The 56576-nt window shown below is 67.8% G+C and carries 51 protein-coding genes, 1 pseudogene and 1 riboswitch (1 of these 53 running past the window's edge); of the genes and pseudogenes, 33 read left to right on the plus strand and 19 right to left on the minus strand.

The genetic code is table 11. From position 1 onward, the window contains the following. The 7 genes from ARGLB_RS12530 to ARGLB_RS12560 form a co-directional block, all read right to left on the minus strand. Nucleotides 1–504: alcohol dehydrogenase catalytic domain-containing protein (locus tag ARGLB_RS12530; protein ID WP_003803001.1), on the minus strand; the 504-nt coding region annotated here is incomplete at its 3' end. A gap of 58 nt (nt 505–562) precedes the next feature. Further along, entirely contained in the window at nt 563–2203 is a 1641-nt protein-coding gene (locus ARGLB_RS12535; RefSeq protein ID WP_003803004.1) for an APC family permease, read from the minus strand. Between the two features lie 151 nt (nt 2204–2354). Next, nucleotides 2355–3902: an aldehyde dehydrogenase family protein gene (locus ARGLB_RS12540; RefSeq protein WP_003803005.1), complete on the minus strand. Its 1548-nt coding sequence runs from the start codon at nt 3900–3902 to the stop codon at nt 2355–2357. A 5-nt stretch (nt 3903–3907) separates the two neighbouring features. Then, a complete protein-coding gene (gene betA / locus ARGLB_RS12545; RefSeq protein WP_003803007.1) occupies nt 3908–5626 on the minus strand; it encodes a choline dehydrogenase in 1719 nt (572 codons plus the stop codon). A gap of 403 nt (nt 5627–6029) precedes the next feature. Next, on the minus strand, nt 6030–6614 hold the full coding sequence (locus tag ARGLB_RS12550) for a TetR/AcrR family transcriptional regulator (RefSeq protein ID WP_043419044.1): 585 nt from the start codon (nt 6612–6614) through the stop codon (nt 6030–6032). A 64-nt stretch (nt 6615–6678) separates the two neighbouring features. Continuing rightward, nucleotides 6679–8052 carry a HAMP domain-containing sensor histidine kinase gene (locus tag ARGLB_RS12555; RefSeq protein ID WP_003803011.1) on the minus strand — a complete coding sequence of 458 codons (1374 nt, stop codon included), beginning with the start codon at nt 8050–8052 and terminating at the stop codon, nt 6679–6681. 23 nt (nt 8053–8075) lie between these two features. Continuing rightward, the gene (locus ARGLB_RS12560) at nt 8076–8759 is read right to left on the minus strand and encodes a response regulator transcription factor (protein WP_003803012.1); all 684 of its coding nucleotides are present in this window, start codon (nt 8757–8759) and stop codon (nt 8076–8078) included. Nucleotides 8760–9154: 395 nt separating this feature from the next. On the opposite strand from ARGLB_RS12560, the gene ARGLB_RS12565 reads away from it, so the two are divergent. The 5 genes from ARGLB_RS12565 (at nt 9155) to ARGLB_RS12585 (ending at nt 14398) form a co-directional block, all read left to right on the plus strand. Beyond that, complete coding sequence (locus ARGLB_RS12565) at nt 9155–10276, plus strand: PP2C family protein-serine/threonine phosphatase (RefSeq protein ID WP_043419047.1); 1122 nt, start codon at nt 9155–9157, stop codon at nt 10274–10276. Next, on the plus strand, nt 10273–12276 hold the full coding sequence (locus ARGLB_RS12570) for a glycosyltransferase family 2 protein (RefSeq protein ID WP_003803015.1): 2004 nt from the start codon (nt 10273–10275) through the stop codon (nt 12274–12276). The genes ARGLB_RS12565 and ARGLB_RS12570 overlap by 4 nt, the downstream gene beginning before the upstream one ends. Then, nucleotides 12266–12598: an STAS domain-containing protein gene (locus ARGLB_RS12575; protein WP_003803017.1), complete on the plus strand. Its 333-nt coding sequence runs from the start codon at nt 12266–12268 to the stop codon at nt 12596–12598. Before ARGLB_RS12570 ends, ARGLB_RS12575 begins: the two co-directional genes overlap by 11 nt. Continuing rightward, complete coding sequence (locus tag ARGLB_RS12580; protein ID WP_003803019.1) at nt 12591–13019, plus strand: ATP-binding protein; 429 nt, start codon at nt 12591–12593, stop codon at nt 13017–13019. Before ARGLB_RS12575 ends, ARGLB_RS12580 begins: the two co-directional genes overlap by 8 nt. A gap of 77 nt (nt 13020–13096) precedes the next feature. Then, nucleotides 13097–14398 carry a glycoside hydrolase family 26 protein gene (locus ARGLB_RS12585; protein ID WP_003803021.1) on the plus strand — a complete coding sequence of 434 codons (1302 nt, stop codon included), beginning with the start codon at nt 13097–13099 and terminating at the stop codon, nt 14396–14398. A 62-nt stretch (nt 14399–14460) separates the two neighbouring features. Here the strand turns inward: ARGLB_RS12585 and opgC are convergent, their stop codons facing one another. Next, entirely contained in the window at nt 14461–16986 is a 2526-nt protein-coding gene (opgC, locus tag ARGLB_RS12590) for an OpgC domain-containing protein (RefSeq protein ID WP_003803022.1), read from the minus strand. Then, the gene (locus ARGLB_RS12595) at nt 16983–18251 is read right to left on the minus strand and encodes a GAF domain-containing sensor histidine kinase (protein ID WP_003803024.1); all 1269 of its coding nucleotides are present in this window, start codon (nt 18249–18251) and stop codon (nt 16983–16985) included. The genes opgC and ARGLB_RS12595 overlap by 4 nt, the downstream gene beginning before the upstream one ends. A gap of 254 nt (nt 18252–18505) precedes the next feature. Here ARGLB_RS12595 and uraD point away from each other — a divergent pair, with 254 nt between their 5' ends. Genes uraD through purM form a run of 6 tightly spaced genes read left to right on the plus strand, consistent with a single transcriptional unit; the run spans nt 18506 to nt 23647 of the window. Then, nucleotides 18506–19003 carry a 2-oxo-4-hydroxy-4-carboxy-5-ureidoimidazoline decarboxylase gene (uraD, locus tag ARGLB_RS12600; RefSeq protein WP_003803026.1) on the plus strand — a complete coding sequence of 166 codons (498 nt, stop codon included), beginning with the start codon at nt 18506–18508 and terminating at the stop codon, nt 19001–19003. After that, nucleotides 19000–19338, plus strand: coding sequence for a hydroxyisourate hydrolase (uraH, locus tag ARGLB_RS12605; RefSeq protein WP_003803028.1), 339 nt, complete (start codon nt 19000–19002; stop codon nt 19336–19338). Before uraD ends, uraH begins: the two co-directional genes overlap by 4 nt. A gap of 11 nt (nt 19339–19349) precedes the next feature. Next, nucleotides 19350–20195, plus strand: a complete 846-nt coding sequence (locus ARGLB_RS12610) for a fumarylacetoacetate hydrolase family protein (RefSeq protein WP_003803029.1) — start codon at nt 19350–19352, stop codon at nt 20193–20195. Nucleotides 20196–20250: 55 nt separating this feature from the next. Further along, complete coding sequence (locus ARGLB_RS12615) at nt 20251–20703, plus strand: hypothetical protein (RefSeq protein ID WP_003803030.1); 453 nt, start codon at nt 20251–20253, stop codon at nt 20701–20703. Nucleotides 20704–20750: 47 nt separating this feature from the next. After that, a complete protein-coding gene (gene purF, locus ARGLB_RS12620; RefSeq protein WP_043419049.1) occupies nt 20751–22487 on the plus strand; it encodes an amidophosphoribosyltransferase in 1737 nt (578 codons plus the stop codon). Beyond that, nucleotides 22484–23647: a phosphoribosylformylglycinamidine cyclo-ligase gene (gene purM, locus ARGLB_RS12625; RefSeq protein ID WP_003803034.1), complete on the plus strand. Its 1164-nt coding sequence runs from the start codon at nt 22484–22486 to the stop codon at nt 23645–23647. Before purF ends, purM begins: the two co-directional genes overlap by 4 nt. An 81-nt stretch (nt 23648–23728) precedes the next feature. On the opposite strand, the gene ARGLB_RS24375 is transcribed toward purM, so the two are convergent. The 3 genes and pseudogenes from ARGLB_RS24375 to ARGLB_RS12635 all read right to left on the minus strand — a co-directional run bounded on the left by ARGLB_RS24375 (nt 23729) and on the right by ARGLB_RS12635 (nt 25097). Next, nucleotides 23729–23971: a VOC family protein gene (locus ARGLB_RS24375; RefSeq protein WP_003803036.1), complete on the minus strand. Its 243-nt coding sequence runs from the start codon at nt 23969–23971 to the stop codon at nt 23729–23731. A 247-nt stretch (nt 23972–24218) separates the two neighbouring features. Continuing rightward, nucleotides 24219–24518 (minus strand): annotated as a pseudogene (locus ARGLB_RS24380) (VOC family protein); the annotation flags it as partial. Nucleotides 24519–24863: 345 nt separating this feature from the next. After that, nucleotides 24864–25097 carry a DUF3073 domain-containing protein gene (locus tag ARGLB_RS12635; protein WP_003803040.1) on the minus strand — a complete coding sequence of 78 codons (234 nt, stop codon included), beginning with the start codon at nt 25095–25097 and terminating at the stop codon, nt 24864–24866. A 327-nt stretch (nt 25098–25424) separates the two neighbouring features. On the opposite strand from ARGLB_RS12635, the gene ARGLB_RS12640 reads away from it, so the two are divergent. Then, the gene (locus tag ARGLB_RS12640; protein WP_003803042.1) at nt 25425–26213 is read left to right on the plus strand and encodes a septum formation family protein; all 789 of its coding nucleotides are present in this window, start codon (nt 25425–25427) and stop codon (nt 26211–26213) included. A 46-nt stretch (nt 26214–26259) separates the two neighbouring features. Here ARGLB_RS12640 and clpB read toward each other — a convergent pair whose 3' ends face one another. Then, nucleotides 26260–28917 carry an ATP-dependent chaperone ClpB gene (gene clpB, locus ARGLB_RS12645; RefSeq protein ID WP_003803044.1) on the minus strand — a complete coding sequence of 886 codons (2658 nt, stop codon included), beginning with the start codon at nt 28915–28917 and terminating at the stop codon, nt 26260–26262. A 227-nt stretch (nt 28918–29144) separates the two neighbouring features. Here clpB and ARGLB_RS12650 point away from each other — a divergent pair, with 227 nt between their 5' ends. Then, a complete protein-coding gene (locus ARGLB_RS12650; protein ID WP_003803047.1) occupies nt 29145–29480 on the plus strand; it encodes a YciI family protein in 336 nt (111 codons plus the stop codon). Between the two features lie 3 nt (nt 29481–29483). Here the strand turns inward: ARGLB_RS12650 and ARGLB_RS12655 are convergent, their stop codons facing one another. Continuing rightward, complete coding sequence (locus tag ARGLB_RS12655; RefSeq protein WP_043419051.1) at nt 29484–30317, minus strand: S1 family peptidase; 834 nt, start codon at nt 30315–30317, stop codon at nt 29484–29486. A gap of 245 nt (nt 30318–30562) precedes the next feature. On the opposite strand from ARGLB_RS12655, the gene ARGLB_RS12660 reads away from it, so the two are divergent. Beyond that, entirely contained in the window at nt 30563–31708 is a 1146-nt protein-coding gene (locus tag ARGLB_RS12660; RefSeq protein WP_083839652.1) for a metallophosphoesterase, read from the plus strand. A 22-nt stretch (nt 31709–31730) separates the two neighbouring features. Here ARGLB_RS12660 and ARGLB_RS12665 read toward each other — a convergent pair whose 3' ends face one another. Then, nucleotides 31731–32876, minus strand: a complete 1146-nt coding sequence (locus ARGLB_RS12665) for a glycoside hydrolase family 16 protein (RefSeq protein WP_139023336.1) — start codon at nt 32874–32876, stop codon at nt 31731–31733. A 310-nt stretch (nt 32877–33186) separates the two neighbouring features. Here ARGLB_RS12665 and ARGLB_RS12675 point away from each other — a divergent pair, with 310 nt between their 5' ends. The 8 genes from ARGLB_RS12675 to ARGLB_RS12715 all read left to right on the plus strand — a co-directional run bounded on the left by ARGLB_RS12675 (nt 33187) and on the right by ARGLB_RS12715 (nt 42668). Further along, the gene (locus ARGLB_RS12675; protein ID WP_280959909.1) at nt 33187–33963 is read left to right on the plus strand and encodes a glycosyltransferase family 2 protein; all 777 of its coding nucleotides are present in this window, start codon (nt 33187–33189) and stop codon (nt 33961–33963) included. A 1-nt stretch (nt 33964) separates the two neighbouring features. Beyond that, entirely contained in the window at nt 33965–34963 is a 999-nt protein-coding gene (locus ARGLB_RS12680) for a glycosyltransferase (protein WP_003803056.1), read from the plus strand. 61 nt (nt 34964–35024) lie between these two features. Next, nucleotides 35025–36125, plus strand: coding sequence for a hypothetical protein (locus ARGLB_RS12685; RefSeq protein ID WP_003803057.1), 1101 nt, complete (start codon nt 35025–35027; stop codon nt 36123–36125). A gap of 1 nt (nt 36126) precedes the next feature. Continuing rightward, nucleotides 36127–38247 carry a glycosyltransferase gene (locus tag ARGLB_RS12690; RefSeq protein WP_003803058.1) on the plus strand — a complete coding sequence of 707 codons (2121 nt, stop codon included), beginning with the start codon at nt 36127–36129 and terminating at the stop codon, nt 38245–38247. Then, nucleotides 38244–40274: a hypothetical protein gene (locus tag ARGLB_RS12700; protein ID WP_139023337.1), complete on the plus strand. Its 2031-nt coding sequence runs from the start codon at nt 38244–38246 to the stop codon at nt 40272–40274. Before ARGLB_RS12690 ends, ARGLB_RS12700 begins: the two co-directional genes overlap by 4 nt. Then, on the plus strand, nt 40264–40680 hold the full coding sequence (locus ARGLB_RS12705) for a hypothetical protein (RefSeq protein ID WP_003803060.1): 417 nt from the start codon (nt 40264–40266) through the stop codon (nt 40678–40680). The genes ARGLB_RS12700 and ARGLB_RS12705 overlap by 11 nt, the downstream gene beginning before the upstream one ends. A 265-nt stretch (nt 40681–40945) precedes the next feature. Continuing rightward, entirely contained in the window at nt 40946–41680 is a 735-nt protein-coding gene (locus tag ARGLB_RS12710) for a hypothetical protein (protein ID WP_003803061.1), read from the plus strand. 112 nt (nt 41681–41792) lie between these two features. Further along, the gene (locus ARGLB_RS12715) at nt 41793–42668 is read left to right on the plus strand and encodes a DUF4031 domain-containing protein (protein ID WP_003803062.1); all 876 of its coding nucleotides are present in this window, start codon (nt 41793–41795) and stop codon (nt 42666–42668) included. Here the strand turns inward: ARGLB_RS12715 and ARGLB_RS12720 are convergent. The 3 genes from ARGLB_RS12720 to ARGLB_RS12730 are packed head-to-tail and all read right to left on the minus strand — an operon-like array spanning nt 42659 to nt 44947. After that, nucleotides 42659–43060, minus strand: coding sequence for a YccF domain-containing protein (locus ARGLB_RS12720; RefSeq protein ID WP_003803063.1), 402 nt, complete (start codon nt 43058–43060; stop codon nt 42659–42661). The genes ARGLB_RS12715 and ARGLB_RS12720 overlap by 10 nt on opposite strands. Before the next feature lie 59 nt (nt 43061–43119). Further along, a complete protein-coding gene (locus tag ARGLB_RS12725) occupies nt 43120–44325 on the minus strand; it encodes an MFS transporter (RefSeq protein ID WP_003803064.1) in 1206 nt (401 codons plus the stop codon). A 25-nt stretch (nt 44326–44350) separates the two neighbouring features. Further along, a complete protein-coding gene (locus tag ARGLB_RS12730) occupies nt 44351–44947 on the minus strand; it encodes a phosphoribosylanthranilate isomerase (RefSeq protein ID WP_003803065.1) in 597 nt (198 codons plus the stop codon). A 106-nt stretch (nt 44948–45053) separates the two neighbouring features. Between ARGLB_RS12730 and ARGLB_RS12735 the strand changes: the two genes are divergently transcribed. From ARGLB_RS12735 to ARGLB_RS12755, 5 genes are all read left to right on the plus strand, one after another. Further along, nucleotides 45054–45683, plus strand: a complete 630-nt coding sequence (locus ARGLB_RS12735; RefSeq protein ID WP_003803066.1) for a HutD/Ves family protein — start codon at nt 45054–45056, stop codon at nt 45681–45683. A gap of 43 nt (nt 45684–45726) precedes the next feature. Next, a complete protein-coding gene (locus ARGLB_RS12740; RefSeq protein WP_003803068.1) occupies nt 45727–46257 on the plus strand; it encodes a ferritin in 531 nt (176 codons plus the stop codon). Between the two features lie 112 nt (nt 46258–46369). Then, nucleotides 46370–46435, plus strand: a riboswitch (guanidine-III (ykkC-III) riboswitch). A 9-nt stretch (nt 46436–46444) separates the two neighbouring features. Beyond that, nucleotides 46445–46768 (plus strand): DMT family transporter, encoded by a 324-nt coding sequence (locus ARGLB_RS12745; protein ID WP_003803069.1) that lies wholly within the window; start codon nt 46445–46447, stop codon nt 46766–46768. After that, the gene (locus tag ARGLB_RS12750) at nt 46768–47139 is read left to right on the plus strand and encodes a DMT family transporter (RefSeq protein ID WP_003803073.1); all 372 of its coding nucleotides are present in this window, start codon (nt 46768–46770) and stop codon (nt 47137–47139) included. Before ARGLB_RS12745 ends, ARGLB_RS12750 begins: the two co-directional genes overlap by 1 nt. Before the next feature lie 9 nt (nt 47140–47148). Beyond that, nucleotides 47149–47799, plus strand: a complete 651-nt coding sequence (locus tag ARGLB_RS12755; protein ID WP_003803076.1) for an MBL fold metallo-hydrolase — start codon at nt 47149–47151, stop codon at nt 47797–47799. 118 nt (nt 47800–47917) lie between these two features. On the opposite strand, the gene ARGLB_RS12760 is transcribed toward ARGLB_RS12755, so the two are convergent. Continuing rightward, nucleotides 47918–49786, minus strand: a complete 1869-nt coding sequence (locus ARGLB_RS12760; RefSeq protein WP_003803079.1) for a DEAD/DEAH box helicase — start codon at nt 49784–49786, stop codon at nt 47918–47920. Nucleotides 49787–50493: 707 nt separating this feature from the next. Between ARGLB_RS12760 and cycA the strand changes: the two genes are divergently transcribed. The 6 genes from cycA to ARGLB_RS12790 form a co-directional block, all read left to right on the plus strand. Beyond that, a complete protein-coding gene (gene cycA / locus ARGLB_RS12765; RefSeq protein WP_003803082.1) occupies nt 50494–51984 on the plus strand; it encodes a D-serine/D-alanine/glycine transporter in 1491 nt (496 codons plus the stop codon). 235 nt (nt 51985–52219) lie between these two features. Beyond that, a complete protein-coding gene (locus ARGLB_RS12770; RefSeq protein WP_003803084.1) occupies nt 52220–52567 on the plus strand; it encodes a hypothetical protein in 348 nt (115 codons plus the stop codon). Next, nucleotides 52567–55080, plus strand: coding sequence for a nitrite reductase large subunit NirB (nirB, locus tag ARGLB_RS12775; RefSeq protein WP_003803086.1), 2514 nt, complete (start codon nt 52567–52569; stop codon nt 55078–55080). Before ARGLB_RS12770 ends, nirB begins: the two co-directional genes overlap by 1 nt. Next, nucleotides 55077–55418, plus strand: coding sequence for a Rieske (2Fe-2S) protein (locus tag ARGLB_RS12780; RefSeq protein WP_003803088.1), 342 nt, complete (start codon nt 55077–55079; stop codon nt 55416–55418). The genes nirB and ARGLB_RS12780 overlap by 4 nt, the downstream gene beginning before the upstream one ends. 39 nt (nt 55419–55457) lie before the next feature. Further along, on the plus strand, nt 55458–56192 hold the full coding sequence (locus tag ARGLB_RS12785; protein WP_003803090.1) for an SAM-dependent methyltransferase: 735 nt from the start codon (nt 55458–55460) through the stop codon (nt 56190–56192). Between the two features lie 45 nt (nt 56193–56237). Next, nucleotides 56238–56576, plus strand: partial view of a dihydrofolate reductase family protein gene (locus ARGLB_RS12790; RefSeq protein ID WP_003803092.1) — the 5' portion only. 258 nt of this gene lie beyond the right edge of the window; 339 of the gene's 597 nt are visible here — the first part of the coding sequence; the start codon lies at nt 56238–56240; its stop codon lies off the right edge, out of view.

Here is a 56576-nt window from a genome sequence, read left to right on the forward strand (position 1 = left end):
AATCCCGGCCATCACCCCGCACCCCAACAAACCCACCGCGGCCGCGTCCGCGTCCTCATCGACCTTCGTGCACTGACCCGCAGCGACCAGGGTCTTCTCCGCGAACGCCCCGATCCCCAACGCCGGAGACAGCACCGTGCCGTCCTCCAGGGTCATCTTCTGCGACGCGTTCGCCGTGTTGAAACAATACTGGGCCTGGCCCTTCGCGCACGCCCGGCACTGCCCGCACACCGCACGCCAATTCAGGATGACCCGGTCACCAACAGCAACCTCGGTCACACCCTCACCCACGGCCGAGACCACACCCGTCGCCTCATGACCCAGCAAATACGGGAACTCATCCCCAATCCCGCCCAGCTTGTAATGCAAATCCGTATGACACACCCCGCACGTCAGCACATCCACCAACGCCTCCCCCGGCCCAGGATCCGGCACCAAAATCGTCTCCACCGACACCGGAGCATCCTTCGCCCTGACAACAACTGCCTTCACTTTATGAACCATGAAATCGCGTTCCTTTCCTGAGCCGGGGGGCCCTTTGGCTACGGCACCTCAGCCAAATCTAACCGACTTGCTGCGGTTGGAAATCCCCGTCCCGAGGACCGGACAGTCCGCTTGCCGTGCTGCTGCTATCGATGCGGGCGGGCGGCTCCTGCACGGGCACCGGGGATGGGACGGCGTGCACTGTGGCGTGCTCCGCGAGAATGCCCGTCTGGTGCCTGATCTTCAGGCGGTAGAGCAGCGTCCCGCCGCCGGTGACGGCGGCGACGAAGAGGACACCGCCCCACTGCAGGTACCACTCGAACGGCGGAACCGAGTTGTAGATTTCGGGGCGCGGCCAGATCAGGTTCAGGGTCATGGCGCCGCCCCACAGAACCGCGAGGATGTTCACGGGCAGCCCCCATTTGCCCATGCTGAAGCCGGCGTCGGAGTGGTCGCCGGCGCCCGGCCACTTTTTCAGGAGGCGCTTGCGCAGCATGGGGACCGTGACCAGCAGGTAGGACAGGTAGATCAGGACGATGCTGATGCTGGAAAGAATCGTGAAAATCGCGGGCTGCATGACGTTGACCAGCAACGGGATGACGGCCAGGACGCCGATCACGATGGCGGCAATGGTGGGGGTCTTGCGGACCGGGTCCACCTTGCTGAGCTGGCGGCTGAACGGCAGGTTGTTGTCCCGCGCCATGGCGAACATCATGCGGATGGCGGCGGCGTGCACGGCCAGGGTGCAGACCACGACGGCCACCACGATGCACACGAGGAAGGCCTTGCCGAAGGGGCCGCCCAGGACGGAGAGCACGATGTGCTGCAGGCCGCCGTCGGCTGCGCCGATCTTGGGGTCGGTGAGGTCCGGAGCGGCCAGGATGCCGAAGAGCAGGATCAGCCCGCCCAGCAGGAAGGAGGCGGTGACGGCGCGCAGGATGGCCTTGGGGGCGGTGCGCTTCGGGTCCTTCGTTTCCTCGCCGAGGGAACTGGCGGTGTCGAAGCCGTACATGACGTAGCCGGACGCCATCGCGCCGATGAGGAACACGCCGAAGAAGCCGAGGTCGTGGCCTTCGCCGAACCCGGCGGTGTCGAAGAAGACCTCGGGTCCGCGCACCACGTGCCAGCCCAGCGCGAGGATGAGCAGCACGGCCGCGATCAGCTCAACGAACACGCCGATGCTGTTGATCCGGGTCATGAGCTTCACGCCGAATGCGTTGATGAGCGTGGAGATGGTGATCATGATGGTGGCGAGCAGAACCCCGTTAAGGGCAAAGTCGTAGGTGCCGGTGCCGTCGCCGACGATCTGGAATCCGGACCAGAGCTGCGGCAGGGTGATCTGCAGGGCAAGAGCCACGGATCCCAGCGCCATGATGGAGGACAGCAGCAGCAGCCAGCCGGCAAGCCAGGCCGAGGTGCCGGAGGCGAGGCGCTTGGCCCAGTTGTAGACCGAGCCTGCCACGGGGTAGCGGCCTGCCAGTTCGGCAAAGCACAGCGCTACCATCAGCTGGCCGACGAAAACGATGGGCCAGGACCACGCGTACGCCGGGCCGGCCATGGAGAAACCAAAGTAGAACAGTTGAAAAACACCGGTGAGGATGGAGATGTAGCTGACGCCTGCGGCGAAGCTGGCGAACTTGCCGATGCTCCGGTCCAGGGTCTGGGCATAGCCGAACTCGTCCATGCCGCTTGAATCAGTACTCTTGCTGGGTTCCAACATCTGAACTCCTAAGTCAGAAAAGCACGATGGTGATGACCCGCGGCCGCCTTTGGACGCGGGTAACACTACACGCAGTTGATACTGCGTGCAGGTGAAACCGACGGCCGGGCACTGCGCTGCAGCGCCCGGCCGTCCCCCCCAAAGCTGATGCCTAGCCGGCCGCGCCGGCCCCCGTTTCGCCGGGGGTTTCCCCGGGAGCCGAGCCGAACCATCCGCTCGGGGCGGGGGCGATGTTCTGCCAGATGTGCTTGGCTTCGCGGTATTCGGCCAGGCCGGCCTGGCCGAGCTCACGGCCGATCCCGGACTTCCCGAAACCACCCCATTCCGCCTGGGGGACGTACGGGTGGTAGTCGTTGATCCACACCGTTCCGTGCCGGAGGGCGCCCGCGACGCGCTGCGCCTTCGACGCGTCCGAGGTCCACACCGCGCCGGCCAGGCCGTACTCGGTGTCGTTTGCGATCGCGACGGCCTCGGCCTCGGTCCGGAACGTCTCCACGGTCAGTACGGGGCCGAACGATTCCTCCCGCAGCACGCTCATGCCCGAGCGGCAGTTGCCGAGCACGGTGGGCGGGTAGAAGAAGCCGTCCGCGAGCGGCCCGTCGTCGGGGATGTAGCCGCCGCACAGCAACTCTGCTCCCTCGGCGATGCCTGCCTGGACGTAGGCATGGACCTGATCGCGGTGCCTGGCGGAGATCAGCGGCCCGGTTTCGGCGTCGGAATCGAAGGGCCCGCCCATCCGGATCTTCTTCGCCCGCCGGACCACCTCGGCCACAAAGCGTTCGGCGATGGTCTCCTCGACGACGAGCCGTGCCCCTGCCGAGCAGACCTGCCCGGAATGCAGGAACACCGCGGTGAGGGCGTTGTCGACGGCGGCGTCCCAGTCCGCGTCCGCGAAGACGACGTTGGGGTTCTTCCCGCCGAGCTCGAAGGCCACGCGCTTCACGGTTTCGGCGGCGGCGGCCATGATCGTTTGGCCCGTGGCCAGGCTCCCAGTCAGGGATACGAGGTCGACGCGCGGATCGGAGCTGAGCGGGCCGCCCACCTTGGACCCGGATCCCGTGATCAGGTTCGCCACGCCGGCCGGAACGCCGGCCTCTGCGAGGGTTTCCATGAGCAGGATCGAGGTCGACGGCGTGAGCTCGCTGGGCTTGAGCACGAACGAGTTCCCCGCAACGAGTGCAGGCGCCACCTTCCACGCCGCCTGGAGGAGCGGGTAGTTCCACGGCGCAATGAGCGAGCAGACCCCGAGCGGCTCGTACACCACACGGCTGATCGCGTCCGCCCGGCCGGTGTCGATGACACGGCCGGCGTCGAGCCCGGCCACCTTGCCGTAGTACCGGAAGCACGCGGCGATGTCGTCCATGTCGTACTCGGCCTCCACGAGCCGCTTGCCCGTGTCGAGCGCCTCGGCCCGCGCATAGGCGGCCTTGTCCCGTTCAAGCAGGTCAGCAACGCGCAGCATGACCGCACCACGCTCGATGTCTGTGAGCCGGCGCCACGGGCCGTCGTCGAACGCGGCCCGTGCACTGGCGATCGCCCGCTCCGCGTCCTGCACTGTCGACGAGGCCACGACTGCCACCTCGCGCCCGTCCGCCGGGCAGCGCACGGTGGTGGTCCCGCCGTCGGACGCCTCCTGCCAGGCACCGTCGATGTACAGGCCGCGGGCAAGGTCCAGTTGGGTATCGATCGTCACGCTCATGCCCCTTAACCCTTCGCCGCCACGGCAGCGGCTGCCGCCGGCACGGATCCGCCGCGTTCCAGCGGGCTCACTCCGTGCCGGTAGAACTCGGCGTGCTGGGGTGCGAGCGGCGCCTTGCCGGCGATCAGGTCGGCAGCCTTTTCGGCGAGCATCATCACCGGGGCGTAGATGTTGCCGTTGGTGACGTACGGCATGGCCGAGGCGTCCACCACGCGGAGGCCGCGTGTGCCGTGCACGGTCATGTCCAGCGGGTTCACCACGGCCATGGGGTCGGAGTCCGGGCCCATCTTCGCGGTGCAGGACGGGTGCAGCGCCGTCTCGGCGTCGCGGGCCACCCAGTCAAGGATCTCCGCATCGGTCTGCACGCTCCTGCCGGGGGAAAGCTCGCCGCCGTTGAAGGGTCCCATGGCCGACTGGCCCAGGATGTCGCGGGCAACATGGATCGCTTCGACCCATTCGCGGCGGTCCTGGTCGGTGGAGAGGTAGTTGAACAGCATCGACGGGTGCACCGTGGGATCGGTGGACTTGATCTTCAGGCTGCCGCGGGCGTCGGAGTACATGGGGCCGATGTGCACCTGGTAGCCATGCTTGGCGTCCGCCTTCTGTCCGTCGTAGCGGACGGCAACCGGGAGGAAGTGGAACATGAGGTTGGGGTACGCCACGTCCTCGTTGGAGCGGACGAAGCCGCCGCCCTCGAAGTGGTTGGTGGCGGCCGGACCCTTCCGTCCCAGCATCCACTGCAGCCCGATCAGCGGGTAGCGCCACAGGTCCAGGGCGGGCTGCATGGAGACCGGCTGGGTGCAGGCGTGCTGGATGTAGACCTCGAGGTGGTCCTGGAGGTTTTCGCCGACGCCGGGCAGGTTAACCACGGAGTTGATGCCCAGCGAGTTCAGGTGGGATGCGTTGCCCACGCCGGAGAGCTGCAGCAGCTGCGGGGTGTTGATGGCGCCGCCGGCCAGGATCACTTCGCCCGCGGTCACCTGGTGGGTCTTGCCGTTGCGGCGGTAGGTGACGCCGGTGGCCACGTTGCCCTTGAAGTTGACCTTGGTGACGAGCGCACGGGTCAGGACGGTCAGGTTCTTCCGGCCGAATTCAGGCCGCAGGTAGGCGCGGGAAGCGGAGAGCCGCTGGCCCTTGTGGACGTTGCGGTCGAACGCCGCGAATCCCTCCTGGCGGTAGCCGTTGACGTCGTCGGTCAGGGGGTAGCCCGCTTCCTGGGCGGCGGCGAAGAACGCCTGGAACAGCGGGTTGGTGGCGGGGCCGCGCTCCAGCACCAGCGGGCCGGAGTGTCCGCGCAGTTCATCGTCGGGGTCGGCGGCCAGCGCGTTTTCCATCCGGTTGAAGTAGGGGAGGCAGTGCGCGAAGTCCCACGATTCCATGCCGGCGTCGGCGCCCCAGCGCTCGTAGTCGAGCGGGTTTCCGCGCTGGAAGATCATGCCGTTGATGGAGCTCGAGCCGCCCAGGACCTTGCCGCGGGCGTGCGCCACGCGACGGCCGCCCATGTGGGGCTCGGGATCGGACTCGTAACGCCAGTCGTAGAACGGGTTGCCGCTGGGGAAGGTCAGCGCGGCAGGCATCTGGATGAACAGGTCCCAGGGGTAGTCGCTCCGGCCGGCCTCAAGAACCAGGACGCTGCTCTGGCCTCCGTCGCTCAGGCGGTTGGCGAGCACGGAACCCGCGCTTCCGCCGCCGACGATGACGTAGTCGTAAGTGGTCTGTGTCATGCAAATTCTCCTTCTACCTGGTGCAGATCAACCGCTGAGGGGCGGGTTGTCCTTCATCCGGACGCTGGCGGTATCGCGAAGCCCCGGAAACGTACGTGGGTGGTCCTTACCCCCGAGTGGGGGTTGACGGGATGGTCTGGGAGTTGCGGCGGGTCGAGTTTTCCCTCGGTCCGAAACCTTTGGCCGCCGAGCCGGGAGTCGCGCATGAAACGCCTTTATTTCGGCGGGACCCCGCTTGTGTGGTGTAGGTCATACACATGCAGAGTAGTCCACCTTGAACAAGTGTTCAAGGTTAAAACTGAACCGATGTTCAAGATTTTTTTGGGTCAGTTTGCCGAAGGGCCGGGCTGTGCCTGTTTTGGCGAGCCCGGGTTGCGCTTGTTCTAACTAGGGGTTGGATCCGCTACGCGGCGAAGGCGATTTGCTCCGTGCGGGCGATGCTCCTGTGGATGGATGCCTCATCGACGCCAAGGAGCGCCGTCAGCCACATCCCGTTTTGCACGACGACGATGTCAGCCGCCCGCTCCCTGCATTCATCGCCGGAAAGCTCGGGTTTGGCATTCCCTATCAGGGCCGCGAGCCCATCGAGATACCGCTCAAATGCAGCAGCGTTTATCAGCGCAAAGTCCTCATGGGCCTGCGCGAGCGCCCAAAGGTGGAGGCGCAGGGACAGGTGTTGGGTGGTCAGCAATTCCGGGTCGGCAACGCGCCGGAGGGCTTTCTGGAGCTGTTCGTCCGGGGCCGATGCCGGATCAGGCGCCACGAGCTTGAGATCGCGTTCGTCGATCCGGTGCAAGGCCGCACGGATCAGGCTCGATTTGTCTTCGTAGTAGTAATTGACGAGCCCCAGTGCGACCCCGGCCTCGCGGGCCACAGCGCGCATGTTCACGCCTGAGATGCCGTGACGAGACAGCAGGCCCAGCGCGGCTTCGAGAATGCGTTCCTGCCTGTCAACCTGTTCGCCGGAGTTCACGGTGCTTGTATCCACTTGGCCAGAATATGGCGAAACCCGTGATGGTGCATCTGCTGTCCGGGCGATGGCCGAAGTCCGGTCAGGGGCGCGGGGCGGCCCTGAATGTGACGCGGGCGTCCAGGCCCGGGGCGCCGGGCCTGGCTTCGAGGGACGCCGCCGCGCCGCTCGCCTCAGCGAGCTGCTGGACGATGGCCAGGCCCAGGCCGCTGCCCTCGGACGTCGACTGGCCGCGCCAGAAGCGGTTGAAGGCCCGGTGCCGGTCCTCCTCGGAAAGCCCGGGACCGTCGTCGAGCACGTGCAGCTCGAAAGCTCCGGAGGCGCCGTCCGGGCGGACCACGAGGCGGATCTCCGAGTCCGGCGGCGCCACGGCCAGGGCGTTGTCGATGAGGTTGTCGATGATCTGTTCCGCCGCGCCGGGCATGGCCAGCACCCTCGCCTCTGGAACCGCGTCCAGTACCGTCCGCACTCCGCTTTCCTCGGCCAGCGCCTCCCACTGCTCCACGCGGTTCCGGGCGATATCGCTGAGGTCCACGTCCTCCCGGTCAACGTGCCGGCTGTCCGCCCGGCTCAGGAGGAGCAGGCCGTCGATGATGCGCTGCAGCCGGTACGTCTCCTCCAGCGAGTCGGCCACCATGACGCGCGCGCCGTCGGGATCGTTGCCAACAGCGTCCACGGCGTTCTCCAGGCGCAGCCGCAGTCCAGTCAGCGGGGTGCGCAGCTGGTGGGACGCGTCGCTGGCAAATCCGCGCTGCTGCTGCAGCAGGTGCTCCAGCCGGTCCGCCATCTGGTTGAAGGACCGTGCCAGGGTGCGCAGCTCCGGCGGGCCCTGCTCCTCCTCGGTGCGGGTGGCGAGGTTGCCTTCCGCGAGCAGTTCGGTGGCCTTCTGCAGCCGTTTGATCCGCCCGGTCACGGCGCCGGCCATCAGGTAGGCCAGCAGGCCGGCCAACAGCACGGTGGTGCCCGCCACCGCCCACATCACCCTCAGCTGGCCGGACACGCGGTCCTCCACCACCGATGCCGGGTACGTCAGGCGCACCGCACCGGTGATGTTCTCGCCGCTGAGAACGGGAACCGTGACGTACACCAGGTCGAAGCCCAGGGTGTCCGAGTGGCGCTGGCCGGAGGTGATCTGACCGGCGAGCGCGGCGGAAATTTCGGGGCGCGAAAGGTAGGAGGCCCCGGTAGCCGACTGGTCGTCGTCGGACGTTGCCACCGCGGTCCCGGCGCGGTCCACGACCACCACTCGTGCCCCGCTGGCGCGGCCGTAATCGCGGACGGCCGTGGCCACCGTCCCGGGCGCGGGACCTCCCGTCTCAAGCAACTGCCGTGCCCGCCCGCTGAGCAGGAAGGCGTCACGTTCGAGCGAGGTGGCCAGGCGGTCCCGTTCCACCCGGACGAGGTAGCTGCCCAGCGGAATGTCCTGCACCAGCACCACCAGGAGGGTGATGGCCATGAACGCTCCAATCAGCCGCCATCTCACCCGGGCACGTCCAGCCTGAACCCGACGCCGCGCACCGCCTCGATCCAGCGGGGGTCGCCGAGCTTCTTCCGGATAGCGGCCACATGCGCATCCAGCGTCTTGGTGGTTCCGTACCAGGTGCCGTCCCACACCGCGCGCAGAATGTCGCTGCGCTGGCACACGGCGCCGGGGTCCTCGGCCAGGTAATAGAGGAGCTCGAACTCCTTGGCAGTGAGGTGGATTTCAGCGCCGTCCACCAGGACCCTGCGTGAGCGCTGGTCGATGCTCAGCGTGCCGATCACACGGGTACCGTCAGCCGGCGGAGCGGTCCCGGACTGGGGGTCGGCCGTGCGGCGGGCCACGGCCCGGATCCGCGCGATGAGTTCCCGCATTCCGAACGGCTTCACCAGGTAGTCGTCCGCGCCCAGCTCCAGGGCCAGCACCCGGTCGATCTCCTCGTCGCGGGCACTGACAACGATGATCGGCGTCATGGTCAGGGACCGGATGGACCGGCAGACGTCCGTGCCGTCCATGTCCGGCAGCCCCAGGTCAAGGAGCACGAAGTCAGGGCTGGAGGACCGGACTGCGGCGAGCGCCCCTGCCCCGTCCGCGACGTGCCGGGCCTGGAAGCCGGCCCTGGTCAGGCCTTCCAGCACGCCGGCGGCCACCGATTCGTCGTCTTCAACCACCAGGATCTGCATATCCGATTATCTTCCGGCCGGAACGGTGCCGCGGCGGATAGCCACGGCTTGCCCAGCCTACTTCTCCGAGCTTTGACAATTCTTGGCCCGCCGAGGGCCCCCAGCCACCCCCTCCGTCCGCAACCCTTCCTCAGATCCTGCGCCCCATGCACCGATCCTTCCTCAGGTCCTGCAGGAAAAACCCAAACGCTTCCGCACCGATTGCGGAAGCGTAAGGCAGGACCCGACGAAAGCTGCGGAAGCGTCAGGCAGGACCCGACGAAAGGTGAGGAAGGATCGGTCAAAAGGCGGCAAAAGCTGAGGAAGCGTTGACAGCGGGTTCACTCCGGCCGAATAGGCTGGACACGCTGCGCGTCCGGCGTGACAAGTCTGTAAAGACCGTACTTAATAGAGGCATGCCTGCAACCCCTGAGCCGCGCCGCGCCGTCGTTATCGAGGATGACCCGGACATCCGCGGACTGCTGGTCCGGGTCCTGACCAAACAGGGCTTCGAAGTCACCGAGGCCGGCGCCGGTTTCCCAGGCATCGAGGCGGTGCGGAACACCAGGGCCGACCTGGTCACCCTGGACCTCAACCTTCCCGATCTGGACGGGCTGGAGGTCTGCAATCGGCTGCGTGAGTTCTCAGACGCGTTCATCATCATGCTCACGGCCAGGGTGGATGAGCTGGACAAGCTCACCGGCCTGGACAACGGGGCGGACGACTACATCAACAAGCCCTTCAGCCCCCGTGAGTTCCAGTCCCGGATCAACGCGCTGTTCCGCCGTTCCCGCACCCCCGCCGCGGACGAAGCGGCCCAAAACGACCTCCGCCGCGCCGCCGAGGTGCAGCAAAGCCTGCTCCCCCGCGAGGAAGTCCGGCTGGACGGCTATGAGGTGGCTGGTGTCTTCCGCCCCTCACGCAGCGTGGGCGGCGACTTCTACGACTGGTACCAGACCCCCGGCGGGCTCCACCTGACGTTCGCCGACGCCATGGGCAAGGGTATGGGCGCCGCCCTCATCGCGGCCACCGCCCGGGCAGTCATGCGCTCGGTCCGGCACGACCCGGACCTTGGAAATGCCTTCAACCTGGCCAGCCGTTCGATCGCCTCGGACCTGGACATCTCCGGGTCCTTCGTCACGCTTTTCCACGCCCGGCTGGACGCCGGCTCCGGCAAAGTCAGCTATGTCGATGCCGGCCACGGCCTGGCGCTTCACCTCCAGGCCGACGGCGGTGCGCAGCGGCTTCCGTCCAGCGGCCCGCCCGTCGGAGCCTGGGGTGACGCCGACTGGACCGAAGCGGACCTGGCGCTTGCCCCCGGTGATTCGCTCGTCGTCGTCAGCGACGGCGTCCTTGACGTGTTTGGCTCCGTCGAGGAGTTCACCGACGCCGTCCGCCGGTCGACGCACGGGCAGCCCACCGCGAGGGAGGCCTGCGCCGCCCTGCTCCAACTGGCCCCGGCCGACACCGCGGAGGACGATGTCACTGCGGTCATGGTGCGCCGCCTGGCCGGGGCGGCCGGAACGGCGGCGCCGTGACGCGTTTCTGGACCCGGGTGGTGGTGCTTTTAACGGTGCTCCTGGGGATCAACTACATCGCGTGGCGCTGGCTGGCCTCGCTGAACTGGGACGCCTGGTGGATCGCGGTGCCGCTCGTGGCTGCGGAGACCTACAGCCTCATCGACGTCATGCTGTTCGGCATGACCGTGTGGCGCCTGAAGATCCGCAAGGCTGCGCCGCCTCCGCCTGCCGACGCCACCGTGGACGTCTTCATCACCACGTACAACGAGCCGCTGGACCTGGTGATGACCACGGCCCTCGCCGCGAAACGCATCCGGCACCCGCACAGCACCTGGATCCTCGACGACGGTGCCCGCCCCGAGATGCGCCGCCTCGCCGAGGAGCACGGACTGGGGTACGTCACCCGCAGCGAGGACTGGAAGAACATGCCCCGCCATGCAAAGGCGGGCAACCTGAACAACGCCCTGATGGTCACCGAAGGCGAGTTCCTGCTCATCCTCGACGCCGACCAGATCCCTGAGCCGGACATCCTCGACAAAACGCTGGGCTACTTCACCAACCCCAAGGTTGCGCTGGTGCAGACGCCCCAGTACTTCAGCAACGTCCCGGCCTCTGATCCGCTCGGGAGCCAGGCGCCGCTGTTCTACGGCCCCATCCAGCAGGGCAAGGACGGCTGGAACGCCGCTTTCTTCTGCGGATCCAACGCCATCCTCCGCCGCGAGGCCCTCATGCAGCTGGGCCTGGTGGGCTACGTCAAGGAGACGGAAAAGAGCATCCGGCGCGCCCTGGCGGCATCGCAGTCGGCCATCCGGAAGGCGCGGAAATCGGCGGATTCGGACAACCGCCTCGTGGCGCAGATGCTCGACGAGGTGGAGGCCGCCACCCTGGAAGCCCGACGCCAGCTTGACGACGGCGAGTCGCTGAGCGAGATCACCTACCGGGTCCGCCGGAAAGTGGACCAGGCTGTCCAGGCCCTCGTCCAGGCCGACGTATCGGCACTGCAGGCAGACCTTGAGGAAATCGCCGCCATGGAACTCGCCCACGTGGGTGATTCCGGCGTCCCGGTGGTGGCCGACGACGCCGTGCAGCGCATGTCCGCCCGGGACTGGTCCCCGCTCGGTGCCATCGAATCGGTGCAGGCGGTCCTGGACGCCCTCTCCGTGGAACGCACCGGCGAAGCCCAGCCCGTCATGCCGCTGGCCACCATCTCCGTGACCGAGGACATGGCCACCGCCATGCGCATCCACGGAATGGGATGGGAGAGCGTGTACCACCACGAGGTCCTCGCCTACGGCCTTGCCCCGGAGGACCTCGCCACCATGCTGACGCAGCGGCTGCGCTGGGCCCAGGGCACCATCCAGGTGATGCTCCGCGAAAACCCGCTGGTGCAGCGCGGCCTCAAACTGGGCCAGCGGCTCATGTACTTCGCCACCATGTGGACGTACCTGAGCGGCTTTGCCGCGGTGATCTACTTTGCAGCCCCCATCGTCTACCTGCTGCTCGGCATCCTGCCGGTCACCAGCCTCAGCGCCGACTTCTTCATCCGGTTCATCCCCTTCATGGTGGTCAACCAGCTGCTGTTTGCCATCGCCGGCCGCGGCATCCCCACCTGGCGCGGGCAGCAGTACAGCCTTGCGCTGTTCCCCACCTGGATCAAGGCGTGCACGACGGCGGCCCGGAACGTCTGGTTCGGACGTCCCCTTGGGTTCGCCGTCACACCCAAGGACCGCCAGACGGGCGGCCCCAGCTGGAGCCTGATCCGGCCGCAGATCGTGGTGTCCGTGCTGCTGGCCATCTCCTCGGTGGTGGGCATCGCGCGGCTTGCCGCCGGGATGTCCGAACCGATCGGTACGCTGGTCAACGTGGCCTGGGTGGTCTTCGACCTCGTGGTCATGAGCATCCTGGTCCGGGCCGTGCTGTACAAGGGTTTTGAGGCAGATGGTTTCGAAGAGGGTTCAGGGCCGGAGAATCTTCCGGCAGAGGGTTTGATCGAAGAGAGGAAGACGGATGGATCTTAGTTACGAGGTCAAGGATTCGTACGCCGAAATCAAGGCCGCCGGCCGCCTGAACATGGTGTCCGCGCCGAAGCTGCGGGAGTTCGTGGCGGACGTTGTTGCCTCGGGGTCCAGCCGGATCGTGGTGAACCTGGAGGACACCGCATTCATGGATTCCTCGGGGCTGGGAGCCCTCATCGGCTGCCTGAAGGCGGCCCGCCAGGCGGGCGGTGACCTCCGCATCGCCGCCGTCCAGCCGCAGGTGAAGATGGTCCTGGAACTGACCAGCATGGACCGCGTGCTGACGTCCTACGCCACCGCGGACGAGGCGTTCGGCAATGACTGACGTCCTGGCCCGCCGGAGCTTCCGGAACGTGGCAACGCCCGAGGCCGTCGATGCCGTGCACGGCCAGCTGGACGACCTCTGGGAGGACGCCCCGTTCGTCCCGGACATGGACCGGATGACGTTCGCCACCGCCGTGATCGAGGCCGCCGCCAACGTGGTCCAGCACGCGGAGCCGGAGTCAGCAGACCCGGTGGAACTCGGCGTGGACATCTGCATCCGCCAGACCAGCCTGCAGGCCGAGGTCAGCGCCTTCGGCGCCGCCAGCCCGGCGATCGACGACGGCGATCCCGCCATGCCCGGCGAGGAAGCCGAGTCGGGACGCGGGCTGGCGCTGATCCGTGCGCTGGTCACCACAGTGACGTTCACCCGGCAGGACGGAACAAACACCTGGGTCCTGTCGCGGGAGCCCATCGGCTCCTGACCGCTGCGCGAATCCTTCGCTGATGCTGCGCTCCTGCAGCGCCTAGGCCAAGAACTTGACGGTACCTTGAGCTGACTATGAGACTGCCCAAGTTACTCGCCACTGTCCTCGCTGCCCTGTGCCTAGCCCTGCCGGCCAGCATTACAGCGGCCGGCACACCTGCGCAGGCCGCCCCGGCCGCCATCACACTCGACCCGGCATCCGGGCCCGCCGGCACCACCGTCACCGTGACCGGGACGGGCTTCCCGAAGAAGAGCCCGGGAACGCTCAGCGCCGGGGCCAATGCGGTTCCCTTCACGGCCAGCGCATCCGGCTACTTCACGGCTGCGCTTGTCATTCCAGAGAGCGCCGATCCGGTGGTTCCCGTAACCGCCGCCTCCGGCAGGGTGAGTGCTTCGGCCCCGTTCACCCTCACGTACAGCTCCCCCTCTGCCGCCGATCCTGCTCCTGAGCCCGCCCCCGCGGCCGCCCCGGAAGACGGGTCGGCAACATCGACGGCGCCGTCAGCACCGCAGCCCGGCACGTCCCTCCTCCGGTTCGGGGTGGGCACACCCGGCGGGCCGCTGGCTTCGGCGGAACTCGACGAGGTGGCCGCACTGGCCGGGGAGGCGCCGTCGGTCATCCTGTCCTACAAGGATTTCAACCAGGCGCCGCCGCTCGCCGAACTTGAGGCAGCCCGGAGCCGCGGGGCGATGGTCCTGCTGACGTGGGAGCCGTGGGCCTGGGGCGGAGGCACGTCCCAGCCCGCCTACGCGCTGGACCGCATCACCGCCGGCGACTTCGATCCCTACCTGCGGCAGTGGGGGCAGGCCCTGGCAACCTGGGGCCATCCCGTGATGCTGCGCTTCGGCCACGAGATGAACGGCAACTGGTACCCGTGGTCGGAACAGCTCAACGGGAACGGCCCGGGGGACTATGTTGCCGCGTGGCGGCACGTCCACGACGTCGTGGCCTCCACTGGCGCCGCAAACGTCACCTGGGTGTGGAACCCGAATGTGCCGTACTGGGGCTCCGCTCCGCTGACTGCCCTCTACCCCGGCGCCACCTACGTGGACGCGGTGGCACTCGACGGCTACAACTGGGGCACGTCAGCGTCCTGGAGCACGTGGGTCTCGCCGTCCCAGCTGTTCGGGCAGGGCCTGGCAGAACTCCGCGGCCTGGCTCCCGGCAAGCAGATCCTCATCGGCGAGACGTCCGCCGCGGAGCAGGGCGGGTCGAAGGCCGAATGGGCGACGTCCCTGGTGGGCTACCTGGCCGCCCAGGGGGATGTCACGGCTTTGACCTGGTTCCACTTCAACAAGGAGACAGACTGGCGGATCAACAGCAGCACAGCCGCGGCGGACGCGCTGCGCAGCGCCCTGGCCGCCCGCCGGGGCTAGGGCGCCGGCGCCCGCCGTGCCCACCCCGGCACGGCCCGCCGGCGCCAACGGGGTGAGCCCCGTCAGGTGGGGATGACGCGGAAGAGGAAGCGGGTCCGGACCATGACCCAGAGCAGCGCCAGGATCACCGCATAGGCGGCGGTGTTGAACAGCACCCGGCCCTCCTGCAGGGCCGGGATGTTGGCGACGACGGCGATCAGGGCCACGTGAATGATGAAGACATACAGCGTGGCCCGGCCCAGCGGGATGAGGAACCAGCCCAGCGCCCGGTGGACCGGCTTCCAGTACGCCGTCAGCAGCGCATAGATCGCGACCACCAGCACCAGGACGTTCAGCAGCCGTCCCACTCCGAGGTAGGTCCGGCCGAAGTAGGCGTCATACAGCGCCCGGTAGCCCGTGTCCGGCAGGATGGCCACGCGGACGTCGAAGCTGTTGGCCAGGTAGGGGTTGCCCCAGGCCAGGAACGCGAAGGCCGCCGCCAACACGGTGCACACCACCACCACCCACGAATGGGCGGACAGCCAGCCGATGATCCGGCGCCGGTGGTAGCCGGCCACCATGCCGACGATGAACAGCACCTGCCACACCAGCAGCGGGAAGGAATCCTCGAATTCGGAGGGAAGGAGCCGGATCCGGAAGACGGCCCCGGCCGCGTACAGCGCCGTGGTGGCCGCCAGCACCCACAGCACCTTTCCCCGCGACAGGGCCCAGAGGACCAGCGGGCTGGCCAGGAGCAGGATCACGTACAGGCCCATCACGTTGAACTGCCAGGGGCCGAACTGCAGCAGCAGAATGCCCGGGATGACCTCCGGCGCCACCGGGAAGTGCAGCAGCGAGTCCATTCCGGCGTACAGGTCGTAGGAGCGGCCCGCTCCGCCGCGTCCGGCCGCCCCCGTGCCCTGGTCCACGAAGGAGGTCAGGGTGTCCGCGTTGATCGCGGGAACCAGGGATATCAGGAACACTCCGATCAGTACCACGAGCGCCGTGGCGTAGAGCTTGCCGGCGCGTTTGGTGGTGTGGTCAACCACGTCACCAAAGTTGTCCTTCACCCGGGGTCCGAACACCATGCCCAACACCAGCCCCGAAAAGAGCACAAAGAGCTCCGCTCCGGAGACGAAGCCCACAGCCTCCTGGGTGAGCAGCTGGAACAACGAGGTCATGCCCACGTGGTTGACCACCACGAACACGATGGCGAGGCCGCGCAGGAAGTCCACCCGGGAATCACGCGGGGAGGGGTCGCCGTACGCCCAGCCCGCTGCCCGGGGCAGAAAGCGCGGAAGCAGCCAAAGCAAGCTGACGACGGCGGCCAGGACAGCCGCCGTCGTCCACGCACCGACTCCGCCGAGGACTTTCCCAACACCGTCTGAATCGTCCCCGGCCAGGTTGCCGCGGGCCGTCACCGGCCCGGTGACCAGCGCTGAGTGCGCCAGCCGCGCGCCCACTGCCGCGGCGATGCCGGGCTGGCCCGTCAGCCGCCAGTCGATGGCCGCCACCCCGGTCTCCCGGGTACTGGTCCGTTCGTCCCAGACAATGGCGCCGATGTTCCCGAACCGCTCCGAAGATGCCAGGTCGAGCACCTGGTTCCACCAGGCCAGTTTGATCTCCGGTTCCGCCGCGCCGCCGGTGGTGGAGCTGAAGAATGCGGCAGTCTGCAGCATCAGCGGCTTGCTGCGGCCCTGCACGTAGTCCGCGTAGAAGTCGCCGTAGCCGCCGCGGCCATCGCTGCCGGTGAGCATGGCCGCCAGCTCGCCGTCGGCCGGAAGTGTGTTGACGGCGGAGGCGCCGCCGGTGTCGTCATGATAGGCGCCCAGTCCGGACCACTCCACGGCGTCGTCACCGGGGTAGTACGGCGCGTAGGCATCATCGGTGCCGTCCCAGCGGCCGTCGCCGTTGGTGTCCAGCAGCCTGAACCCGTCCGATCCCTGGACGGGAGCGTTGCGGTTCCGCTCGAACGGGTAGTCGCGGCCCAGGAAGGGCTGCCATACCATGACGGTGCCCGCGTCGTCCCGGGTTTTGAAGGCTTTGGCCACGGCCCGGAATGCCTTCTTGTACGCCTCCGGCTGCTGGCCCCAGGAGACCCAGCTGGTGTTCATGTCCGGCGCGAACCTGATGTACAGCTTGCCCCGGAAGCCGTTGCTGAGCTGCTCCACTGTCCGGGCAAACGCTGCTGCGTCGTCGGCGGACACCTGGTCCATGGACCGGGAGGGCTTGACCGTCAGCAGGGCATGGGCTCCCTGCGCGTCGCTTTGCCGGAAAAACGCGCGAATGTGGACCTTCTCGGATTCCTGCAGCCGGAGGGCGATGTCGTGGCCGAAGATGGCCGGCACCGAACCCAGCCGCTCCGCGAAGCCGGCGGCGCTGTCCTTGCCCCATTCCAGAGCTGCGCCGAAGAGCGGCCCCTCCCCGGCGGCCCCATTCTTCACTGTGCCCGCCTCGACCACAGCGCCCGCCTTCTCCGCGGTGTCTGCGTTGCATACGGCGCCCGGGCTGGCAAGAGCAAGGCCGGCCGGCAGGAGGACGAGCATGAGCGCCAGCAGAATGGCGGCGCCGGCCCGGAGCGGGCCGCGCCCCGGCGCAGTGCCGCTCACGGGGCAGCGGGGAAGGTCAGCACCACGGTGGTTCCGCCCCCGCGGGTCTCCGTCAGGGTCAGGTCACCCCCGTGGGCCTGCGCGATCCGCCGGCAGGTGGCCAGGCCCAGCCCGGATCCCGGGCCGTCCCCTTCCCGGTGCAGGCGGACCAACGGCTCCAGCACGCGCTGCCTGTCCTCCGGCCTGATTCCCTTCCCGTTGTCCGCGACCAGGACCGCGGTGCCGTGGTAGTTGGAAACCGCGCTGATCCGGATTTCCAGGGGACGCTCCGGGCTGCGATAGTTCAGGGCGTTGGAGAGCAGATTCTGCAGCAGGGCGCGCAGCTGGAGCGGATCCGCGTGCAGCTGCGCATCGTCCGAGTCCAGCGTGGCTCCGGCTCCGAACGGGATGCCGAGGTCCCGCGCGGCGTCTGCGGCGGCCCCGCGCAGTGAGACGGGCTGCGGATGCAGGGCGCCGCCCACCTTCGAGTAGTCCAGCACGTCCTCGAGCATCGCCAGCATGCGCCGGCCGCTGGCACCGATGAGCTGCAGGTATTCAGCGGCCGGATGCTCCGGCTGCATGTCCGGATCGTCCTCGCTCAGTTCCACGTAGCCAAGAATCGTCGTCAGCGGAATACGCAGGTCGTGGCTGACGCGGCCCGCGAACTCGCCCAGTTTGGCGTTGCTCCGCCGCACCTCATCCAGCGCCACATTCAACTGCAGCGTCCGGTGCTGGAGTTCCAGCAGCTCCACGGTCTGCTGGGCGAGGAGCTCCAGCATGGCGATCTGCTCCGGCTCGGGACTTGCCGGCTCGTCGGAGAAAACGCACAGCGAGCCGAGCACGAAGCCGGAGGCGGTTTCCAGCGGCACCGACGCGTAGAACCGGACGGCGGCGATCTCACCGGTCACAAAAGGATTGTTCGCAAAGCGCGGGTCTTCGGAGGCATCGCGGACCACGGTGGTCTCCCGGGTCAGGAAGACCCGGGCGCACATCGAGTCCTCACGGGAGCAGATGCCCGGCTCGACGCCGGACGCCGCGATCTGGCGCTGCTGGTCCGCGGTAATCACATTCACCACGCTGAAGGGCACACCGCACAGTTTGGCCGCCAGGTCCACGAGGTTGTCCAAGGCGGTGCGGGCAGCGTTAGTGCGGCCGGCACCTGTGAGGGCGGCGCCGATGGGCGGGGACGTTGTGCCGTCCTGGCCGGAAAGCAGCCCGTACGCCTGCAGTGCGGCCTGCCGGTCAGTATCCTGCTTCGGGAGCGTCCGAGCGCCGGTCCCTTTCATCCGTCCCCTATCGCCGCGCGGGACTCCGACCCAGCGTCAAGTCCCCCCGACGCCGATACTATCCGGCCAGGCTCACCCCCTGCTGTAGTCTCTTGACACCGGCGGTCCCGCTCGGCTTCACTATTACGTATGCTGAAATAACAGTTCCATGATGCGGAACTCGACGCTCGCTAGGGATGTCGACCGCCGGGAGAGTATCCGGCCCTCCGCATAGCCGTCACCATGGATGCCAGCAGACGCTTGAGGATCACAACGTGAAGCTTGCCGAATTCAATGCCGCGGACAGGGACGCTGCCAACGCAGTCCTGCGCCCCTGCATCGACGTCCCCCGCTGGGTGGACCAGATTGCCGCTGCGCGCCCGTTCGCATCCCGCCAGGAACTCCTCGACGGAGCCCGGGCCGCCGCGGCCCCGTTTACCCCGGACGAGGTGGAAGGCGCGATGGCACACCACCCGAGAATCGGCGAACGCCCCGCCGCGCAGACCGCCGAGGCCGCCATGTCCCGGTCCGAACAGGCAGGCGTGGACCCGGCGGACACGGAGGTGGCCGACGCCCTGGCACGCGGTAACCGCGCGTACGAGGAAAAGTTCGGCCGGGTCTTCCTGATCCGCGCCGCCGGCCGCACCGCCCCCGAGATCCTGGCAGCGCTGAACGAGCGCCTGGCCAATACCCCGGCGCAGGAAGACGCCATCGTTGCGCAGCAGCTGCGGGAAATTGCCCTGCTGCGCCTGGAAGGAGTGATCAGCGAATGAGCGTTTCGCATGTGACAACGCACGTCCTGGACACCGGCGCCGGACGCCCGGCGGCGGGCATCGCCGTCGTGCTTTACGCGAACGACGGCGGCAGCTGGACAGAGCTGGGCAGCGGCACCACCGATGCGGACGGCCGCGCGAAGGACCTGGGACCGGAGGTCCTGGCCCCCGGGAACTACCGGCTCAACTTCGCCACCGGCGACTACTACGCCCAGCAGGGCGGCACCACGTTCTTCCCGGAGGTGGACCTGGTCTTCGAGGTCACCGGCACCGAGCACTACCATGTGCCGCTGCTGCTGAGCCCGTTCGCCTACTCCACCTACCGCGGCAGCTGAAAGGAGACAGCATGCGGCTGATGCGCATTGGCCCGGCGGGCCAGGAGGTGCCGGTGGTCATCGACGACGACGGCCAGGCCTACGACCTGCGGCCGGTCACCCGGGACATTGACGGGCACTTCCTGCAGAACTGGACCGGCCAGCTGCCGGACCTGGACCTGAGCGGCCTCCCCCGGGTGACCCTCGACGGCAAACGGATCGGTGCGCCGATCGCCAGGCCCGGCGCCGTGATCGGCGTGGGGCTGAACTACGCCGCGCACGCCGCAGAATCCGGCCTGCCCGTGCCGGAGCGCCCCATCATCTTCTTCAAGCATCCCAACACCGTGGTGGGCCCCGACGACGACGTCGTCATCCCGCCGGGGGCACAGCGGGTGGACTGGGAGGTGGAACTGGGCGTGGTCATCGGCCGGCGTGCCAGCTACCTGGCATCCGACGCCGAGGCGGCGGACTGCATCGCGGGCTACGTCCTCTCCAACGACGTCTCCGAGCGCGAGTACCAGCTGGAACACTCCGGGCCGCAGTGGTCCCTCGGCAAGTCCTGCCCTACCTTCAACCCGGTGGGGCCGTGGCTGGTGCCCGCCGCGGCGGTGGAGGCGGACGACATCCGTCTCGCGTCCTGGGTCAATGACGAGGTCCGGCAGGACAGCTCGACGGCGGACATGGTCTTCGGGCCGGCAGAGCTGGTCCGCCGGCTCTCGCAGTACATGGTGCTGGAACCCGGCGACCTCATCACCACCGGCACCCCGGAGGGCGTGGCGCTGTCCGGCCGCTTCCCCTACCTGAAAGCCGGGGACGTCATGCGGATGTCCGGCGGAGACCTGCTCGGCGGGCAGCGGCAGCGGCTGGTGCAGGCCTGAACAGGCTGATCCCGCCGGGCAGGCTGGCCGCCGGGATGACAGTAGGCTAGATGGCATGTCTTCCGACCAGCCCACCCCTGAACGGGGTCAAACCCCTGAACGGGGCGAAATTCCCGAACAGCGCCAGATCACCGTACGGCGCGCCCCCAAGTATGTTCCCTTCCTGATCCTGGGCGGGCTGGTGGGCTTCGCCGCGGCGGCGGTCATTGCTTATGCCCTGCCCGGCGATGCCAGCTACGACCGCGGCGCTGTATACGGCTTTTTCATGGTGCCCTGCGCCGCGGCCGGTGTGATTCTCGGCGCAATTGCTGCCCTGGTGCTGGACCGGGCCAGCGTGCGCCGCGCCCGCCGCGGCGTCGTGGAAGCCGTTCCGGAAGCGGAGCTTTCTCCCGAAGGCACGCACCCAGGCACGGCACCAGCCGCGCATCCGTCCACAGAACCGGGCACCGAACCCGGCACCGCCCCGGAGCGGACCACGGACGACGGCGAGACCGGCCAGCGGTCATAATCCGGCGGCCGGAATTTCCTTACCCCATGACGTGAGATAATCGACCAGTGGCACGCGGCGATGGAAAACTTTCTCATGATCTTCTCCCTGGCGAAAAAGGCCCGATGGACGCATGCGGCGTCTTCGGGGTCTGGGCACCAGGTGAAGAAGTAGCAAAACTTACCTACTACGGGCTGTACGCGCTGCAGCACCGCGGTCAGGAGTCGGCTGGTATAGCCACCAGCGACGGCAAGCGGATCAACGTCTACAAGGACATGGGCCTCGTATCCCAGGTCTTCGACGAGACCACGCTGAACACCCTGACCGGGCACCTGGCCGTGGGCCACTGCCGCTACTCCACCACCGGAGCCAGCCACTGGGCCAACGCCCAGCCCACGCTGGGCGCTACCGCCACCGGCACGGTGGCCCTGGCCCACAACGGCAACCTCACCAACACGGCCGAACTGAACGCCATGATCCATGAGCGCAACGGCGGCCAGCTCAGCGGCGAAATGAAGCAGGGCAACACCTCCGACACCGCCCTGGTGACGGCGCTGCTGGAGGGCGAAGAGGGCAAGTCCCTCGAGGAGACCGCCCTCGAACTGCTTCCCAAGATCCGCGGCGGCTTCTGCTTCGTTTTCATGGACGAAGGCACGCTCTACGCAGCCCGTGACACCTTCGGCATCCGCCCGCTCTGCCTGGGCCGGCTGGAGCGCGGCTGGGTGGTCGCTTCCGAGCAGTCCGCCCTGGCCACCGTCGGCGCCAGCTTCATCCGGGAGATCGAGCCCGGCGAGTTCATCGCCATCGATGAACAGGGCGTGCGGTCCCGCCGCTTCGCGGACCCGACGCCGGCCGGCTGCGTTTTCGAGTACGTCTACCTCGCGCGCCCCGACGCCGCCATCGCCGGCCGCTCCGTCTACGAATCCCGCGTGGAGATGGGCCGCCAGCTGGCACGCGAGAACACCCAGACCGCTGACATCGTCATCCCGGTCCCCGAGTCCGGCACGCCCGCGGCCGTGGGCTACGCCGAGGAATCCGGCATCCCGTTCGCGCACGGCTTCGTCAAGAACTCCTACGTGGGCCGCACGTTCATCCAGCCGTCGCAGACGCTGCGCCAGCTGGGCATCCGGCTGAAGCTCAACGCCCTGGAGTCCGTGATCCGCGGCAAGCGCGTGGTGGTGGTGGATGACTCGATCGTCCGCGGCAACACCCAGCGCGCCATCGTCCGGATGCTCCGTGAGGCCGGCGCCGCCGCCGTCCACGTCAAGATTTCCTCCCCGCCGGTCCAGTGGCCATGCTTCTACGGCATCGACTTCGCCTCCCGGGCAGAGCTCATCGCCAACGGCGCCACCATCGAGGAGATCTCCCAGGCCATCGGCGCCGATTCGCTCGCGTACATTTCCGAAGACGGCATGATCGGCGCCACCCAGCAACCACGCGAACGGCTCTGCACGGCATGCTTCACGGGCAAGTACCCCATTGAGCTGCCCGGCGCCGACAAGCTCGGCAAGAACCTGCTGGAGCGCACGGACCTGGGCGGCCTGCCTGCCCCGTCCGGCGCCGCTCCGGCCGCCGGTTCGGCAGCGGATGCTGCCGCCGACGCCGCCATCGAACCGGCTGCCGCCACCCCCGGCAACCCGGAAAGCATCCCGGTGACCGAGGACCCCGCGGAAAAGCCGGGCGCCACGGGCTGTGACCCGGGACCGGATTCCGAACTCGAGAACCTGCTGACCGACGCCGACCGCGTGCCCGACCTCCACCACGACGCTGCGACCGTCGGCGCTGACAAGAAAGAGTCCCTATGACTTCCGCTTCCTCCACTGCTGACATGAATGCTGCCCAGAACAACACCGGCATCACCTACGCGGCCGCCGGTGTGGACGTCGAAGCCGGCGACCGCGCCGTCGAGCTTATGAAGGACGCCGTCAAGGCAACGCACAACGCATCGGTGATTGGCGGCGTCGGCGGTTTCGCAGGCCTGTACGACGTCTCCAGGCTCCTCACCTACAAGAGGCCCCTGCTGGCCACCTCCACGGACGGCGTGGGCACCAAGGTGGCCATCGCCCAGGCCATGGACATCCACGACACCATCGGTTACGACCTCGTGGGCATGGTGGTGGACGACATCGTGGTGGTGGGCGCCGAGCCGCTGTACATGACCGACTACATCGCCTGCGGCAAGGTGGTTCCGGAGCGCATCGCCGACATCGTCCGCGGCATCGCGGCCGCCTGCTCCGTGGCCGGAACCGCTTTGGTGGGCGGCGAAACGGCCGAGCACCCCGGCCTGCTGGGCGAACACGAGTACGACGTCGCCGGCGCCGCCACCGGCGTGGTGGAAGCTGACGCGCTGCTCGGACCGGACCGCGTCCGTGCCGGCGACGTGGTGATCGGCATGGCCTCCTCCGGCCTGCACTCAAACGGCTACTCGCTGGTCCGGCGCGTCATCAACCACGCCGGCTGGGCGCTGGACCGCCAGGTGTCCGAGCTCGGCCGCACGCTGGGCGAGGAACTACTGGAACCCACCCGCGTCTACGCCGCCGACTGCCTGGACCTGGCACGGGCCTTCCCGGTCACCGCAGACAAGGCTGTGCACGGCTTCAGCCATGTCACCGGCGGTGGCCTGGCAGCCAACCTGGCCCGCGTGCTGCCGCAGGGCCTCGTGGCCACCGTTGACCGCTCCACCTGGGAGCTGCCCGCCATCTTCAAGCTTGTTTCCGAGCTGGGCCGCGTGCCGCTGCCCGACCTGGAGCGCACGCTGAACCTCGGCGTCGGCATGGTGGCCGTGGTCTCCGCCGAAGCTGCAGACGCTGCCGTGGCCCGCCTGAACGAGCGCGGACTGCCGTCCTGGATCATGGGCGCCGTCAGCGCCGATTCGGACGCCGTGGCCAAGACCGGTCCGGACTACGTGCAGGGCGCCAAGGGCGTGGACGGCGGCGCAGTCCAGCTGGTCAACGCCTACGCTTAAACACATCATCGAGTGCTCCCCACCGGTCCAACCGCCCTTTAGAACCTTCATAAGGGCGGTTGGGGAGCACTCGATGCGTGTTTAAACTTCCAGGACGCTGAACACCCCGCCCTGGGGGTCCTTCAGGGTGGCGATGGTGCCGCCGTCGTCGTCAAACTCCGGCTCCACGAGCACTTCGGCGCCGGCGGAAACGGCCGACAGCACCGCTTCCTTGACGCTGGAGACGCCGAAGTAGACCTGCCAGCCGCGGTTGCCGGCGTCTCCGCCCTCCTCGTCCTCCTCCGGAGCAGGGGCGATGCCCGCCACCTCCGCGCCGTCCACCATCAGCGTGGTGTAGGTTCCACCGTCGTCCTGGGGGGTACTCGGTCACCTCGTGCCCGAACAGCTGCTGGAAGAATCCGACGGCGGCCTGCGGCTCGGGCGTGATCAGTTCGGCCCAGGCGAACGCGCCGGGCTCGTTGTGCCGCCCGCTGCCCGGGTGGGTACCGGCCTGCCAGATGCCGGTGGCACCGCCGTCCGGCGGCTCCACGAACACCATGGTTCCGGTGTCCCCGATGGCCTCCGGCCCGAACTGCACCGAGCCGCCGGCGTGTTCGGCTTCCTCCGCGGCGGCCCGGGCATCCACCGCGGCGAAGTATACGTTCCACTGCGCGGGCCGCTGTGCACCGCCCTGCTGCGGCTGCGGTGCCACCGTCGCCACGAGATCGTCATCCAGGAAGGCCTTCGCGTAGCTGCGTCCGTCCGGAGTCGGCAGGTCCTCGTAGCGCCACCCGAACACGGCGGCGTAGAAGGCCTTGGCCGCAGCCACATCCGGCGTCTGGACGTCCGCCCAGCAGAGCTCTCCGAGGCTGTACCCGCTGCGCTGAACCATGGGTCCGTACCTTTCGTTGGCTGAGTTCCTCCAGCCTAATTCCTCCGGGCGCTGGCGTGCACGGCCCGTCCGGTGAAGGCGGCGAGGCCCTGGGTGATCAACTCCCGGCTTTCCCTGCAACGGATCCGGAAAATACAGAAGGCCCGTTGGGTACGCCAAAGACTGGCGTGCCCAACGGGCCTGATAACTGTGGCGACACCCGGACTCATCCCTGCGGCCACGTCTCTGGCTATGACCAGATGTCCGGGTCAGGCAGGGAGACGGGCAACCCTAATGCGGGAAATACCCAGGAGGTGTACGACGGCGGCGTTCAGCCAACTGCCTTACGGCAGTTCAGGGAAACGACTAACCGATACGACGGCTGTCTACCTCGTCGTCGTCTTCATCCAAATCGTCCGCGTACTTATCCACGTAGGCTGAATAGTCCGGCTCGACCGGTTCATTCGCGAAATGGCTCGTGGCACGACTTCCCGGACCCGTGAGCTCACGCTGTAGGGCCGAATAATCGGTGTTCGGGGAGTAGTACTTGATGTCCCGAGCCTGCTTGGTAGCTTTTGCCTTTTGACGGCCGCGCCCCATGGCGTGACCCCCTTTTGTACTTGGACCGGAGGTGGTCACCTTTGGCGATCGGTGAGGCCCCGGAATGTTTGGTCAATTTGTCGTACCCCTAGATTACATGCTTTCGGCGGCATCTGCTTGCCACACGGGCCTCCGGAGGCCCCCGTAGCCCGCTTCTCCGCGGCAATCCGGGCTTCGCAGGGATTTTTTGTTCGATAGAGTCTCCTGAACGACTGAAATTAGCGGGCATGGGAATCCGGCAACCGGCCGCCAGGGCCACACCGCGGAAACGCATGGATACCGGATCCTCACCGCCGAGCGAACGCCAGGAAGGGGTGCCGCCCCCATATGAATGACAACGATCCCAGCCACGACGGGGAACGCGGGACGGTCCGCTCCGTCACCGTGCAGCCCGAGCCAGCTGAGGCCCAGTCAGCCGGCTGCGAACCGGCGGAGCCCAAACCGGTAGCGCCAGAGTCAGCCGGGGCGGACCGGACCCAACCCAGCGCAGCCCGGCCCGGTACTGCCCGGCCCGTCGCCGCCCAGGCCCTTGCTGCCCGGTTCAAAAGCCTCCTCGGATCAATCCGTTCCCGGCTCGCGCAGACCGAGGTCCGGCAGACCCTGCTCAAAGCCGGTTTTGTCGTTGCGCTGCTCGTGGTGGGCGGCCTGCTCGTGTGGCTTCTGACGTCGCTCCTCGCCAGCGCCACCATGCAGGCCGCCAACCGGCCCGAGGCAACCGCGGCGCAGTCCTCCCCCGCCGCGCCGGCTGTATCGCCCCGGCCCAGCCTGCCCCTGGCCAACGTGGGCCCGCTGGACTTCCGGGTGGGCGACTGCTTCAAGGACTTCGACCCCGAGGCATCCAAGTCCACCGTGGTTGCGTGCACCTCCGGCCATTCCGCCCAGCTGGTGGCGGTCACCCATTACGCTGACGGTGACGCGTACCCGGGCCGGGAGGGACTGAAGACAAGGGCCCGGGAGACGTGCCAGACGGCGGCCCTGACGGAGAAGTCCAATGCGTACAACCTGAACTACCGCCTCGCCTACCCGAGCACGGCAAGCTGGGCCAAGGGCGACCGCCGCGTGGACTGCTACGTCACCGCGTCGGGCAACGTCATCAAGGCAAGCCTGCTCCCGTAGTTCCCTGCCCCCGTCCGGTTAGTCGCGCGCCGATAGCCCCGTCCCGTTAGTCCCGCCGGCGGACCGTGAGCCCGCTGCCCAGGGGCGCACCGCCGTCGGGCCCGGAGAGAGCTTCCAGGCCTTCGACGGTGAGTTCCCCAAGGTCCGCGGCAGTATCCACCAGGACCGTGTCGCCGTCGGAGATTTCACCGGCCAGGATGGCCTTGGCCAGCCGGTCGCCGATTTCGCGCTGCACAAGGCGTCGCAGCGGCCGGGCGCCGTATGCCGGGTCGAAGCCTGACATTGCCAGCCACGAGCGGGCACCTTCGGTGACCTCGAGCGAGAGCCGCCGCTCGTGCAGGCGCTTGGTCAGCTCCGCCACCTGCAGCTCGACGATGCGGGAAAGCTCCTCGACGGACAGCGGATCGAACAGCACCACCTCGTCCAGCCGGTTCAGGAACTCGGGCTTGAAGGAGGCGTTCACCGTGGCCATCACGGCATTGCGCTTGGCGTTCGCATCCAGCGTCGGGTCAACGAGGAACTGGCTGCCCAGATTGGAGGTAAGCACCAGGATCACGTTGCGGAGGTCCACGGTGCGGCCCTGGCCATCGGTGAGGCGGCCGTCGTCGAGCACCTGCAGCAGGATGTCGAACACCTCGGGGTGGGCCTTCTCCACCTCGTCCAGCAGCACCACGGAGTACGGCCGGCGGCGGACGGCCTCGGTCAGCTGTCCGCCCTCCTCGTAGCCGACGTAGCCGGGAGGCGCGCCGACGAGGCGCGCCACGGAGTGCTTCTCGCTGTACTCGGACATGTCGATCCGCACCATGGCGCGTTCGTCGTCGAACAGGAAGTCCGCGAGCGCCTTGGCGAGCTCGGTTTTACCGACGCCGGTAGGGCCGAGGAACAGGAAGGAACCAGTGGGCCGGTTGGGGTCGCTGATGCCGGCCCGGGCGCGGCGCACGGCGTCGGATACGGCGGTAACGGCCTTGGACTGGCCGATCAGCCGCTTGCCGAGTTCCTCTTCCATGTGCAGCAGCTTCTGGCTTTCACCCTGGAGCATCCGGCCGGCGGGGATGCCGGTCCACGCCGCGATGACCTCGGCGATGTCGTTGGCGGTGACATCCTCCGCCACCATCAGCGCGGACTTGTCGGCGACGGCGGCCTCGGCCTCGGCGGCGGCGTTCAGTTCGCGTTCCAGTGCCGGAATTTCGCCGTAGAGGATCCGGGACGCTGTCTCCAGGTCACCTTCGCGCTGCGCCTTGTCCGCCGTGGACCGCAGCTCATCCAGTTTTGCTTTCAGGTCTCCCACGCGGTTCAGGCCGGCCTTCTCGGCCTCCCAGCGGGCGTTCAGGCCTGCCAGCTGCTCCTTCTTGTCCGCCATGTCAGCCCGCAGGGCGGCGAGGCGCTCCACGGACGCGGCGTCCGTCTCGCCCTGCAGGGCGAGCTCCTCCATGGTGAGCCGGTCGACGGCGCGCCGCAGCTGGTCGATCTCCTCCGGGGCGGAGTCAATCTCCATGCGCAGCCGGGAGGCGGCCTCGTCCACGAGGTCGATCGCCTTGTCCGGCAGTTGCCGCCCGGAAATGTAGCGGTTGGAGAGCGTCGCGGCAGCCACCAGCGCGGAGTCGGCGATGGCAACCTTATGGTGGGCCTCGTACCGCTCCTTCAGGCCGCGGAGGATGCCGATGGTGTCGTCCACGCTGGGCTCCCCGACGTACACCTGCTGGAAGCGGCGCTCCAGGGCGGGGTCCTTCTCGATGTTCTCGCGGTACTCGTCGAGGGTGGTGGCGCCGATCAGCCGCAGCTCACCCCTGGCCAGCATGGGCTTGAGCATGTTGCCGGCGTCCATGGCGCTCTCGCCGCTGGCCCCGGCTCCCACCACGGTGTGCAGCTCATCGATGAACGTGACGATCCGGCCTTCGGAGTTCTTGATCTCCTCAAGGACGGCCTTGAGGCGCTCCTCAAATTCGCCGCGGTACTTGGCGCCGGCCACCATGGAGGCCAGGTCAAGGGCGATCAGGGTCTTGCCGCGAAGGCTTTCCGGCACGTCGCCGGCCACCATCCGCTGCGCCAGGCCCTCGACGACGGCGGTCTTGCCGACGCCCGGTTCGCCGATCAGCACGGGGTTGTTCTTGGTCCGGCGGCTGAGCACCTGCACGACGCGCCGGATTTCGCTGTCACGGCCAATGACCGGATCAAGCTTCCCCGAACGCGCCACCGCGGTGAGGTCGGTGCCGAACTTCTCCAGCGCCTGGAAGGTATTTTCGGGATCGGGCGTGTTGACCTTGCGGTCGCCGCGGACACCCGGAAGGGCCGCCGCCAGCGCCTCGTGGGACGCGCCGGCGTCGCGCAGCAGCCTGCCCACGCCGTCGCTTCCGGCCGAGAGCCCCAGCAGCAGGTGCTCGGTGGAGACAAAGGAATCGCCCAGTTTGTCTGCCTCGTTTTGGGCGTTCTGGATTGCCTGCAGGGAAGGTCGGGACAGCTGGGCCTGCTGGACCGAGCTTCCGGACGTGGCGGGCAGTGCCTTGATGGCGGTGCTGGCCTGCACGCTGACAGCATCCGGGTCCGCGCCCGTGGCGCGGAGGAGTGCGACGGCGACACCTTCCCTTTGATCCATCAGCGCCTTGAGCAGGTGGGCGGGTTCCACCTGCGGGTTTCCGGCCGTGGAGGCGTTCATGGCCGCAGCCGAAAGAGCCTCCTGGCTCTTGGTGGTGAATTTGACGTCCAAAGAGAGCTCCTTTCGAAGACGGTTTAGCTAAGTTGAGTCTACTACGCTCAACTTTGCTTTTCAGGTCTTCACGGCCAAGTTTTCCCACAGCGAAATGCCCACTGGTGGTGCGGCGAATTTTCCGTGAACGGTGGCTCTTGAACTGTATCCCCGCAGGCCTAATCCCCCTAGGATCGGACCTGTGGCTGCGAGGGTCACACCCCACGACTCCAGAGACAGGACCGGCAATGAAGAAGTTTGTAGTTCTTTACAACGCGCCGCAGTCGGCACAATCCCAGATGGCGGAGAGTTCCCCCGAGGCCGCGCAGGAGGGCATGAAGGCGTGGATGGAGTGGGCGTCCCGGGCCGGCAATGGCATCGTGGACATGGGCCAGCCCCTGGGCGCCGGCAAGGAAGTCAGCCAGTCGGGCACCTCGGACACGACCACCAGCGTGGGTGGATACGGCATCCTGCAGGCCGAGGATATGGACGGGGCCCTGGCCCTGCTCGAGGGGCACCCGCACCTCATGATGCCCGGCGCCAGCATCCAGGTGTACGAGACCCTGGACTTGCCCGGGATGTAACTCCTACGAGCCCTGGACTCCCGAGACGCTGGTGATCCAGGCGAGGTTGCGGACCACGGAGGCGTGGTCGTTGTAGTAGCCGGTGTAATTCGCAGGGTTCCGCGCCGGCAGGATGTCCGACGTGGACAGGACCCCCGCAAGTTTGCCGTTCACGATCAACGGCCCGCCCGAGTCGCCACTGAGCGGGTGGCCGCTCTCCGACCGCGTCCGGACCGACGGACCGCCATAGTTGTCCACGCCCTGCCAGACCACCGAGACGCCCGCCGCCTTGAGATAGTAGGACATGGCGCCGGACCCCTCGGACTGGTCGCCCCAGCCGTAGACCGTTGCGGATGTTCCGGTGGCAGGAAAGGAACTGGACAGGCCCACATAGGAGCCGTAGTAGGGCGTGGACAGCTTCAGCAGCAGGACATCCCCGGCCGGTGCCGCATAGCGCGCGGCAACCGAACGGACCGCACCGCCTGTTCCGAGGTAGCTGGTGCCCAACCGGACCGACCTCAGGCTGGTGGAGTTGCAGTGCTTGGCGGTGATGACCCAGCTCGCGGCGACCTGGCTGCCGGTGCACCCCACGTTGACACCTGCGGAGTCGTAGGAAACTTGCGCCACAAAGGGGGCGGCTGAAACTGTGGTGGTACTGCCGCCAGCGATGTCCCTGCTGAACGTGCCGTCACCGGAGGGGGCCGGCACGTCCCTGGCCGGCACTTCTTTGGCCGGGGCAACTCCTTGCGCCGGGGCCACTTCTTCGACAGGGGCGGCCTGAGCCGGCGGGCCGCAAAGAACGGGAGCCAGCAGCGCCGCGCTGGCCGCGGCCGTGGCCAGGATTTTCGCGATCTTCAACGTGAGGCTCCTTAGCGTTTGGTGCGAGGGGTGCGAAAGGTCCGACTGCGAGCCTACGGCCATTGACAGAATTTGTCATATTCATTACACGAAGTGTCACTATCATTCCAGGCCGGGATTGGTTTATTGCATGCCGGGAACGGTGTATGGCCCGGCGGCGCTGCGGGCATTACCCTGAGGGCCTAGCAGTAAATACCGTTCCCCAGCCTGGCGGCATCAGGCTCGGTTCCGTGATGTGAGGGATCATGCCTGGACTGTCGAAACAGCGGAGATGGTCCGGCGTGGCTCCGGCCGTGTTCTCACTGGCGCTGCTGCTAACTGCCTGCCAACAGGGTCCGCCCCCGCCGCCGTCGGAAACGCCGGTTCCGCCCGGCACGTCCGGACCGCCGGCAACCGCGGCGCCCGAGCCGGAAGGGTCCTCCTCCCCCGCCGGGCCCTCCTCGCCGACAAAGACCACCCCCTCCACATCGCCCGCCGCCGTCCATTTCACGGCCCAGGGCGACATCGGGCTGAGCACGGGGGCACGCAAGGTGCTTGACACCATCAGCGGCCTCCGTCCCGAGCTGAACCTTGCGCTCGGGGATTTCTCCTACGAGGCGGGGCGCGAGCAGGAATTCTGCGACATGGTCACCGGCAAGCTGGGCGGGGACTTTCCCTACCAGGTGGTCACGGGAAACCACGAAAGCGACGGCCACGACGGCGACATCGCCAACATCGTCAACTGCCTGCCCAACAAACTGCCAGGACTGACAGGCGAGTACGGAATCCAGTGGTACGCCGACTACCCGGAACGGGACCCGCTGGTGCGCTTCATCATGGTGTCCCCCGGCATCAAGTTCCACGACGGAAACACCCTGGACTACTCCAGGGGCAGCGAGCGCTGGCTGTGGACAGCGGCCGCCCTTGACGGCGCCAGGTCCAGGAAGATCCCGTGGACCGTCGTCGGCATGCACACCCCCTGCCTCAGCGTGGGCAAGTACGACTGCCGGGCCGGGCGCGATTTCACCAACCTGCTCATCGACAGGAAGGCGGATCTGGTGCTGTCCGGCCACGACCACAATTACCAGCGAAGCCATCAGCTGGGCCGCGGCCAGGGTTGCCCGGCGCTGGTGCCGGACACCTTCTCCGGCGGCTGCCTCGCCGGCCCGGACAACGCCATGGTCCAGGGCGCCGGAACCGTGTTCGCCACCGTGGGAACCGGCGGGGTGGGGCTCTATGAGGTCAACGACCAGGATCCCGAATCCCCCTACTTTGCTGCCTGGTCCGGGAAGAACCGCGACGCCGCCCTCGGCACCCTGGACGTAACGGCCACCGCTGACCGGCTCTCAGCGCGGTTCGTTCCGGCGGCCGACTACACGTTTACGGACAGCTTCGAGATCAAATGGAAGTAGCAGCGCCGCCGAACCGGCGCCCCTACGCCCGCTTCCAGATCGCAATCCGGTCCAGGTAGACGTGCCCCGCCGTGTCCGGTTTGGGGCAGCCAAACAGGCAGGCTTCAGTCTGGAGAATGTAGTGCATCGCGATATTCGGCGTCCGCGAAGTTCCCGCCCCGAGCGAGCGGCCGTCGAGGAAAAACTCGACTTTGCCCGGGCTCCACTCCATGGTGGCCACGTGCCACTGGGTGAAGGTGGTGTCGGAGTAGAAGATATCGGTGGCGTAGGGGTCGTTGCCCATCTTGTGAACGGCACCGTAGAACTTCGTGGAGAGGTCCCCCTCGGGGAAGTCGAGTTCGCCGTCCCGGGGCCAGATCCCGCTGTCCGGCCACAGCAGCCAGGCCGTCTTGAAGCCGCGCAACGGATCGGCCTTGAACCGTACCGAGAACCTTCCGTAGAGGAGACTGTTGGCCCGGTGCGGGTTTGTGCTGCTGTTCGGAATTTTGGGGGTGGGCGCGGCCCCCATGGACACACCGTTCTCCGTGTGCAGATACCAGTCCAGCATGCCGTTCTTCACGCTGAGCACCTTGGACGGGTAATAGCCCGACTTCGCTCCCCGCTGCCCTGCCGTGTCCGGAGTGCCGTCCACATAACCGGCGCTCCACTTCGCAGCGTAGGCAGGGCCCGGAAATCCGCCAATGGGCACGTCTCCCTGGTTGAAGTCCTCCCGGAACACCTGTTTCCACCCGGGCAGGTCACCTGTGGGCAACTGGTGCAGCTTAGGGTCCGCTGCCGGCGCCTTCTGGGTCAGGGGCTTTGGCGGGGTCGGCGCCGCCGGGGCCGCTGTTGAGGGCGGCGCGGCTGCGGATGGCCCCGCCACCGGCGCCGCGGCCCGGGTTGGCTCCGGACGGGATGACGACGGCGGGGCGGGCTTGGCAGCCTTCGCCGCCGGAGACGAAGACGCAGGGAAGGAAGACGCAGGGGGTCCGGCCGCCGCTGACGCAGCGCCCGTTTCTGCCGCCGACGGTTCGGCGGCGGGCAGCGGGTCCGCCGGAAGCCGCTGCGCTTCCGTAGCCACCGTCCCGTACACCGTCAGCGCCGCCACCGCCACGACCACAGCCAGCCGCCCGGGGAACCGGGGCAAAGTGCGGCGCCCACGGTGCCTGCCGTGAGCTGAGTTAACCATGGGGCAAGTGTGACACCGGAGACTAACCGCATCCAAGGATTCCTCGACCCCCAAAACTGGGGTCGGTGCAGGGCATCCCAAGCTTTTTCCAAGTTGCCCGGCCGAACATGATCCGAGGGGGAGTGCAAGCAAGTTGCCAGTACCGCAGCAGCAGGCGCTTCGATTTTCCCGTATCCAACCGGGGAGGCTGCTCGGGCGGGGCATAGGCATACGACTCCGATGAGTGGTGAGGCTAGTGACCATCCCCATACAAGTTTCAACTGTTCGTGCATCAAATGCGGTACCGGTACCCCTGGCCTCCATCAGTGTGGTGATTCCCACCCTCAATGAGGCCATGAACCTCCCGTGGGTCCTTCGGCGCATGCCCTCGTATGTGGACGAGGTGGTGATCGTCGACGGCCGTTCACTGGACAGCACCGTCGACGTGGCCAGGGCATTGCGCCTGGACGTCGTGGTGGTCTCCGAGCCCCAGGCCGGCAAGGGCTTCGCAGTAAGGGCCGGGCTGGCCGCGGCATCCGGGGACATCATCGTCATGCTGGATGCTGACGGGAGCATGGATCCGCAGGAAATCGGCTGGTTCATCTCGCCGCTCCAGCATGAATTCGACTTCGTCAAGGGCTCCCGGTACGTCACGGGCGGAGGCTCCGAAGACATCACCCTGCTCCGCAGCGCCGGTAACCGCAGCCTGACCCGTCTGGCCAACCTTGTCCTGCACAGCAACTATTCGGATCTCTGCTACGGCTACATCGCCATGCGGCGGGAGTGCCTCCAGATCCTCGAGCTTCAGTCTGAGGGGTTCGAGATTGAAACCGAGCTGATCGTCCGTGCCTCCAGGGCGGGGCTGCGGATCGCCGAGGTGCCCAGCAACGAACTGACCCGGATTTCCGGCAACTCCAACCTTCATACCTTCCGCGACGGGTGGCGGGTACTGCGGACCCTGGCCCGTGAATGCGTGGGCTGGGAAGCACCCACGGCCGGCGCCCGGCCAGAGTCGCTCAGGCGCGTGAAATACAGGTACCCCAGCATAACCCTCCCCCACATTCCGACGGATCCGGCAACCGTCCTTGGCCTGATAGCGGGTGATTAAGGTGAACCACACTGAAGGGCTCCCGGCTGTTTCGGTGGTGATCTGCTCCTACACGGAAGACCGGTGGGACAGGCTGATGGCCGCCGTCGAATCCGTCCGCGCCCAAACGGTACGGCCGCAGCAGACGATCGTGGTGGTCGACTACAACGTGGATCTCTACAAGCGGCTCATCTTTACCGTCGATGATGTTGTGATCCTGGAGAACACCGGCCCCAAAGGCCTCTCCGGAGCACGGAACACGGGGGCCGCGGCGGCGACTGCCGGCGTCGTTGCTTTCCTCGATGACGATGCGGTGGCGGCCCCGGACTGGCTGGAGAGGCTGAGGGCCCTCTACGACGACCCCGACGTGCTGGCCGTGGGCGGACGCGTCGTGCCGGAATGGGAAACGAGCCGGCCGGCCTATTTCGGCGAGGAGCTGGACTGGATTATCGGCTGCACGCACCGCGGCATGCCCAAGGTGGCGGCCGAGGTGCGCAACGTCATCGGCGCCAACATGTCGTTCCGTTCCCAGGTCCTCCAGGTGGTGGGAGGCTTCAACACTGCCCTCGGACGCCAGAACACGCTGCCCCTGGGCTGCGAGGAGACGGAAATCTGCATCAGGGCGGCCATCGGTTCGCCCGGTGGCCGCGTGGTGTACGAACCGGCGGCGCTGGTGAACCATTTCGTTCCCGCCCAGCGGGGCACGCTGAGCTACATGCTGCGGCGCGCCTGGTCTGAGGGGATATCCAAAGCCCTGGTCAGCAAGATCGTCGGCCACAAGCGCGCCCTGGGGCCCGAGCGCCGGTACGTCCGCAGCGTGCTGCCGCGTGCCGTGGCGGCGGGGGTAGCAGGCACGATCCGGGGAACAGATCCTGCCGGCCTGCGACGCGCAATGGCCACGGTCGCCGTGCTGGCCGTAACCACCTGCGGGTACGTCCGGGGACGCCGCCTGCCCCTTGATCCGGCGGACGCGGGTCCCGCGCCGCACGAGCCACACGCCAGCTGGAGGGAAGTCAAATGATCCGGATGTACCCGCAGTACACCCCCGTCCGTAACGCCGATACCGCTGGAGGGTACGGGGCATGAGCCAGTCCGAAAAAGACGTTCTGCGGGATTCACTCCCGTCCACCGGCACCAGCTTCGATATCCACGGCCTCGTGGGCATCGATGTTGCTCCCGATACCCCCGGCGAAGCGCAGCTGCGGGACATGCTCGCTCCGTTCCTGGGACCGTCGCGGGCACCGCTCCGGCTGAACGTCAGCGCGGAAATAGAGGAGGTGGCGGAACAGTCGCACGCCGAGGACGCCTACCGGTTCACGCCGGACTCGCTCTACATCCCCGCGGACCGCGTCCAGGTCCAGGAAACCCGCGACGGCTACTCCGTCCGGGGCCGTGGCGAGCTGCTGACGGCCGTCATCCCTCTGCTGGACCGGCTCTGCATCAGGCAGAACGCCGCCATGATCCACGCGGCGGTGGTTGACTTCCGCGGCTCGGGGGTCCTCCTTCCCGCCTGGGGCGGCGTGGGTAAGACCAGCACGGTCGCGAAGCTCGTAGCCATGCCCGGCGTGCGGTTCATGGCCGACGACTGGGCCTTCCTGGATGCCGACGGCATGCTCATGGGCTATGCGAAGCCGATGTTCCTCAAGCCGCACCACCGCAGGATCTACCCCGAGGTGTTCAGCGGTACCCGCAAGCCCCTCGCCCCGGGCTGGCTCACGAACACGGTGGCCCACCTCGCCACGGCAGTCCATCCGGTGATCGTCCGCTACCCGAAGACCGCCGCCTTCACGCGCCGCTGGTCCCCGGAGCACCGGATGGTCCATCCGGAGCTGGTCTTCGGGCAGGAGGGCATCTCGTCGGCGGCGCTCACCCGGCTGGCCATCTTCCTCGAACGCTATGACGGGTCCGAAGCCCGGCTGGAGACGAGAACCCGCGAATGGATGACTTCCCGCATCGTCGGGAACTTCCATTCGGAGCTGCCGGTGGTGTCACGGCGGCTGATCGAGGCACTGGGTGCCACCGGCCTCGTTCCGCTGGAGGAATTCTTCAGCCAGAAGGCGGCAGTGGTACGCCGGGCCTTGGACGACGTGCCCTGCTCCCTGCTCCGGATTCCCGCCTCATGGTCCGCAGACCGGACGTCCGACTACGTTGCCGGCCTGATCAGCTCCAAGCTGGAGGAGTGACGTGGGGGCCCACGTGAGTGACCTCGAGGTGTCCGTGGTGGTTCCTGCGCGGAATGCAGGCCGTTGGCTGGGCGAATGCCTGGAATCCATCCGCGCCGAAAAACCGCGGGAGATCATCGTGGTTGACGGCTGTTCCACGGACAACACGGTGGAGATCGCACGGTCCATGGGCGCCCGCGTCATCTCGGACGAGGGCCGCGGGCTGCCGGCAGCGCGGATGCTCGGCGTCAAGAACGCCCGCTCCGACCTCGTTGCCCTGATCGATTCCGATGTCGTCCTGCCGCCGGGCGCCCTGGGCGGGCTCCTGGACGAATTTAAGGCCTGCGGCTACGACGGACTGCAGTTCGGCCTGGTCAGCGAAGCGGACGGCCCCGGGTACTGGGGCGCGGCCCTGGCCTGGCACCACATCCACAGCCGGGTCCGTTCGTGGTTCGGCGTGTGCGCCACCCTCATGTTCCGAAAAGTCCTGCTGTCCGTGGCGTTCGATGACACCTTCCGCTCAGGTGAGGACATCGAGCTCAGGATAAGGCTCGAAGACGCCGGCTACCGGCTTGGTGTTTCCAGCACCACCGCGGTGCGGCACAGGTTCATGGACTCGTTCGACGCCGCCCGCGACCAGTGGCTCCAGGACGGCGCCGGGCTGGCCCGCACCGTTCGCAAACACCCCGGCCGCGCCGGATGGCTGGTGCTGCTGCCGCTGCTGGCGACCATCCGCGGCGTCGGCATGTCGCTGCTGCATGCGCCCCGGTTCCTGGCGTACTGGGCCTGTTTCCTGGTGTACAACTACAGGTCGATGTTCGGCGAACTTATGCGTCCGCCCGGCACCGGACTGTCCGTGGGCGGGAACGCGGCCTGGCTGACCGCCGCCCGGGTGGCCCCGATGGCCACCGGTTTCCTGTTCTGGGCGCTGGCGGCGATCATGCTGCCGCCAGCGCAGCTCGGCATGGGTTCCGCCGTCGTGGCCGCAGCGCTCCTGACCGTGCAGCTGGGGATGTTGGGAGTGGGGCCGGCCACTCTGACCCTGCTCCCCGAACAGTCCGACGGCGGCCGCAGGCTAGTTGCCAGCAGCCTCCTCATCGTCGGGGTTTCCACCGTGATTTTGTCCGGTGCCGTGGCAGCGGTGACCTACTCGCTGGGGTCCGGTGTGGGCCTGGCCTGGAACGATCCCGTCCTGACCGGGTTGTTCGCCGCCACGGCCGTGTTTGCCGCGGCCGCGTACCAGCTGGACCATGTGGGCGTGGCGCAGGAACGCTCCGACCGCGCCCTGGTGAGGAGCCTTGCCCAGAGCGTGGTGCAGCTGGCCGTGCTGGCCCTTGCCCTCGCCGGCGGAATCCGGGAAGTGGCAGTGGTGGTCGGGGCGGTGGCCGCCGGAGCCCTGGCCAGCGTGGTCCTCGGGCTCCGCCAACTCCAGCGCGCCAAGGTGTCACCCGACTGGAAGCACGGGCTCCGCGTCGGACCGGCCCTGCGGCTGCTGAAGCCCGGCCTGCCGAACCATGCGCTGATGCTCGCCGACCGCGCGCCCGGCTACCTCCTGCCGTTGATCGTGGCCGCCGTCCTCGGCCCGGCCGCAACGGCGTCCTGGTACATGGTGTGGATGATGGCGTCAGCGATCTTCTTTGTGCCCCAGTCCGCCGGGCTCTCGCTGCAGACCGCGCTGGCCGGCGGCAGGTCACGTCCCGGGCTGGTCTCGTCTGCGCTCAAGGCCAGCCTCGGCGTCACGCTGGCCGCCGCTGTGATGCTGCTGGCCGCCGGCCCCTTCCTTCTTGGTTTCCTTGGCCCGGAGTATGCCGCGGCCGCCATATTGCTTCCCGTCCTGGTGCCGGCCCTGCTGCTGGCCTGCGTCACCCAGGTCTACTTCGGCCTTTGCCGTGCCCGGGGCCGGCTCGCCGAAGCGACGTCGGTGGCGGTGTCCGCAGCCATCCTCATCGTGGCCCCGGCCGCCTTCGCCGCCCAACAGTTCGGCCTCACCGGCGTCTCGGCCCTCTGGTCCGCCGCCCAGGCCGCCGCAGCCCTGGTGGCCGTCTGGCGCCTCAGGATGCTGACCACCGCCATGCCCGCCGCTGAACCGGTCCAGGTTGCATCAGCGGTCCTTAACCAGCCGACCGAATTCGAGAAGCCATGACACCTGAACCCACCTCCACAGCACCGGCAGCGCCACCGTCACCTGCCCCACCGACGCCGGCGCCGCCCTCGCATGCCCCGCACCGGCACGCCGAGCCGAAGCACGGCGAAACACAGCACGGCAGCGGCCACCACGACGCTAAACACAGTGATACCAAACACGGTGACACCAAGCACGGCGGGCACGCCGAAATCAAGCACAGCGGTGCCAGGCGCGGCGGGGCTGAACCGCCCGCCGTCGTCCGTCATGGCCCCACGCCGCCTTGGAAACTGGTGGCACTGGCTGCTTTGGCAGCCACTGCCCTGGCCCTCGGAATCTGGAGCCTGCTGAGTGTGGATACGGCACGGATTGGCGGGACAGGGCTCGTGGAGGCGGTGCCGCCGGCCTTCTTCGTAGCCATCTTCCTCAGCCTGACCGGGTTCGTGGCAACGCTTAACCTGCGCCGACACACCCCGGTGCTGCTGGCCACCCAGGTACTGGTCCTCGTGGTGATCCTGCACGCCGCCGACCCCATCGTCCACGGCCTGCCCCGGCTGACGGCCAGTTACCGGCACCTTGGCGTCGCCGACTACATTGCCAGCTCCGGGCAGCTGGACACGAGCCTCGACGCCTACTTCAACTGGCCCGGATTCTTTTCTTTTCTGGGGCTGCTGTCCGGCGCCACCGGCGTCGGGGACCTGATGGGCATCGCCACGTGGGCACCCCTTGGAATGAACCTGCTGCTGCTGGCGCCACTCCTGGCCCTGGCCAGGAGGCTTACCTCCCACCCCCGGCAGGCATGGGCCGGCGTGTGGCTCTTCTACCTGGCCAGCTGGGTGGGGCAGGACTACCTCGCGCCGCAGGCCTACGCCTTCCTGCTCCTGGTCACGCTGGTCGCATGCCTTCTGAGCGCCTTCAGCGGCTGGGCCTGGCCCACCGGAAGCAACCGCTTCACGAGGTTCCTGGCCCACCACGTGACCAAGCTTGATCCGACTGTCCCGCACCAGGGCATGTCCAGCCCTCCGCCGGTGGATACCGCAATCCTGCTGGTCATCAGCGCCGGACTCCTCGTGGCCATGACGGCCTCGCACCAGCTCACACCCTTCGCGGCCATCCCGATCCTCACCGTGTTCCTCCTGAGCGGCCGGCTCCGGATGCCGTCCCTGCCGATCCTTGCCGTGGTGCTGTCGTCCGGGTGGCTCGTGTTTGTGGCGAGCGACTTCTTTGACGGCCACCTGACCCAGCTGTTCGGATCGTTCGGCGACGTCGAGGGCCACACCCTCGGGGTCGTGACGCAGAGGGTTGGCGGCAGCGACGCCCACGTGCTGGTGGTTTACACCCGGCTCGCCGAAGTGGCCATGGTTTGGCTTCTGGCCGCGCTCGGGGCTTTCATGGCGCACCGGCGGCGCACAGCCTGGCTGACCGCGGCGCTCGGGGCACTTGCTCCACTCACCCTCATTCCCGGCCAGCCCTACGGCGGCGAACTGCTGCTCCGCCTGTACCTGTTCAGCCTGCCGTTCGCCGCTTGCCTCGCCGTACTGACGCTCCTGCCGGACCGTCCCGGCGGGCCCGGCTGGCGCCGTGCGTTTGCGCTGCTGGTGATGGGATCGGTCCTGGCATCCGCCACCGTGGTCAGCCGCTACGGCAACGACAGCATGGAGAAGTTCACGCCAGACGAAATCTCACTGGTCAACCAGCTGTACGCCACGGCGCCGGATGGATCGGTCCTCATTGAGGTGGTGCACGACACTCCGTGGAAGTTCCAGAAGTACGCAGACTACGACTACCGTGCCCTGCTGCTGGCCGAACCGAGGCCCGGCGCAGGACCGCTGTCCTGCGATCCGGCCGACAGGATCGCCCAGCAGTCAGGTGCCTACCTGATCGTCACCACAAGCCAGAAGCGGGCCGCGGACCTGCTCGAAACAACACCCCCCGGGGATATTGACCGTTTCATCGCCACCTGCGGCAGTTCGCCGGGCTGGTCGAAGCTGTTTGAGAACGCCGGTGGCGTGGTCTTCCATATTCAAGGAGCAGGCAATGGCAATTGATCGTAAACACATCGCATGGGTGGTGGCCGCCGTCGCCGTCGCCGCTGTGCCGCTGTCATTTTTCGGTCCGGAGGGACTGCGGATGCTGGTCATCGGCCTCCTGATGCTCGCCGGGCCGGGAACGGCCCTGGTGCTCTACATTCGGCTCGGCTCCGCCGGCACCGACGGCACCGACGACGCCGACGGTGCCGGCGCCCACCGCTCGGCAGCGCAGAGCACCCTTCCGCTGGCCATCTCCATCGCCGTGGCATCAAGCCTGGCCCTGTCCACGATCGTGGCCACGGCCATGGTCTTTGCCCGGATGTGGTCCCCGCCGGTGGCAGTGCTCGTACTGTCGCTCATCACCCTCCTCCTGCTGGCCCTCGGAGCCAAGCGGTTCCCGGTCTCTGCGGCGGGTGCGTCATGATCATCTTCTTGACTGGTCTTGCCACCGTCGTGGCGGTGGTCACGTGTGATGCCTTGCGCATTGTTCGGCCGGATGCTCCCCTGCCGAAAGCTGCGGTGTACGCCGCAGCGGCTCTCCTTTCCCTAATCTGCGTTTCGCTTCTGACCAGGCTGATCCAACTGCTGTGACGGCGTTTCGCTCCTGGCCGGCCTGCCCGGCTGCTGGACCGGGACCGGCACGCAGTGCCGGTGCACCCCGAACCGAACATAATAGTGAGGACTACCAAATGCGCAAGCTGAAAAAACTGGGCACCCTGGGCACCATCGGCGTCCTGATGACAGGCGGGCTGATCCTCGGCTCGTCACCTGCCAATGCGGTGACCTGCAGCAATTCCAAGACGCTGCCGACAAACTCACTGACCGGCACCACGGTAACGGCCACAAGCTTCGAGGCCGGTTCCTTCTCCCCGTTTGTGGCCACCACGGCGGGCACCGGAACGGCAACCGTCAGCACGTCGCAGCGCGTGTCCGGTACCTGTTCCGCGAAGCTGCACGTGACCTCGGACTCCGGTTCGCTGGCCAAGCTGTCCCTCTCCCTGGGCTCCGCCGTCAAGAGTGCCAACGCCGACGGCTGGTTCAACATCACCAGGGCGGGACTCACAGGCAACGACGTCCCCTACCTGCGGTTCTTCACGAACGGCACGCGGATCGCAGATATCTACCGGTACAACAGCAACGGCCAGTTGTGGCTGCGCGTCACGGCGCCCAACGGCACCTTCTCCTACACCAAGCTGAAGTCCTCCACCATCCCGCTGAGCACCTGGCACCGGGCCCAGATGGAGGTCACGGCCAACGGCAGCGCCTCCACCATCAAGGTGTGGTTTGACGGAGCACTGGAGTTCTCCAGCAGCGCCGTGAACCTCGGCGTCTCAAGCCTGACGCACGTGCAGCTTGGAGCAGAGCACTCCCGCCAGATGGGCGACGAATACATCGACAACGTCATCGTCAAGAAGTCGCCCTAGCTGAAGCGGGCACGTTTACGGCACGGCAGGCGGTGGCCGGTAGTACGCCTGCCGTGCCGTTCTGTGCTCTGCTGGGGGCGTGCTGTGCTGGGCGCGGACTAGACTCTCCCCCATGGCCGTCTACCTCGATCCGCCGCTCTGGCCTGCCCACGAAACACTGTTTTCGCACCTGATTTCGGACACCTCCCTGGCGGAACTGCATGCGTTCGCCGCCGCTGCGGGCATCCCGGAGCGGGCATTCGACGGCGACCACTACGACGTCCCGCAGCGCCGCTATGACGATCTGGTGGCCGCAGGTGCCATTCCGGTGGAGGCCCGGGTCCTGGTCCGTAAACTCATTGCCAGCGGGCTCAGGATCCCGGCGCGCAGCCGAACCAAGTCCCTCAAGACTCCCCTGCTCAACCGTTGGAACATGGTGATGCCAGGCCATGACGCCCTGTTCCTGGACCTGCTGGACCGCTGGAGCGAGAGCCACCGCAGGTACCACGGCTGCACCCATCTGCTCGCCGTGCTGGAAGCCCTCGACCTGCTCACCGCACCCGCCCGGCCGCCGCGCACCGTGCTGCTGGCGGCCTGGTTCCACGACGCCGTCTACCGGGGAGTCGCCGGCCAGGACGAGGAGGAATCCGCCCGGCTCGCCGAGCTCAGGCTCGGCGAGGCCGGCCTCCCGGAGGCCGAGGTGGACGAAGTGGCGCGGCTGGTCCGGCTCACTTCGGATCACCTTCCGGAGGCAGGGGACGACGACGGCGCACTCCTCTGCGACGCCGACCTGTCAGTTCTGGGCGGGGAACCGGAGCCGTACGCCCGGTATGTGGCTGCGGTCCGGGAAGATTATGCGCACATCGGCGACGCCGATTTTGCGGCCGGAAGGGCCGCCGTCGTCCGCCAGCTGCTGGCACTGGACCCGCTCTTCCATACTGAGCGGGCCAGAAGGCTGTGGCTGGACGCCGCCCGGCGGAACCTGCAGGGCGAACTGGGTCAGCGGTAGGCGGCGATGAACGGCCTGTCGGTGGGCACGATCTGCTTGCCCAGCGGCATCAGGGAAACCGGGATCAGCTTCAGGTTGGCGATGGCCAGCGGGATGCCGATGATGGTCAGGGCCATGGCCACAGCCGTGACCACGTGCCCAATCGCGATCCAGATGCCGGCCACCAGCAGCCAGATCACGTTGCCGAGCAGCGAAAACACACCGTTGCCGCCCGGCCTGTCCACCACCATCCGCCCGAAGGGCCAGAGGGTGTAGGACGCGATCCGGAAGGAGGCGATGCCCCAGGGGATGGTCACGATGAGCAGGCAGCAGATAACGCCGGCGGCGAAGTAGCCAAGCGCCAGCCAGAAACCGCCGAAAACCAGCCAGATGATGTTCAGGAGTGTCTTCATCCGTCCATTCTGCCGGTCAGGAAGCCTGAAGGGTCTCGGGATCTGCCCTGATTTAACCCTTAACCTTCAGCGGGCGGACCTTCGGCCCTGGCAACACCCGCCCCTTGGCTCAGGCGCGGGACCCCGGCAGCCGCGACCAGGAGCGCCAGGAGCCCAAGGCCCAGCGGGAGCGAAGCGGCGGTGGCCACGGCACCCACCAGGAGCGGGCCGCCGGCGTCGCCGAGTTCGCGTCCCAGCTCGGCCGAGCCCATGGTCCGTCCCATCCTGTCCCTCGGCGTGCTGTCCGCCAGATGCGCAAAGCCCAGCGGTGTGGCCGCGCCGACGCCGGCGCCAATGACCGCCGCGGCCATAAAGATGGTGACCGGCCCCGGGGCGACGGCCACGAGGCCGACCCCGGCGGCGGTGAGCAGCAGGCCCGTGCGCATCCCGCCGGCGTCGCCGATGCGGTGCAGATCGCGCATCGCTCCGATCCGCGGCTGGACCAGCAGGGAGGCGACGGCCAGCACACTGACGGCGGCGGTGCCTGCCACCGGGTCCAGGCCGTGCTGCACCGCCAGGGCCGGAAGGAACCCGATGGCTGCTCCCATGGCCGCCATCGACGCTGCCAGCACCAGGGTGGGCACCAGGAACCGGCGTTCGGCAACCTGCCGGGCCAGGTCCAGCACGGTGTACCGCTGGCGGGGCAGCGGCGGCAGGTGCGGCACCGCCAAGAGGACCCAGACGGCGGTGGCCGCGGCAAGTACTGAAAGAGCACCGAACAGCAGCGCAAAACCACCGGCGGCGATCAGTGCGGCACCGAGCAGAGGGCCGATCACATACCCGAGGCTCTTCCAGGACCCGTACCTGCCGAAGAAGGTCCCGGCATTCTTCCCTGCCGACAGCCGGGCCACCATCGCCGACGACGCCGGGGAGAACGCCGAGGCGGCCGCTCCCTGGCCCAGCCGGGCCAGGCCAAGCAGCAGCGGATCGGCGGCCCACAGCCCGATCAGGGACAGGACGGCAAAGCCGGTGAGCCCGCCGACGATGACCGGTTTGGCGCCGATCCGGTCGCTCAATGCGCCAAAGACGGGTTTGAGGAAAACCTCGGAAATGTCGTAGACGGCTAGCAGGATGCCCAGGTTCAGCAGGGTGAGGCCGATGTTGCCGCTCTGGGCGCCCATGCCGGCGGCAATGCTGTGCGCGCCGAACGCGGTCACGAAACCGGCGGCGTAGAGGGGCGCCGCGGGTGTCCGGGCGCGCGTCGCCTGGGTCACGGGACCGTGCATGGTGGGGTCACGGGCAGCTTGGCGGTCAGCCTTTGGCTGCCGCTACGAACGCCCTGATCTTGGCCAGGTCCTTCACTCCCCTGCTTTGTTCGACGCCGGAGGAGACATCCACGCCCCACGCCCCCGCGTCGCGCGCGGCCTGGGACACGTTGGCGGGATCAAGGCCGCCGGCCAGGAGCCAGTGCCGTCCCTCCAGCCCTTTGGCGCGCACGGAACCGTAGTCCCAGGCCTCGCCGGAACCGGGCACGGCGGCGTCGATGAGCAGCAGTTCCTCGCCCCAGTCGGCAAACGCGTCCGACGCGGCGCCCATGGTGACGGCGCGGATGACTTTCATGCCGGCGTCGTGCGCTGTTTTTACGTCATCCGGGGTGCGCTCACCGTGGAGCTGGATCCAGCTCAGCCCGGCGGCGCGGGCGATGGCCACGGCGTCCACGGCTGGTTCGGTGCGGAAAACACCGACGGCGGTCACACCGTCGGGCACGGCCTTCACGAGCTGCGTGACCTGCGCGGGTGACACCACCCGGGGGCTGGCTGTCAGGACAAAGCCGACCGCGTCCGCTCCGGCCTCCACGGCTTCCCGGACTGATTCAGGCGTGCTCAGGCCGCAGACTTTGACGAACATTTACCGGCTCCTTGTAGTTGTACGCGTCGCCCACGACCCGCAGCGATCCGTCGCCGACTTTACGCGGGGAGGGAGGGCGCGGGCAACGCCCGGATAGGCTGGGCTGATGCAGATCATCCGCTTCGCAGACCTGAAACCCCAGCCCTGGCGCAACGGCGGCGGGGTCACCCGCGAACTGGCCAGCCATCGCGGGCCGGCGTCATCTGCAGACGGGGCGTGGGACTGGCGGGTCAGCATCGCCGACGTCACCAGCGCCGGGGAGTACTCCGCTTTTCCGGGGATGGAACGGGTGCTGACGGTCGTCGAGGGCGAACTGCTGCTGCTGGCCGTGGACGGGGCCGAGCACCCGCTTGAAAAGTACCGCCCCTTCCGTTTCCCTGGCGGCGCGGTATCCTCCTCCGCCCTGCCCACCGGGGACGTCCGCAACCTCAACGTCATCACCCGCGACGGGGCCTTCAAGGCGTACACCTCGATCGTTGAGCTGTCCAAGAAGCGCGCCCATCCGGTGTTTGAGGGCCAGCTGGGCATCCTGCTGCAGGGACAGGCCGCGGTCAGCCCGGGGAGCGCAGGCAGCCCCGGGAGCGCCGGCGCGGACGCTGAGTCCGGCAGCGGCGGCCAAGATGCACCCGTTTCACTCGGCCGCTACGACGCCGTGGTTGGTTCGGACAGCCAAACGCCGGAAATCCTGGGCCGCGGGTTCCTCGCCGTGGTGTCCATTGATGCGGTGGCCGGCTAAGAAGCTCTGGTCGCAGCGAGTGCCGGAACCTAGACTCGGTGCCATGACCAAATCAAAATTCAGTGATCTCCTGCTGCTCCAGATCGGCAACGAATTCGCGGCCTCGCAGCAGTACATTGCCGTGGCGGTCTGGTTCGCCAACCAGGACCTGCCACAGTTGGCCAAGTACTTCTACCGGCAGTCGGTGGAGGAACGCAACCACGCCATGATGATGGTCCAGTACATGGTGGACCGCGGTGTTTCGGTTCCCATCCCAGGCGTTCCCGCCGTCCGGAACGACTTCACCGCCGTCACGGACCCGCTGGCACTCGCGCTCAAGCAGGAGAAGGAAGTCACCCGCAGCATCGAAAGCCTGTTCCGCGCGGCCAGGGCCGAGGACGACGCGCTCGGCGAGCAGTTCATGCTCTGGTTCCTCAAGGAGCAGGTGGAGGAGGTCGCCTCGATGACCACCCTCCTGAACATCGCCGAGCGGGCGGAGAACAGCTTCGACATCGAGAACTTCGTTGCCCGGGAAACCATCGGCAACGGCGGCCGCGATGCCGGCGCACCGGAAGCGGCCGGCGGCTCCCTCTGACCTGGCTGCCCTGTATCAGCACCGGCCTTCGGGCAGCAGCGGACGCCGTCATCCAGCGGTGAGATTTGCCACCAACGGTGGCCGCCGCCGTCGGGCGTTGCTATGGTAATTTCCAAGGTCCCTTTCCCGGACCTCCGGACGACGGTTCAGTACCCGGTGCGCGACAAGACTGGCCAAAGGATCTGTCATGTCGTGGTTTATCCTCATTCTTTCTGGCGCCCTCGAGGCGGTGTGGGCGGCAGCGCTGCACCGGGTGTCCCAGTCTTCCGGCCGGCGGCGGGTCGCCGCAGGGGCCCTCTTCCTCGTCGCGGTGCTGGCCAGCACCGCAGGCCTCGGCATCGCGATGCAGTCCATTCCCACCGGCACCGCCTACGCGGTGTGGGTCGGCGTGGGTGTGGTGCTGACCTCCGCCTACGCGATCGTGGCCAAAGTTGAACGGCCGACGGCGGCACGGCTGCTGCTGCTCGCCGGTATCGCCGCATGCGTGGTTGGCCTCAAGGCGGTGGCGTAATGCTCGCGAAGCCTGCCACCGCCTGGATCATCCTGCTCTCCTCCGCCGTCCTGGAAGCCGTCTGGGCCACTGCCCTGGGCCTGTCCGACGGCCTGACCCGGCCACTTCCTACCGTTGTTTTCGTGGTGACTGCCGCGCTCAGCATGCAGGGCCTGGGCATGGCGGTGAAGCACATCCCGCTCGGCACCGCCTACGCCGTCTGGGTGGGGATTGGCGCGGCACTGACGGTCGGCTGGGCCATGGCCACCGGCGTCGAGCCCTTCAGCCTCCTCAAGGTGCTGTTCATTGCGGGGATCGTCGGATGCGCGGCGGGGCTGAAGATGCTGCCTGCGGCCCCCGCCCGTCGGCGCGGGGCTGATCCGGCTCCCTAGACTGGGCTCATGGACACGCTCATTCACTCACTTCGCGACATCACCATCCGCCGGATCTCGGTCAGCGAGATGGACAACAACGTGTATCTGCTGACGGCCAGAGAATCCGGTGCGCAGCTGCTGATTGACGCCGCGGACGACCTCCCGGCAATCCAGGGCCTGCTGGCTGACGCCACGGCGGACACGTCCGGCGAGCCGAAGCTGGCACTCATCGCCACCACGCACCAGCACTGGGACCATGTGCGCGCGTTGCCGGGCCTCGTCGAAGCCACGGGAGCCAAGACCGCTGCCGGCACCGACGACGCCCCGGAGCTGCCCGTGACGGTGGACGTGCTGCTGGACCACGGCGACGTGGGGACCTTCGACGGTTTCGACGTCACGGCCGTCCACCTGCGCGGCCACACCCCCGGTTCAGTGGCGCTGGTCTACCGGGACCCGGAGGGACCTGCCCACATCTTCTCCGGTGACTCGCTGTTCCCCGGCGGCGTGGGCAACACCCAGAAGGACCCTGAGCGGTTCAACCAGCTGTTGAAGGACGTCACCGAGCGGATCTTCGACGTCTATCCGGACGACACCGTGGTGCATCCGGGCCACGGCAAGCCCACCACACTCGGCGCGGAGCGCCCGCACCTTGAGGAGTGGCGCGCCCGCGGCTGGTAGCCGGGTACTAAAAAGCCGGTGGTGGAGCTTGTCGAAACCCAGGTTTCGACAAGCTCAGCCACCGGCCAGGTCTTAGCGGCCGCGGTGCGTGGGCCTAAGCTCCACCACCGGCTAGGCGTTAGCGGCCGCGGCGCTCGTTCGACGCCGGGGCCGACGCGCGGCGCGGGGCCTTCCGGGCGGGACGGCCGTCACCGGAGCGGCCGCTGCCGCCCGCGGAGGAACCGCCTGCGTAGGAGCCGCCGGACGTGCCGCCGGTGGTGGAGGACCAGACCGCTGCGTTGCCGCCGCCGGTCTTGCCGGCTGCTGCCCGCTGGCCCGTGGCCGGACGCCCGCTCCGCTGACCACCGGTGCTCGGGCGGCCGGTGCCGCCACGGGGAGCTTCGCTGCGGGTGAAGCGGGAATCGCCCCGACCCTCCGCTGCACGCCCGTCCGAACCGCGGCCAGCGGCCGCGCGGCCACCGGCTGCTGGGACGTCGTTGCGGTGCGTGCTGGCCGCAGTGCCGCGGCCACGGGCATTGCGGCGAGCTGCCGCTGCCGCAGTGGCGCGGTCCTCGTTCTGCTCAGCGACGCGCTCTACAGCATCCCGGGCAGCTGCGCGGCCACCGTAGGCCGCAGCACGGCGTTCAGCGCGGGGCAGATCCGTGCGGGGAGCCTCGGCGGCAACCCGCCCGCGGCCCCCGCGCCCGCCCCGGCCGCCGGCGGTGGGTGACGCCTGGCGGCGTGCACGCTTGCGCTCGGCGTTGGCGCCGGTAGAGGTGCCGCCGCCCTGGTTGGCCTTGGCGGCGAGCAGCGCGGCGCGGGTCCGGGGGTCCACCTTGTCGGCGATCTCGCCCACCAGATCGGCAACGATCGGCGAGCTGGCGGTGACTCGCTCGAAGCTGACGTCGACGCCCGCAGCCTTCATGAGCTTCCTGACGTCCGTCTGCTGCTCGGGCAGGGTCAGCGTGACCACGGTGCCGTCGGAGCCGGCACGGGCGGTGCGGCCGGAGCGGTGCAGGTACGCCTTGTGCTCGGTGGGCGGGTCGACGTGGATGACCAGTTCGACGTCGTCAACATGCACACCGCGGGCGGCGACGTCGGTAGCCACCAGGACGCGGACCTCACCGGAGGAGAACTCGGCGAGGTTGCGGTCGCGGGCGTTCTGCGACAGGTTGCCGTGCAGGTCGACGGCGGGAATCCCGGCGTCGGTCAGGGTCTTGGCCAGCTTGCGGGCGTGGTGCTTGGTCCGCATGAACAGCACGCGGCGGCCGGCGCCGGAGGCCAGTTCAACGATCAGCTGCTTCTTGACGGTCTGGTCGTTGACTACCAGCACGTGGTGCTCCATGGTGGTCACCGCGGCCTGCGGATCGTCCACGGAGTGGGTCAGCGGGTTGGACAGGTAGCGCTGGACGATCTTGTCCACGCCGTTGTCCAGGGTGGCGGAGAACAGGAGACGCTGGCCCTGGCTGGGGGTCATGTCCATGAGCTTCTTGACCACGGGCAGGAAGCCGAGGTCGGCCATGTGGTCGGCCTCGTCCAGCACCGTCACCTCGACGGCCTCGAGGGTCAGGATGCGCTGGCGGATCAGGTCCTCCAGCCGGCCCGGGCAGGCGATGACGATGTCGACGCCGGCGCGCAGCGCCTTCTCCTGGCGCGCCTGGGAGATGCCACCGTAGATCACGGTGGTGTTCAGCCCCATGGCCTTGGCCAGCGGCTCGATCGTGGCGTTGATCTGGGTGGCCAGTTCACGGGTGGGCGCAAGGACCAAGCCCATGGGGCGGCCGGGCTTGCGGAAGTAGGCGGCTTCGCGCTCGGCGAGGCGGGCTACAAGGGGGATGGCGAAGGCAATGGTTTTACCGGAGCCGGTGCGGCCGCGGCCCAGGACGTCGCGGCCGGCCAGGGTGTCCGGCAGGGTCTTGACCTGGATGGGGAACGGGGATTCGATGCCCTGGGCGGCCAGGGTTTCGGAGAGTGCCTTGGGCGTGCCGAGGGCAGCAAAAGTAGTCATATGCGTTTATCAGGGTCTTTCAGGCGGTATCCAGCGGATATCGGCCCCCGACGCCGGTTGGCTCAGGGGGTCGCCGAAGAAATGTCAGGTGGTCAACCGGGCTGCTGCCAGTGTTCAAACAGCGGCCGCCGGGACCAATAGCGTTCATCGACGCAGGATGTGCCTCTCACATGAAAAAAGCCCACCAGAGGCGGGCATCACTGCACATCAAGTCCCACCAGTCTACCATCAGCGCCCGTCAGGCCCGTTCCGGCCCCCTTTCCGGCCCGCTTCGGGGACAATTTCGAGCCGCTTGTGGCTTCGGTCGAGTCGGCAGGCCGGAGCTGTTCACCCCTTCGCAGTACCGCCCCAAGATGCGTGATGCAGCTCACGGACAACAATGGACGACATTTGGGACTGGCATGCTGGACATATGTCGAAGACTATTGCGGCGTTTCGCACCAACCGCGAATTTCCCGCCGGCGGGCACTATTCCCGGCTGGACTGCGGGAATGCGCTTTTCCGGCCGGGGCGCTCCGCCCGATGCGCGGGCACCCGGCCTTCCCGCCACCAGGCGGAGTGGCCGGCAGGCACGCACTTGGCGCATTCTGCCGCTCATAGTCTTAACACCATCCAAATTGTTAGTTCCGTCACATCTGGGCGGACCAACGCGGCCGGCACGGCAACCTCCCGCACGTGCCGGCACCTGTGACAAGGAAGAAGACTTGATGTCTGAGCGCACCACCAGCATTTCCGTTCAACCCTCCACAGAACGTGCTGACCCTGGCCAGAGCAGGGAACCGCACCTCGCCCGCGGACTTGGCAACCGCCACATCCAGCTTTTGGCCATCGGCGGCGCCATCGGCACCGGCCTGTTCATGGGCTCCGGCAAGACCATCTCCCTTGCCGGCCCGTCCGTCATCTTCGTGTACATGATCATCGGCTTCATGCTGTTCTTCGTCATGCGCGCCATGGGCGAGATCCTGCTCTCCAACCTGAACTACAAGTCCTTCAGCGACTTCGCCGGCGACATCCTTGGCCCCTGGGCAGGCTTCTTCACCGGCTGGTCCTACTGGTTCTTCTGGGTGGTGACGGGTGTGGCCGACATCGTGGCCATCGCCGGTTACGTGGACAAGCTCGCTCCGGGCACGCCCCTGTGGATCCCGGCATTGATCACTCCCGTGGTCCTCATCCTGCTTAACCTCCCCACGGTCAAGGCCTTCGGCGAAGCGGAATTCTGGTTCGCCATCATCAAGGTGGTGGCTATCCTCGCCCTGATCGCCACCGGCGTCGTCATGATCGCCACCAACTTCACCTCGCCGAGCGGTGCGGTGGCCAACCTTGCGAACATGTGGAACGACGGCGGCATGTTCCCGCACGGCATGTTCGGCTTCATCCTCGGTTTCCAGATCGCCATCTTCGCCTTCGCCGGCATCGAACTCGTGGGCACGGCGGCTGCCGAAACCAAGGACCCGGAGAAGAACCTCCCGCGGGCGATCAACTCGATCCCGATCCGCGTCCTGCTCTTCTACGTGGGCGCCCTGGTGGTCATCATGGCCGTCAACCCGTGGCGCAGCATCGACCCCGCCAGCAGCCCGTTCATCGGCATGTTCACCCTCGCCGGCCTGGGGATCGCCGCCATCGTGATCAACCTGGTGGTCCTGACCTCGGCCGCCTCCAGCGCCAACTCAGGCATCTACTCCACCTCGCGCATGGTCTATGGCCTCGCGCAGGACGGCAACGCCCCGAAGGCCTTCGGCAAGCTGAGCTCCCGCAAGGTTCCGCAGAACGCGCTCCTGTTCTCCTGCATCTTCCTGCTGGCCGGCCTGGTCCTGCTGTACGCGGGCGACTCCGTGATCGGCGCCTTCACCATCGTCACCTCCGTGGCATCGGTGCTGACCATGTTCGTCTGGTCGATGATCCTCATCAGCTACATCGTGTTCCGCCGCCGCCGGCCGGAACTGCACGAGGCGTCCGCGTTCAAGATGCCGGGTTCGGCCTTCATGCCCCACGTGGTCCTGGCCTTCTTCGTGTTCATGCTGGTGGCGCTGGCCCAGGCCGAGGACACCCGCCTCGCGCTGGTGGTTGCCCCTGTGTGGTTCCTGCTGCTGGGTGCCGCCTGGTACTTCAACCGCCAGACGCCGCTGCAGCAGGCCCGGATCGAGGAGTGGAAGGCCGAAGGCTCCAGCGTCTCCGCTGCCGCCGGGGCAAACTCCTAATTCCGCACGGAAGAAGCCGCGCGGCGGGGCACCAAGGTGCCCGGCCGCGCGGCTTTTCTGTGCCCGGATTCTTTTCCAGTTTTCTTACCCCGGTCCCGGACAGGCGGACGGTGAGGAAGGTGTCATGCGGAAATTACACAGGCCGCCGGGCGCTGTAACACGTGCGGCGAAGGATGGACTCATACCGGGCTGACGGCAGCAGCCGCAGCGTCCCTCCGCCGAAAGGATCCGAACCGTGATCTTGAAGAACATCTTCCTTCAGGGCATTTTCCCGTTCGACGGTGCGGGGCTCGAGAAAGCCGTGCCCATCCACAGCCAGCTCTCCCATTTCGTCCCGGACGGGGTGATTAACCAGACCCTCTATTTCCGTGGCGGCAACTCCTCCGCAGAGCTGATCACTGTGGTGCTGATGCGGGACGGCGTCCCCATGCGGTACTTCCCGATTGCCGCCAAGGGCGACGTGCACGTCCCGCTCCGCGTTGTGGAAGACATCGACGGCGGCTCGCTAATCGAGCTGAGGCTGCTGGCGGACACTGGGGTCAGCGGATCCGTGGTGATCGACATGGGCATGGTGGAGCACTGATGACCGCCCTTGCCAGCCGCTCCGGGCGGAGCACCCCTGGTGATACCCGGCGCCGGCTTGTGGTGATCGGCAACGGCATGGCCGGCGCCCGCGCCGTCGAGGAAATCCTGGCCCGCGGCGGCGCTGTCCAGCACAGAATCACCATGTTCGGCGACGAGCCCTACGGCAACTACAACCGGATCATGCTCAGCCATGTCCTGTCCGGCGAGGAGGACGCCGGCGGCATTTTCCTGAATTCGCTGGACTGGTACCGGGAGAACGACATCACGCTGCACGCCGGGGTCCGGGTCGACAAGATCGACCGCTTCGCCAAGCTGGTGTTCTCCGACGACGGCCGGGCCACTCCGTACGACGTCCTCATCATCGCCACCGGCAGCCGCTCGTTCATGCCCCCGGTCGAGGGCCTGTACACGCCGGGCGGACGGCTGCTGCCCGGCGTCTTTGCCTTCCGGACCATCGATGACACCCGCGGGATGGTGTCCTACGCACAGCAGGACCACCGCCGCCGCGCCGTCGTGATCGGGGGCGGACTGCTGGGGCTGGAAGCCGCACGGGGCCTGCAAAGCCATGGCGTCGACGTCGACGTCGTCCATTCCGGCGGGCACCTGATGAACGCCCAGATGGGGCCCGACGGCGGCGCGGTCCTGCGCCGCAGCGTCGAGGCGCTGGGCATCCGGGTCCATACGAGCAGCCGGACCACCGCCATCCTGGGCGGCGACAGGGTCCGAGGCGTCCAGCTGCGGGACGCGCCGGACATCGAATGCGACATGGTGGTGGTGGCCGCCGGAATCCGCCCCAACGTAGAGGTGGCGGTGACCAGCGGCCTGCCGGTGGAACGGGCCATCGTGGTGGACGACCACATGCGTGTCCCCGACGAGGACGAGATCTACGCCGTCGGTGAATGCGTCCAGCACCGCGGCGAGGTGTACGGCCTGGTGGCCCCGCTGTGGGAGCAGGCCGCCGTCCTGGCCGATCACGTCACGGGGGCCAACCCGAAGGCAACCTACCTGGGCTCGCGCACCGCCACGAAACTCAAGGTGGCCGGCGTCGACGTCGCCTCCATGGGGCTGCAGGCCCCGGAACGGGACACCGACGAGCACGTGGTGTTCTCCGAGCCCAGCAGGGGCGTGTTCAAGTCCATCGTGATCCGCGACAGCAAGATCGTGGGCGCAACGCTGCTCGGAGACAGCCGCAAGGTCGCCTACCTGACCCAGGCGTTCGACCGCGGGCTGCCGCTGCCGGAGGAACGGGTCTCGCTGCTGTTCGATCTCGGCGGCCCGGGCGAGGAAGCGGGCGTGGCCGAACTCGACGGCGACGCCCAGGTCTGCAACTGCAACGGCGTCAGCAAGCAGGCGATCACGGACACGGTGAGGGGTGGCTGCACCACGCTGTCCGGCGTCATGGACGCCACCCGGGCCGGCAAGGGCTGCGGCTCCTGCAAGCTGCTGGTCCGGCAGGTGGTGGAGTGGGCCGCGGACGGCGCCGTCGAGGAGGACCCCGCGGCCGCCTACTACGTCCCCGGCGTGCCGCTGGAGAAGGCCGCGCTGATGACGGCGATCCGGGAGCAGGGGCTGCGGTCAGTGTCTGCCGTGTTCGCGGCGCTGGCTCCGGGCGGCGCCGAGGACGCGAAGTCGAAGATGGGCCTGGCGTCCCTGCTGAAGATGATGTGGGCCGGTGAGTACATCGACGAGCGCGATGCGCGGTTCGTCAACGACCGCGTCCACGCCAACATCCAGCGCGACGGCACCTTCTCGGTGGTGCCCCAGATGAAGGGCGGCGTGACCTCCCCGGAGCAGCTCCGCCGGATCGCCGACGTCGCGGACAAATACAACATCCCCATGGTGAAGCTGACCGGCGGCCAGCGGATCGACCTGCTAGGGGTTCCCAAAGAGGACCTGCCGAGGGTCTGGGCGGACCTGGACATGCCGTCGGGCTACGCGTACGGCAAGAGCTTCCGGACCGTCAAGACCTGCGTGGGGCAGGAGTTCTGCCGCTTCGGCACGGGTGACTCGACGAAGCTGGGCATCGAGATCGAGTCGCGGTTCCAGGGCATCGAGTCACCGGCGAAGCTAAAGCTCGCGGTGTCCGGCTGCCCCCGGAACTGCGCCGAATCGCTGGTCAAGGACGTGGGCGTGGTGGCGGTCGACGGCGGCCGCTGGGAAATCTATGTCGGCGGCGCGGCGGGCGCCCACATCCGGAAGGGGGACCTGCTGGCAACCGTGGACGACCCCGAGACGGTGAAGCTGCTGGCCGGGCGGTTCATGCAGTACTACCGCGAGCGCGCCAACTGGCTCGAACGCACGTATTCCTTCGTCCCGCGGGTGGGGATCGAGCACCTGCGGGCGGTGATTGTCGACGACGCGGAAGGCCTGGCCGCCCAACTGGACGCCGCCATGCAGGAGTCTGTGGACGCCTACGTTGATCCGTGGGCCGAGCGCAACGACCCCTTCACCCCCGGCCAGTTCCGCACCTCGCTACCGCTCGAGGTGCTCCCCCAGGTGCCGGTCCGATGAGAACTGAACTTTTCAGCGACCCGCAGGCCGGCAGGCTTCACGTCCTTGGCCCGGTGGACCAGATCCCGGTGGGCGAGGGGCGCGCGTACGGCGTGGCCGGGGAACAGGTCGCCGTGTTCCGCCTGCGGGACGGTTCCCTCCGTGCGATGTCCGCGGTCTGCCCGCACAAGGGCGGCCCCATCGCCGACGGCACCATCGACCGGACGGTGGTGGTGTGCCCGCTGCACCAGCACGCGTTTGAGCTGGAGACAGGCTGCTCCACCACAGGCGCCGGCCCGCTGCGCAGTTATCCGGTTTTCGCGGACGAATCACAAAACATCATCGTGCGGCTCCCCTGACACTCTCCCCAACTGACGATTCTGTGGCAGGGTAAGCCCATGGACCACGAGGGGCACGACGGCGCCGCGCGCCATTGGGATGAGATGTACCGCAGCCGGCCACGCGTGTGGAGCGGCCGGCCCAACCCGCAGCTGGTGGCAGAAGCAGCCGGGCTGGAGCCCGGCACTGCCCTGGACCTGGGCTGCGGGGAGGGCGCCGATGCCCTGTGGCTCGCCGAGCAAGGCTGGGCCGTGACCGCGGTGGACGTTTCCGCCGTCGCACTGGAACGGGCCGAACAGCATGCCGCGGGCTCAGCGGCCGGAAGCCGCATCACGTGGCTGCAGCGCGACCTTGACGCGTGGGCGCCGACGGAACAGTTCGACCTTGTGTCCGCCCAGTTCCTGCACTCCACCGAGGCTCCGTGGCAGCGGCCGCACCGCGTGGCTGCGGACGCTGTCCGCCCGGGCGGGACGCTGCTGATTGTCGGCCACCATCCCGAGGGCCTGCCGCCGTGGCGGAGCCAGCCGGACGAGAGCCAATCGGGCGAGGACAGCCGCCCGGAGGAGAGCCACACCGGGGAGCACAGCCACTCGCACGGGGGCGACGCCCATGCGAATTCCGGGATGTTCTTCACGGCGGAGCAGGCCGCAGACGAGCTCGGGATCGCGCCACCGCAGTGGCGCGTGGATGTTGCCGCCAGCCGCGAGCGCGAGGCCACGGGCCCGGACGGGCAGTCGGCCGTGCTCGCCGACGCCGTCCTGCGCGCCACCCGCCTGCAGCCGCCACTCGCCTAGTCCGGAGCAGAAGCAGCCGGGACACCTATCGAGAGGAGCACACGGATGGCCAGGTTGGTCGCCGAGATGACAATGTCCCTGGACGGCTTCATTGCCCTCCCCGACGACTCCGTCAACGGGCTCTTCGACTGGTACAACAACGGCCCCGTGGAAGTCCCCACGGCCAGGCCGGACATGACCTGGCACGTGACTGAGGCCAGCGCCATGCATCTGCGGCGCACCATGTCCACGGCCGGCGCCATGCTGGTGGGCCGCCGGATCTTCGACCTGACGCACGGCTGGGACGGCCGGCATCCCATCGACTGCCCCATTGTTGTGCTCAGCCATTCGGTCCCGGACGGCTGGCCCCGCGACGGAATCCCCTACACGTTCGTCACCACCGGG

This window comes from Arthrobacter globiformis NBRC 12137 (assembly GCF_000238915.1).
Classification (GTDB): Bacteria; Actinomycetota; Actinomycetes; order Actinomycetales; family Micrococcaceae; genus Arthrobacter; species Arthrobacter globiformis.

Coding starts and splice junctions, on each gene's coding strand:
- ARGLB_RS12760 (WP_003803079.1), bottom strand. CDS start 49,786: ATGACTACTTTTGCTGCCCTCGGCACGCCCAAGGCACTCTCCGAAACC.
- ARGLB_RS12725 (WP_003803064.1), bottom strand. CDS start 44,325: ATGCACGGTCCCGTGACCCAGGCGACGCGCGCCCGGACACCCGCGGCG.
- ARGLB_RS12720 (WP_003803063.1), bottom strand. CDS start 43,060: ATGAAGACACTCCTGAACATCATCTGGCTGGTTTTCGGCGGTTTCTGG.
- ARGLB_RS12650 (WP_003803047.1), top strand. CDS start 29,145: ATGAAGAAGTTTGTAGTTCTTTACAACGCGCCGCAGTCGGCACAATCC.
- ARGLB_RS12595 (WP_003803024.1), bottom strand. CDS start 18,251: ATGAAAGGGACCGGCGCTCGGACGCTCCCGAAGCAGGATACTGACCGG.
- ARGLB_RS12560 (WP_003803012.1), bottom strand. CDS start 8,759: ATGCAGATCCTGGTGGTTGAAGACGACGAATCGGTGGCCGCCGGCGTG.
- betA (WP_003803007.1), bottom strand. CDS start 5,626: ATGACACAGACCACTTACGACTACGTCATCGTCGGCGGCGGAAGCGCG.
- ARGLB_RS12665 (WP_139023336.1), bottom strand. CDS start 32,876: ATGGTTAACTCAGCTCACGGCAGGCACCGTGGGCGCCGCACTTTGCCC.
- ARGLB_RS12705 (WP_003803060.1), top strand. CDS start 40,264: ATGGCAATTGATCGTAAACACATCGCATGGGTGGTGGCCGCCGTCGCC.
- ARGLB_RS12755 (WP_003803076.1), top strand. CDS start 47,149: ATGGACACGCTCATTCACTCACTTCGCGACATCACCATCCGCCGGATC.
- ARGLB_RS12745 (WP_003803069.1), top strand. CDS start 46,445: ATGTCGTGGTTTATCCTCATTCTTTCTGGCGCCCTCGAGGCGGTGTGG.
- ARGLB_RS12635 (WP_003803040.1), bottom strand. CDS start 25,097: ATGGGGCGCGGCCGTCAAAAGGCAAAAGCTACCAAGCAGGCTCGGGAC.
- ARGLB_RS12715 (WP_003803062.1), top strand. CDS start 41,793: ATGGCCGTCTACCTCGATCCGCCGCTCTGGCCTGCCCACGAAACACTG.
- ARGLB_RS12580 (WP_003803019.1), top strand. CDS start 12,591: ATGACTGACGTCCTGGCCCGCCGGAGCTTCCGGAACGTGGCAACGCCC.
- ARGLB_RS12575 (WP_003803017.1), top strand. CDS start 12,266: ATGGATCTTAGTTACGAGGTCAAGGATTCGTACGCCGAAATCAAGGCC.
- ARGLB_RS12585 (WP_003803021.1), top strand. CDS start 13,097: ATGAGACTGCCCAAGTTACTCGCCACTGTCCTCGCTGCCCTGTGCCTA.
- ARGLB_RS12565 (WP_043419047.1), top strand. CDS start 9,155: ATGCCTGCAACCCCTGAGCCGCGCCGCGCCGTCGTTATCGAGGATGAC.
- cycA (WP_003803082.1), top strand. CDS start 50,494: ATGTCTGAGCGCACCACCAGCATTTCCGTTCAACCCTCCACAGAACGT.
- ARGLB_RS12740 (WP_003803068.1), top strand. CDS start 45,727: ATGACCAAATCAAAATTCAGTGATCTCCTGCTGCTCCAGATCGGCAAC.
- ARGLB_RS12540 (WP_003803005.1), bottom strand. CDS start 3,902: ATGAGCGTGACGATCGATACCCAACTGGACCTTGCCCGCGGCCTGTAC.
- ARGLB_RS12610 (WP_003803029.1), top strand. CDS start 19,350: ATGCGGCTGATGCGCATTGGCCCGGCGGGCCAGGAGGTGCCGGTGGTC.
- nirB (WP_003803086.1), top strand. CDS start 52,567: ATGACCGCCCTTGCCAGCCGCTCCGGGCGGAGCACCCCTGGTGATACC.
- purM (WP_003803034.1), top strand. CDS start 22,484: ATGACTTCCGCTTCCTCCACTGCTGACATGAATGCTGCCCAGAACAAC.
- ARGLB_RS12535 (WP_003803004.1), bottom strand. CDS start 2,203: ATGTTGGAACCCAGCAAGAGTACTGATTCAAGCGGCATGGACGAGTTC.
- ARGLB_RS12660 (WP_083839652.1), top strand. CDS start 30,563: ATGCCTGGACTGTCGAAACAGCGGAGATGGTCCGGCGTGGCTCCGGCC.
- ARGLB_RS12750 (WP_003803073.1), top strand. CDS start 46,768: ATGCTCGCGAAGCCTGCCACCGCCTGGATCATCCTGCTCTCCTCCGCC.
- ARGLB_RS24375 (WP_003803036.1), bottom strand. CDS start 23,971: ATGGTGGACGGCGCGGAGGTGGCGGGCATCGCCCCTGCTCCGGAGGAG.
- ARGLB_RS12700 (WP_139023337.1), top strand. CDS start 38,244: ATGACACCTGAACCCACCTCCACAGCACCGGCAGCGCCACCGTCACCT.
- ARGLB_RS12780 (WP_003803088.1), top strand. CDS start 55,077: ATGAGAACTGAACTTTTCAGCGACCCGCAGGCCGGCAGGCTTCACGTC.
- ARGLB_RS12730 (WP_003803065.1), bottom strand. CDS start 44,947: ATGTTCGTCAAAGTCTGCGGCCTGAGCACGCCTGAATCAGTCCGGGAA.
- uraH (WP_003803028.1), top strand. CDS start 19,000: ATGAGCGTTTCGCATGTGACAACGCACGTCCTGGACACCGGCGCCGGA.
- ARGLB_RS12640 (WP_003803042.1), top strand. CDS start 25,425: ATGAATGACAACGATCCCAGCCACGACGGGGAACGCGGGACGGTCCGC.
- ARGLB_RS12785 (WP_003803090.1), top strand. CDS start 55,458: ATGGACCACGAGGGGCACGACGGCGCCGCGCGCCATTGGGATGAGATG.
- ARGLB_RS12685 (WP_003803057.1), top strand. CDS start 35,025: ATGAGCCAGTCCGAAAAAGACGTTCTGCGGGATTCACTCCCGTCCACC.
- ARGLB_RS12555 (WP_003803011.1), bottom strand. CDS start 8,052: ATGGCCATCACCCTCCTGGTGGTGCTGGTGCAGGACATTCCGCTGGGC.
- ARGLB_RS12615 (WP_003803030.1), top strand. CDS start 20,251: ATGTCTTCCGACCAGCCCACCCCTGAACGGGGTCAAACCCCTGAACGG.
- ARGLB_RS12735 (WP_003803066.1), top strand. CDS start 45,054: ATGCAGATCATCCGCTTCGCAGACCTGAAACCCCAGCCCTGGCGCAAC.
- ARGLB_RS12710 (WP_003803061.1), top strand. CDS start 40,946: ATGCGCAAGCTGAAAAAACTGGGCACCCTGGGCACCATCGGCGTCCTG.